The sequence below is a fragment of the Marinobacter sp. EVN1 genome, from assembly GCF_000475375.1.
GTDB classification, from domain to species: Bacteria; Pseudomonadota; Gammaproteobacteria; order Pseudomonadales; family Oleiphilaceae; genus Marinobacter; species Marinobacter nauticus.
In genome coordinates, this window is the sequence record NZ_AXCB01000023.1 from 286,641 (window position 1) to 343,886 (window position 57,246).

55 protein-coding genes (2 of these 55 running past the window's edge) are annotated in these 57,246 nt (G+C 56.2%); 31 read left to right on the plus strand and 24 right to left on the minus strand.

Features of this window, described 5'->3' with window-relative positions; all coding sequences use genetic code 11:
- Both Q674_RS32920 and Q674_RS32925 read left to right on the plus strand, forming a co-directional pair.
- Positions 1–394, plus strand: the final stretch of a protein-coding gene (locus Q674_RS32920; RefSeq protein ID WP_022991484.1) for a Leu/Phe/Val dehydrogenase. Its footprint begins 704 nt before the window's first position; only the last 394 of its 1,098 coding nucleotides appear in the window; its start codon lies off the left edge, out of view; it ends in the stop codon at positions 392–394.
- Positions 395–484: 90 nt separating this feature from the next.
- Positions 485–1,897 (plus strand): sodium-dependent transporter, encoded by a 1,413-nt coding sequence (locus Q674_RS32925; protein WP_014422240.1) that lies wholly within the window; start codon positions 485–487, stop codon positions 1,895–1,897.
- Between the two features lie 7 nt (positions 1,898–1,904).
- Here the strand turns inward: Q674_RS32925 and Q674_RS32930 are convergent, their stop codons facing one another.
- Genes Q674_RS32930 through Q674_RS32940 form a run of 3 tightly spaced genes read right to left on the minus strand, consistent with a single transcriptional unit; the run spans position 1,905 to position 4,964 of the window.
- Positions 1,905–2,801 carry an NAD-dependent protein deacetylase gene (locus Q674_RS32930; protein WP_023009147.1) on the minus strand — a complete coding sequence of 299 codons (897 nt, stop codon included), beginning with the start codon at positions 2,799–2,801 and terminating at the stop codon, positions 1,905–1,907.
- Positions 2,802–2,829: 28 nt separating this feature from the next.
- Positions 2,830–3,381, minus strand: coding sequence for a DUF1415 domain-containing protein (locus Q674_RS32935; protein ID WP_023009148.1), 552 nt, complete (start codon positions 3,379–3,381; stop codon positions 2,830–2,832).
- A complete protein-coding gene (locus Q674_RS32940; RefSeq protein WP_023009149.1) occupies positions 3,378–4,964 on the minus strand; it encodes an ABC-F family ATPase in 1,587 nt (528 codons plus the stop codon). Before Q674_RS32940 ends, Q674_RS32935 begins: the two co-directional genes overlap by 4 nt.
- Positions 4,965–5,144: 180 nt before the next feature.
- Here Q674_RS32940 and Q674_RS32950 point away from each other — a divergent pair, with 180 nt between their 5' ends.
- On the plus strand, positions 5,145–5,423 hold the full coding sequence (locus Q674_RS32950) for a peptidylprolyl isomerase (RefSeq protein ID WP_008939100.1): 279 nt from the start codon (positions 5,145–5,147) through the stop codon (positions 5,421–5,423).
- Positions 5,424–5,480: 57 nt separating this feature from the next.
- Here Q674_RS32950 and Q674_RS32955 read toward each other — a convergent pair whose 3' ends face one another.
- Positions 5,481–6,308 (minus strand): DUF2059 domain-containing protein, encoded by an 828-nt coding sequence (locus tag Q674_RS32955; protein ID WP_023009150.1) that lies wholly within the window; start codon positions 6,306–6,308, stop codon positions 5,481–5,483.
- Between the two features lie 189 nt (positions 6,309–6,497).
- Between Q674_RS32955 and Q674_RS32960 the strand changes: the two genes are divergently transcribed.
- Positions 6,498–7,127 (plus strand): lysozyme-like domain containing protein, encoded by a 630-nt coding sequence (locus Q674_RS32960; RefSeq protein WP_141067148.1) that lies wholly within the window; start codon positions 6,498–6,500, stop codon positions 7,125–7,127.
- Position 7,128: 1 nt separating this feature from the next.
- Here Q674_RS32960 and Q674_RS32965 read toward each other — a convergent pair whose 3' ends face one another.
- Positions 7,129–8,028: a LysR family transcriptional regulator gene (locus Q674_RS32965; RefSeq protein ID WP_031210210.1), complete on the minus strand. Its 900-nt coding sequence runs from the start codon at positions 8,026–8,028 to the stop codon at positions 7,129–7,131.
- Positions 8,029–8,155: 127 nt separating this feature from the next.
- Here Q674_RS32965 and Q674_RS32970 point away from each other — a divergent pair, with 127 nt between their 5' ends.
- Positions 8,156–8,350 carry a hypothetical protein gene (locus tag Q674_RS32970; RefSeq protein ID WP_014422246.1) on the plus strand — a complete coding sequence of 65 codons (195 nt, stop codon included), beginning with the start codon at positions 8,156–8,158 and terminating at the stop codon, positions 8,348–8,350.
- Between the two features lie 85 nt (positions 8,351–8,435).
- On the opposite strand, the gene Q674_RS32975 is transcribed toward Q674_RS32970, so the two are convergent.
- Complete coding sequence (locus Q674_RS32975) at positions 8,436–10,118, minus strand: AMP-binding protein (protein WP_023009152.1); 1,683 nt, start codon at positions 10,116–10,118, stop codon at positions 8,436–8,438.
- Between the two features lie 315 nt (positions 10,119–10,433).
- A complete protein-coding gene (locus tag Q674_RS32980) occupies positions 10,434–10,862 on the minus strand; it encodes an Lrp/AsnC family transcriptional regulator (RefSeq protein WP_014422248.1) in 429 nt (142 codons plus the stop codon).
- Between the two features lie 115 nt (positions 10,863–10,977).
- On the opposite strand from Q674_RS32980, the gene Q674_RS32985 reads away from it, so the two are divergent.
- Positions 10,978–12,078 carry an arginine N-succinyltransferase gene (locus tag Q674_RS32985; RefSeq protein ID WP_023009154.1) on the plus strand — a complete coding sequence of 367 codons (1,101 nt, stop codon included), beginning with the start codon at positions 10,978–10,980 and terminating at the stop codon, positions 12,076–12,078.
- On the plus strand, positions 12,068–12,868 hold the full coding sequence (locus Q674_RS32990) for a DUF1338 domain-containing protein (RefSeq protein ID WP_023009155.1): 801 nt from the start codon (positions 12,068–12,070) through the stop codon (positions 12,866–12,868). Before Q674_RS32985 ends, Q674_RS32990 begins: the two co-directional genes overlap by 11 nt.
- Positions 12,869–12,881: 13 nt before the next feature.
- On the opposite strand, the gene Q674_RS32995 is transcribed toward Q674_RS32990, so the two are convergent.
- Entirely contained in the window at positions 12,882–13,541 is a 660-nt protein-coding gene (locus tag Q674_RS32995) for a protein-L-isoaspartate(D-aspartate) O-methyltransferase (protein ID WP_023009156.1), read from the minus strand.
- 176 nt (positions 13,542–13,717) lie between these two features.
- Here Q674_RS32995 and Q674_RS33000 point away from each other — a divergent pair, with 176 nt between their 5' ends.
- A complete protein-coding gene (locus tag Q674_RS33000; protein ID WP_023009157.1) occupies positions 13,718–14,383 on the plus strand; it encodes a hypothetical protein in 666 nt (221 codons plus the stop codon).
- A 164-nt stretch (positions 14,384–14,547) separates the two neighbouring features.
- Positions 14,548–16,230, plus strand: a complete 1,683-nt coding sequence (locus Q674_RS33005) for a L,D-transpeptidase family protein (protein WP_023009158.1) — start codon at positions 14,548–14,550, stop codon at positions 16,228–16,230.
- Positions 16,231–16,316: 86 nt separating this feature from the next.
- Here the strand turns inward: Q674_RS33005 and Q674_RS33010 are convergent, their stop codons facing one another.
- Genes Q674_RS33010 through Q674_RS33020 form a run of 3 tightly spaced genes read right to left on the minus strand, consistent with a single transcriptional unit; the run spans position 16,317 to position 19,263 of the window.
- The gene (locus Q674_RS33010; protein ID WP_011786337.1) at positions 16,317–17,843 is read right to left on the minus strand and encodes a tripartite tricarboxylate transporter permease; all 1,527 of its coding nucleotides are present in this window, start codon (positions 17,841–17,843) and stop codon (positions 16,317–16,319) included.
- A complete protein-coding gene (locus Q674_RS33015) occupies positions 17,843–18,289 on the minus strand; it encodes a tripartite tricarboxylate transporter TctB family protein (protein WP_023009159.1) in 447 nt (148 codons plus the stop codon). Before Q674_RS33015 ends, Q674_RS33010 begins: the two co-directional genes overlap by 1 nt.
- Entirely contained in the window at positions 18,286–19,263 is a 978-nt protein-coding gene (locus tag Q674_RS33020; protein WP_014422254.1) for a Bug family tripartite tricarboxylate transporter substrate binding protein, read from the minus strand. The genes Q674_RS33015 and Q674_RS33020 overlap by 4 nt, the downstream gene beginning before the upstream one ends.
- A 192-nt stretch (positions 19,264–19,455) precedes the next feature.
- Between Q674_RS33020 and Q674_RS33025 the strand changes: the two genes are divergently transcribed.
- From Q674_RS33025 to Q674_RS40900, 4 genes are all read left to right on the plus strand, one after another.
- The gene (locus Q674_RS33025; protein ID WP_051993049.1) at positions 19,456–21,117 is read left to right on the plus strand and encodes a sensor histidine kinase; all 1,662 of its coding nucleotides are present in this window, start codon (positions 19,456–19,458) and stop codon (positions 21,115–21,117) included.
- Positions 21,114–21,800, plus strand: coding sequence for a response regulator (locus tag Q674_RS33030; RefSeq protein ID WP_023009161.1), 687 nt, complete (start codon positions 21,114–21,116; stop codon positions 21,798–21,800). The genes Q674_RS33025 and Q674_RS33030 overlap by 4 nt, the downstream gene beginning before the upstream one ends.
- Before the next feature lie 64 nt (positions 21,801–21,864).
- The gene (locus Q674_RS33035) at positions 21,865–22,323 is read left to right on the plus strand and encodes a hypothetical protein (protein ID WP_023009162.1); all 459 of its coding nucleotides are present in this window, start codon (positions 21,865–21,867) and stop codon (positions 22,321–22,323) included.
- A gap of 129 nt (positions 22,324–22,452) precedes the next feature.
- Positions 22,453–22,629 (plus strand): DUF1328 domain-containing protein, encoded by a 177-nt coding sequence (locus Q674_RS40900; RefSeq protein WP_022991499.1) that lies wholly within the window; start codon positions 22,453–22,455, stop codon positions 22,627–22,629.
- 2 nt (positions 22,630–22,631) lie between these two features.
- Here the strand turns inward: Q674_RS40900 and Q674_RS33045 are convergent, their stop codons facing one another.
- Positions 22,632–23,528, minus strand: coding sequence for a DMT family transporter (locus Q674_RS33045; RefSeq protein ID WP_011786344.1), 897 nt, complete (start codon positions 23,526–23,528; stop codon positions 22,632–22,634).
- A 95-nt stretch (positions 23,529–23,623) separates the two neighbouring features.
- The gene (locus tag Q674_RS33050; protein ID WP_023009163.1) at positions 23,624–23,863 is read right to left on the minus strand and encodes a TIGR02647 family protein; all 240 of its coding nucleotides are present in this window, start codon (positions 23,861–23,863) and stop codon (positions 23,624–23,626) included.
- Positions 23,864–24,044: 181 nt separating this feature from the next.
- Between Q674_RS33050 and Q674_RS33055 the strand changes: the two genes are divergently transcribed.
- From Q674_RS33055 to Q674_RS33070, 4 genes are all read left to right on the plus strand, one after another.
- Entirely contained in the window at positions 24,045–25,400 is a 1,356-nt protein-coding gene (locus tag Q674_RS33055; protein WP_023009164.1) for a dicarboxylate/amino acid:cation symporter, read from the plus strand.
- 129 nt (positions 25,401–25,529) lie between these two features.
- Positions 25,530–26,243 (plus strand): lytic transglycosylase domain-containing protein, encoded by a 714-nt coding sequence (locus tag Q674_RS33060; RefSeq protein ID WP_023009165.1) that lies wholly within the window; start codon positions 25,530–25,532, stop codon positions 26,241–26,243.
- On the plus strand, positions 26,243–27,025 hold the full coding sequence (locus Q674_RS33065; RefSeq protein WP_023009166.1) for a spermidine synthase: 783 nt from the start codon (positions 26,243–26,245) through the stop codon (positions 27,023–27,025). The genes Q674_RS33060 and Q674_RS33065 overlap by 1 nt, the downstream gene beginning before the upstream one ends.
- Positions 27,022–27,714 (plus strand): pseudouridine synthase, encoded by a 693-nt coding sequence (locus Q674_RS33070; protein WP_023009167.1) that lies wholly within the window; start codon positions 27,022–27,024, stop codon positions 27,712–27,714. Before Q674_RS33065 ends, Q674_RS33070 begins: the two co-directional genes overlap by 4 nt.
- A 15-nt stretch (positions 27,715–27,729) precedes the next feature.
- Here Q674_RS33070 and yeiP read toward each other — a convergent pair whose 3' ends face one another.
- Positions 27,730–28,296 carry an elongation factor P-like protein YeiP gene (yeiP, locus tag Q674_RS33075; RefSeq protein WP_011786351.1) on the minus strand — a complete coding sequence of 189 codons (567 nt, stop codon included), beginning with the start codon at positions 28,294–28,296 and terminating at the stop codon, positions 27,730–27,732.
- A gap of 73 nt (positions 28,297–28,369) precedes the next feature.
- Positions 28,370–28,867 (minus strand): acyl-CoA thioesterase, encoded by a 498-nt coding sequence (locus tag Q674_RS33080; protein ID WP_022991506.1) that lies wholly within the window; start codon positions 28,865–28,867, stop codon positions 28,370–28,372.
- Positions 28,868–29,253: 386 nt separating this feature from the next.
- Here Q674_RS33080 and Q674_RS33085 point away from each other — a divergent pair, with 386 nt between their 5' ends.
- Positions 29,254–30,936 (plus strand): alkaline phosphatase D family protein, encoded by a 1,683-nt coding sequence (locus Q674_RS33085; RefSeq protein ID WP_227501222.1) that lies wholly within the window; start codon positions 29,254–29,256, stop codon positions 30,934–30,936.
- A 38-nt stretch (positions 30,937–30,974) separates the two neighbouring features.
- Here the strand turns inward: Q674_RS33085 and Q674_RS33090 are convergent, their stop codons facing one another.
- Positions 30,975–31,673: a crotonase/enoyl-CoA hydratase family protein gene (locus Q674_RS33090; RefSeq protein WP_022991508.1), complete on the minus strand. Its 699-nt coding sequence runs from the start codon at positions 31,671–31,673 to the stop codon at positions 30,975–30,977.
- Between the two features lie 96 nt (positions 31,674–31,769).
- On the minus strand, positions 31,770–34,349 hold the full coding sequence (locus Q674_RS33095; protein ID WP_023009170.1) for a DUF2339 domain-containing protein: 2,580 nt from the start codon (positions 34,347–34,349) through the stop codon (positions 31,770–31,772).
- Positions 34,350–34,480: 131 nt separating this feature from the next.
- Here Q674_RS33095 and Q674_RS33100 point away from each other — a divergent pair, with 131 nt between their 5' ends.
- From Q674_RS33100 to Q674_RS33110, 3 genes are all read left to right on the plus strand, one after another.
- Positions 34,481–35,419, plus strand: coding sequence for a sensor domain-containing diguanylate cyclase (locus Q674_RS33100; protein ID WP_014422268.1), 939 nt, complete (start codon positions 34,481–34,483; stop codon positions 35,417–35,419).
- Between the two features lie 140 nt (positions 35,420–35,559).
- Complete coding sequence (locus tag Q674_RS33105; RefSeq protein WP_023009171.1) at positions 35,560–36,303, plus strand: substrate-binding periplasmic protein; 744 nt, start codon at positions 35,560–35,562, stop codon at positions 36,301–36,303.
- 253 nt (positions 36,304–36,556) lie between these two features.
- Positions 36,557–39,388, plus strand: coding sequence for a M66 family metalloprotease (locus Q674_RS33110; protein WP_023009172.1), 2,832 nt, complete (start codon positions 36,557–36,559; stop codon positions 39,386–39,388).
- Positions 39,389–39,438: 50 nt separating this feature from the next.
- Here Q674_RS33110 and Q674_RS33115 read toward each other — a convergent pair whose 3' ends face one another.
- The 3 genes from Q674_RS33115 to Q674_RS33125 all read right to left on the minus strand — a co-directional run bounded on the left by Q674_RS33115 (position 39,439) and on the right by Q674_RS33125 (position 43,402).
- Positions 39,439–41,580: a methyl-accepting chemotaxis protein gene (locus Q674_RS33115; RefSeq protein ID WP_023009173.1), complete on the minus strand. Its 2,142-nt coding sequence runs from the start codon at positions 41,578–41,580 to the stop codon at positions 39,439–39,441.
- A gap of 226 nt (positions 41,581–41,806) precedes the next feature.
- Positions 41,807–42,661 carry a hypothetical protein gene (locus Q674_RS33120; RefSeq protein WP_022991513.1) on the minus strand — a complete coding sequence of 285 codons (855 nt, stop codon included), beginning with the start codon at positions 42,659–42,661 and terminating at the stop codon, positions 41,807–41,809.
- A gap of 63 nt (positions 42,662–42,724) precedes the next feature.
- Complete coding sequence (locus Q674_RS33125; RefSeq protein WP_022991514.1) at positions 42,725–43,402, minus strand: NAD(P)H-binding protein; 678 nt, start codon at positions 43,400–43,402, stop codon at positions 42,725–42,727.
- A 97-nt stretch (positions 43,403–43,499) separates the two neighbouring features.
- On the opposite strand from Q674_RS33125, the gene arfB reads away from it, so the two are divergent.
- The gene (gene arfB / locus Q674_RS33130; RefSeq protein ID WP_022991515.1) at positions 43,500–43,913 is read left to right on the plus strand and encodes an alternative ribosome rescue aminoacyl-tRNA hydrolase ArfB; all 414 of its coding nucleotides are present in this window, start codon (positions 43,500–43,502) and stop codon (positions 43,911–43,913) included.
- Here the strand turns inward: arfB and Q674_RS33135 are convergent.
- Positions 43,910–45,466 (minus strand): BCCT family transporter, encoded by a 1,557-nt coding sequence (locus Q674_RS33135; RefSeq protein WP_022991516.1) that lies wholly within the window; start codon positions 45,464–45,466, stop codon positions 43,910–43,912. The two genes, arfB and Q674_RS33135, sit on opposite strands and share 4 nt — an antisense overlap.
- A 321-nt stretch (positions 45,467–45,787) precedes the next feature.
- Here Q674_RS33135 and Q674_RS33140 point away from each other — a divergent pair, with 321 nt between their 5' ends.
- The gene (locus tag Q674_RS33140; RefSeq protein WP_022991517.1) at positions 45,788–46,366 is read left to right on the plus strand and encodes a sterol desaturase family protein; all 579 of its coding nucleotides are present in this window, start codon (positions 45,788–45,790) and stop codon (positions 46,364–46,366) included.
- Between the two features lie 189 nt (positions 46,367–46,555).
- On the opposite strand, the gene Q674_RS33145 is transcribed toward Q674_RS33140, so the two are convergent.
- Positions 46,556–47,452, minus strand: a complete 897-nt coding sequence (locus Q674_RS33145; protein WP_022991518.1) for a hypothetical protein — start codon at positions 47,450–47,452, stop codon at positions 46,556–46,558.
- 821 nt (positions 47,453–48,273) lie between these two features.
- Between Q674_RS33145 and Q674_RS0120800 the strand changes: the two genes are divergently transcribed.
- From Q674_RS0120800 to Q674_RS41565, 6 genes are all read left to right on the plus strand, one after another.
- On the plus strand, positions 48,274–49,056 hold the full coding sequence (locus tag Q674_RS0120800; RefSeq protein ID WP_081698940.1) for a transporter substrate-binding domain-containing protein: 783 nt from the start codon (positions 48,274–48,276) through the stop codon (positions 49,054–49,056).
- Between the two features lie 136 nt (positions 49,057–49,192).
- A complete protein-coding gene (locus tag Q674_RS33155; RefSeq protein WP_023009174.1) occupies positions 49,193–49,450 on the plus strand; it encodes a hypothetical protein in 258 nt (85 codons plus the stop codon).
- Positions 49,451–49,771: 321 nt separating this feature from the next.
- The gene (locus tag Q674_RS33160) at positions 49,772–50,086 is read left to right on the plus strand and encodes a hypothetical protein (RefSeq protein ID WP_141067130.1); all 315 of its coding nucleotides are present in this window, start codon (positions 49,772–49,774) and stop codon (positions 50,084–50,086) included.
- Positions 50,087–50,594: 508 nt separating this feature from the next.
- Entirely contained in the window at positions 50,595–50,837 is a 243-nt protein-coding gene (locus Q674_RS33165) for a hypothetical protein (RefSeq protein ID WP_011786677.1), read from the plus strand.
- An 81-nt stretch (positions 50,838–50,918) separates the two neighbouring features.
- Complete coding sequence (locus Q674_RS33170) at positions 50,919–51,119, plus strand: hypothetical protein (protein ID WP_011786676.1); 201 nt, start codon at positions 50,919–50,921, stop codon at positions 51,117–51,119.
- Between the two features lie 37 nt (positions 51,120–51,156).
- Complete coding sequence (locus Q674_RS41565) at positions 51,157–51,282, plus strand: hypothetical protein (RefSeq protein ID WP_022991524.1); 126 nt, start codon at positions 51,157–51,159, stop codon at positions 51,280–51,282.
- Positions 51,283–51,663: 381 nt separating this feature from the next.
- Here Q674_RS41565 and Q674_RS33175 read toward each other — a convergent pair whose 3' ends face one another.
- Positions 51,664–53,244, minus strand: a complete 1,581-nt coding sequence (locus tag Q674_RS33175; protein ID WP_023009175.1) for a hypothetical protein — start codon at positions 53,242–53,244, stop codon at positions 51,664–51,666.
- Between the two features lie 235 nt (positions 53,245–53,479).
- Between Q674_RS33175 and Q674_RS33180 the strand changes: the two genes are divergently transcribed.
- Both Q674_RS33180 and Q674_RS33185 read left to right on the plus strand, forming a co-directional pair.
- Positions 53,480–55,804 (plus strand): putative bifunctional diguanylate cyclase/phosphodiesterase, encoded by a 2,325-nt coding sequence (locus Q674_RS33180; RefSeq protein ID WP_031210215.1) that lies wholly within the window; start codon positions 53,480–53,482, stop codon positions 55,802–55,804.
- Positions 55,801–56,682, plus strand: coding sequence for a phosphate/phosphite/phosphonate ABC transporter substrate-binding protein (locus tag Q674_RS33185; protein WP_023009177.1), 882 nt, complete (start codon positions 55,801–55,803; stop codon positions 56,680–56,682). The genes Q674_RS33180 and Q674_RS33185 overlap by 4 nt, the downstream gene beginning before the upstream one ends.
- 47 nt (positions 56,683–56,729) lie before the next feature.
- Here the strand turns inward: Q674_RS33185 and Q674_RS33190 are convergent, their stop codons facing one another.
- On the minus strand, positions 56,730–57,246 hold the final stretch of the coding sequence (locus Q674_RS33190; RefSeq protein WP_023009178.1) for an acetyl-CoA hydrolase/transferase family protein. The gene runs 809 nt beyond the window's last position; 517 of the gene's 1,326 nt are visible here — the last part of the coding sequence; its start codon lies beyond the right edge, outside the window — the gene reads right to left on this strand; it ends in the stop codon at positions 56,730–56,732.

Genomic DNA, 57,246 nt, shown 5'->3' on the forward strand with positions numbered 1-57,246 from the left:
GGATGTTATCGCACCCTGCGCCATGGGCGCCGTCCTGAACGACCGCAGTATTCCTGCCATTCGCGCCGGTATCGTCGCAGGCGCGGCCAATAATCTGCTGGATCGCCCGGAACACGACGCGGCACTGAAACAGCGGGGCATTCTGTACGCTCCAGACTTTGCGATTAACGCCGGCGGCATCATTGATGTGTTCTACGAACGCACAGGGGCATCCCCGGAAAAAGTGCGCGCCCATGTGGAAACCATCGGCGACACCCTGACCGAAATTTTTAACCGTTCTGACCGCACCGGGCTCCCTACCGGTGAAATTGCCAATGAACTGGCTGAAGAACGGTTCACCAAGCATGCCGCGGGTGCTGGGCTGGCGCCCCAGCGGCTGTCTCGCACCGGATAACCTGACACCGGTGCTTCCCCTTGGGAGCCGCAGTCTCTGCGGCTCCATTTTTAACCCCAGTAACAAAAACAAGACCTTCGGGAGAAAACCATGTCTGTCTCATCATCCGGTTCTGCTGCCTATTCCGGCAGCCTTGAGGGCTCCAATGCCCAGCGCGGGCTCTGGTCATCACGGCTCGCGTTCATCCTCGCGGCCACCGGTTCCGCTGTGGGCCTCGGAAACATCTGGAAATTCCCCTACGTAACCGGCGAAAACGGCGGTGGCGCTTTTGTGTTGGTCTACCTGCTGTGCATCGCCATCATCGGTATTCCCATCATGATGGCCGAGGTGATGATCGGCCGTCGTGGTGGCCACAGCCCGGTTAACAGCATCAAGGCGATCGCCCAGCGGGACGGACTGAACCCGGCCTGGAAACTGGTCGGCGCCGTGGGCATTCTTGCAGGCTTCCTGATTCTGTCGTTTTACTCGGTGATTGGTGGCTGGGCCATTTCCTACGTTGGCACCACCGCCAGCGGCCAGCTCTCCGGCCAGACCGCAGATGCCGTGGGTGCGATTTTCTCCGGCCTGCTGAGCAATCCCGGCACCCTGTTGCTGTGGCACACGGTGTTCATGGCCCTGGTGATGCTGGTGGTGGCGAAAGGTGTGCGCTCCGGCCTGGAGCGGGCCGTCAGCATTCTGATGCCGGCACTGTTTGTACTGCTACTGATTGTGGTCGGCTACGCCATGACCACCGGCCACTTTGGCCAGGCGGCAGCCTTCCTGTTCCAGCCGGACTTCTCCAAGCTCACCACCTCCGGCGTACTGGTGGCACTGGGACACGCATTCTTTACTCTGAGCCTGGGTATGGCGGTGATGATGGCTTATGGCTCCTACCTGCCCAAGAAGATTTCCATCGCCAAAACCTCCATTACCGTCTCGGTGATTGATACCGGTGTCGCCCTGCTGGCCGGCCTCGCCATTTTCCCGATTGTCTTTGCCAACGGCCTGGAGCCCGGTGCTGGCCCTGGCCTGATTTTCCAGACCCTGCCCCTGGCCTTCGGTCAGATGCCCATGGGCTCACTGTTCGGCACCCTGTTCTTTGTACTTCTGATTTTCGCCGCCTGGACCTCTGGCATTTCCCTGCTGGAACCGATCGTTGAATGGCTGGAAGAACAAAAGGGCATGAACCGCACCGTCAGTACGCTGGGTGCCGGTGTGGTGTGCTGGGCTCTGGGTATTGCCTCTATTCTGTCGCTGAACCTGTGGGCGGATTTCGCACCACTGGGCTTCATCCCGATGCTGGAAGGCAAAACCATCTTCGACCTGCTGGACTTCTTCACCGCCAACATCCTGCTGCCGCTGGGTGGGCTACTGGTCGCGCTGATGGCCGGCTGGGTAATGTCGAAACCGGCCATGGAGAAAGAGCTGGCCCTGTCACCGGGTACGTTCAACCTGTGGTTTGTCACCGTGCGCTTCATCACCCCGATTGCGGTGGGCGTGGTGTTCATCTACAACCTGATGTAAATAACGCTCACAACTGATCGAGGGAGGCCTTCAGGGTCTCCCCGATCCTCGCGTTCAGTTTCAGATCCACCAGATCCTCAGCCCGGGTCCGCCCCAGATTCAGGGTGGCAATGGGCTTTTTCCACTCGCTGGCGTAGCGGCAGAAACGGAAGCCGGAATACACCATCAACGACGAACCAATCACCAACAGGCCATCGCTCGCCTTGAGTACATCAAGCGCAGAGTACACCCTGTCCTTTGGCACATAATCCCCGAAGAACACTACATCCGGTTTCAGGATACCGGCGCATCTGGGGCAGTCCACCGGTCGGAACTCGGAAAAATCCACATCCAGATCGGCATCCCCATCCGGTGCCGTCTCCGCTGTGTACTTCCGAAATCCGGGATTGAGCTCGGCGCAACGGTCATGCACCTCATCCCGGGGGCAACGATAGCCGCAGCCCATACACACGACTTCGTCCGCCCGCCCGTGTAGATCCGTCACCGCCCGGGTACCCGCCTTCTGGTGAAGACGATCCACGTTCTGGGTAACCACCAGGCTGCTGTGGTTGAGCAGTTCCAGATCCGAAATGTAGTGATGGGACGGGTTAGGCGCGGCATTACGCATGACCGGCCAGCCAATCAGACTGCGCGCCCAGTATCGCTGGCGGGTGAGGAAGTCCTCCATGAACGCCTTATGCTGCACCGGTTGCTTACGCTTCCAGGCACCATCGCCATCACGATAATCCGGAATACCGGAATCCGTGCTCACGCCGGCTCCGGTGAGAATCATCAATCTTGGATGTTGCTGGATAAACTCCGCTAGCAACGCCCCGGCTTCGTTCGGGTTATGCATCACTGGCGGCGTTTCCAGCTCGGGCAAGCGCTGGCTGGAACTGAATGGACGGGTTCGATGCTCAGTCATTTCCGTTACAACTCAGAGGCTCGGAATGTCAGGTTTCGGCGTCAGTGCACCGTTTCAGAATAGTACGCATCTTCTCCACACCGAGCTCATTCATCAACGCAATATTCCGGTCGGGAATACCATCTACGTCCGGATAGTGATCAATAGCCGCTTCCAGACTCGCCTCCCGCAACAGGTGCAGCATGGGGTACGGTGATCGATTGGTGTAGTTTTCCGCGGCCTCTGCATCGGTGCCGGCGAACTGATAGTCCGGATGGAAACTGGCAACCTGAAAGACACCTTCCAGCTCCAGATAGCTCAGCAAGGCATCCGCGGCATCGAGAAATTCGTTGTAAGCGAGAAAATCCTGCAACACACCAGGATGGATCAACAACGTGGTTTCGACGTCCGGCTCGTCTTCCAGGCGCTGCAACTCTGACTGCAACGCCTGTAGCAGCTCATCCTCGTTCTCCGCCTCGCTGACGACAAAACGCACGCGGTTCTTGACCAACTCGCGCTTGGCGAAGGGGCAGAGGTTATAACCAACCACCACATCTTCAACCCATTGCCGGGTGGCGCTTACAACCAGTGGTTCATTCATAGGTAGCCCTGGCTCCGAAGATAATCGTCATAGGAGCCACTGAAGTCAGTCACTCCATCAGCTGTGAGCTCAATAATCCGCGTCGCCAGCGAGGAGACAAACTCGCGATCATGGCTTACGAAAATCAGCGTTCCCGGATAGTTCTCCAGCGCCAGGTTCAAAGCCTCGATAGACTCCATATCCAGGTGGTTGGTGGGCTCGTCCATCAGCATCACATTCGGTTTCTGCAGGATCAGTTTGCCGAACAGCATGCGGCCCTGCTCACCCCCCGAGATTACCTTTACAGACTTGCCGATATCATCACCGGAAAACAGCATCCGCCCCAGCGTACCGCGCACTAATTGTTCGCCGCCGGTGGTCCATTGCGCCATCCAGTCGGTGAGGGTCTCGTCGCGGGCAAAATCCGCGGTGTGGTCCTGGGCGAAATATCCAACCTCGGCACTGTCGGTCCACTTCACCTCGCCGGAATCTGGCTCATAAGCGCCAGCCAGGCATTGCAGGAGTGTGGTTTTACCAATCCCGTTCGGGCCAATAACAGCCACGCGTTCTCCCGCCTCAATCTGCAGATCCAGGTTTTTGAACAAGGGGCCTTCGTCGAAGCCCTTGGTCAGACCTTTCAGAGTCACGGCCTGACGATGCAGCTTCTTGCCCTGCTCGAAGCGGATAAAGGGACTCACGCGGCTTGAGGGCTTCACCTCTTCCAACTGGATCTTGTCGATCTGACGGGCGCGAGAGGTGGCCTGTTTGGCCTTGGAGGCGTTGGCGGAGAAGCGGCTGACGAACTGCTGCAATTCCGCAATCTGGGCTTTTTTCTTGGCGTTGTCCGCCAGCATGCGCTCTCGGGCCTGGGTGGCGGCGGTCATGTATTCGTCGTAGTTGCCGGGGAACAGGCGCAGCTCACCATAATCCAGGTCCGCCATGTGGGTACATACACTGTTCAGAAAGTGACGGTCGTGAGAGATGATGATCATGGTGCTGTTGCGGGCCACCAGAATGTTTTCCAGCCAGCGGATGGTGTTGATGTCCAGGTGGTTGGTGGGCTCATCCAGCAACAGTACGTCGGGGTCAGAAAACAGAGCCTGTGCCAGCAGCACACGCAGTTTCCAGCCCGGCGCCAGAGCACTCATGGGGCCGTTGTGCTGCTCCAGAGGAATATCCAGGCCCAGCAGCAACTCACCGGCTCGGGATTCCGCGGTGTAGCCATCCATTTCGGCAAACTGCACTTCCAGGTCTGCCACGGCCATACCGTCTTCCTCACTCATCTCCGGCAGCGAATAAATGCGGTCCCGCTCCTTTTTCACATTCCAGAGTTCTTCGTGGCCCATAATCACAGTGTCCATCACTGAGCACTGTTCATAGGCAAACTGATCCTGACGGAGCTTACCCAGCCGGGTATTCGGTTCCAGCATAACCTGGCCCGCCGATGGCTCCAGATCACCACCCAGAATTTTCATCAGGGTGGATTTACCGCAACCATTCGCCCCGATCAGGCCGTAACGGTTGCCGTTGCCGAATTTGGCCGACACATTTTCAAACAGGGGCCGCGCCCCGAACTGCATGGTGAGATTGGCGGTGGAGATCAAGAAACAAACCTGTCGAAGTAGAGGCCGACGAGCGCCGGCGAAAAGAAAGCCGGCATTGTACAGGTTTGCACCAGAGACTGTGAGGCCGCAGAAACACGGACAAAAACCACTTGCCTCAGGGCGCCGCTGCGGGCAGCATTCCGGTCTGTGTTCCATTCACCCAACGACAGGAAATTGATCATGGCACAAGCAACCGCACGCCACATTCTGGTAGACAGTGAAGCCAAGTGTGAGGAACTGAAGAAAGCCATCGAAGGTGGCCAGGATTTCGCAGAAGTCGCCAAGCAGCACTCGTCCTGCCCTTCCGGCCGTAACGGCGGCGACCTGGGTTCTTTCGGGCCGGGCCAGATGGTTCCGGAGTTCGACAAAGCCGTTTTCAACAGTGAGCTCAATACTGTGATCGGCCCCATCAAGACCCAGTTTGGCTACCACCTGCTGGAAGTCACCAGCCGCAGCTGATCCGCTGATTGGCCCGGCCGGTGTTCGGAATATCTCCGACGCCGGCCGGGGTGCGTCCTACTCCGATCCTGCCGGCGGTGCCATGAACCTCGATATCTGCCGTCCGATGCTTTCCACCGGCTCCATGATCGCCTGCTGAATACTGCTGGTCACAACCTGAGAAAACTGCTTACCGGCGGGGCTTTCGAGGAAGTCCAGGTACAATGCCAGCTCTTGGGCGCTCACCTTGTCGTAGGTATAAAGATAGCTGTCGTAGACCTGCTGGCCAACCACACCCCGAAGCATTCCTCGCTGGTTTTCGATACGGCGCTCCAACTGCTCGTAGTGCATTGATTCGCTGCTGAGTGCCGACATGGCAGTGGCCAACCCCAACTGAACAGCAATGGTGGTATCCACCGCGCTTTCGGTTGCCCGGGCGGCCCGGTCGAATCGATCGAACATCTCGGCTTTGGGAGTGCCTTTGTACTTTCGATTCAATTCCGGCGCTCTGGCCTGTATCTGCGGCCAGGCTTCCGGCGCCGAGGCGGCAATCTCTGCGCTCGAGATTTTTCGGGCGACGGGTGTCCGGTACCACTCACTTACCGCCTGAAGCTGTTCGTCCGTGAGCTGTGCTTGCAGATCGGTAATGATCTGCTGCTCAATTTTGTCGGCGCTGAAACTGCTGCTCACGACATAGCCAACGGTATCCGCCACCATGGGCGGCACCTGACCGCGTTGTTTCAGCCCTTCCCGAATACCCTGGCTTAGCATCGCCGGGTATTGCTCAACAATGTCGTCAATCGGGGAGGCTTCGAGCACGCTGGCGGCATCCGGGGCCGCCTGAGCTGAGCCCGCGCCAAGCATGGCAACGACTAAAACAGGTTTAACTAGGGCCAATCGCTTCATTTACCTATCATCCTGACTAATACAATGACTCTCTTATGCCATGGGCCCAAGGCTGGCAGCAAGCAATCCAGGGGTTCAGGAGATGACAGTTTGGTAGGAATACGCAACAGGTCAGGCCGAAAGAAAAAGAGCCGCCATAAGGCTGAAAAAGCACGCTGGCTTCGCCTGGCCAAATGGTATGGGCCACCGGTGGCCGGCCTACTGATCGGGATCTGGGCCACGCTCCGCTTCAGCCTGCTGGCTCCGGATCCCCCGGCGAGACCGGAAAACCTTTGCGACATTTTCCGGGAGCATCCGGTCTGGTACGACTATGCCAGCGCGTCACAACAACGCTGGGGAACCCCCATTGCCACCCAGATGGCCTTTGTCTTTTACGAATCATCGTTCCGAAGCCATGCCAGACCACCGCGTACCCGGCTATGGGGTCTGATTCCGTGGGCAAGACCAACCACAGCCTTCGGTTACGCCCAGGCCCTTGATCCAGCCTGGCAGGAATACCTGGCAGCAAACGATGGTGACTGGCTGACGGTGCGCAGCGATATGAAGTATGCCCTGGATTTCGTCGGCTGGTATAACCGCCTGAGCCACCAGCAACTGGGTATCCCCTATACCGCCCCGAGGGAATTGTACCTGGCCTACCATGAAGGCAGAACCGGCTATGCCCGGCGCTCCTTCGACCGTAAGCCGCAGCTTCAGGCCCTGGCCAGCCGGGTCCGGGCCAGGGCTTACCGCTACCACAACCAGTTGCAGCAGTGCGAAGCGGAGTTCCAGTGCTGGCGCTGGTACCAGTTCTGGCCGTTCTGCTCGGCTGAAGACTGAGCTACAGGGCTCCCGAAATCTCGATCACCGACTCCAGACCCTGCAAGCGCTCTACCAGAAACTCCATGACCATTCTGACCCGGGCCATCTGCTGGGTATCCTGGTTTACATGGAGCCAGAGGTCGATGCTTTCACCCTCCAGAGGATCGGACAGCCGCCGCAATTCCCTGGTGGCGTCGCCCAGGTAACAGGGCAGCACCGCCAGGCCTGCCCCGGCCCGGGCAAGGGCATGCATGGACTGCAGGCTATTGCAGCGAATCACCGACGTGACATTTTTCAGCTGTTTGCGGTACCAGCGCCCCGTTGCCAGGTGGCTGAAGGATTCGTCTGGCAGTATCCAGGTACAGCCTTCCGGCTGATTCTCAATATCCATGTTCCGGTGCCGGCGGCAGTATTTTGCTGCGCCATAGACCGCGGATTCGATTGCGGCAATCCGTTCACCCTCCAGCGTTGCCTGGGGCTTGTTCTCCGGCCGAAGGGTAAGGTCGGCTTCCCGGTGGCTGAGATTAGCCACATCGTTATCGGTGAGAACTTCCAGCTCAATCTCGGGATAGGTGCGCACCATCTCGGCCAGAATCGGGCTGAGCAGTTCATTCATCATCACGTCTTCAGCGGCCACACGAACCTTGCCAACCGGTGCGGAATCATCCCCCACCAGTTTGCGCTCAAGGTTTTCCATATCGGTAGCCAGCCGTTCAGCCTCCCGAAAGGCCATTTCTCCCACGGGGGTGAGCTGCAATCCGCTCTGGTTACGCTCAAAAAATTGCACCCCCAGCGACTCTTCCATCTGATCAAGTCGCCGTAAAACAGTCGTTTGGTGAACACCCAGAATTTCACCGGCTTTTGCAAGCGTTCCGCCTATTGCAAGGGCCCTTATATATCGAAGATAATCCCAGTCCATAATCACTGCATATTTGCAACAAGGGTACGGATTTTAACGTATTCAAGCTGCAAAAAAGAATCCTTAGAATTGAACGTAAATTAAAGATAGATCGCTAACAATCCACCAGATGAAGGAGGAAGGCGCTATGACTCAGAACCATATCGCAACCGTTAAACCGCTGCCGTCCAGTATCCTCCACAACAGTACTGAGGTCAGGCGCCAGTATACCCGCGCTGCCGCAAGGCAGGCGATGCAGTTTATCAGCCGCAAGGTGCGAATTTTCAATCGCAAGGCGGTAGCCGTGGCGCAGGATATGCCCCAGGTTCAGGGCGGCCACTAAAACAGACTGCACGCCTTTCGGGGTTGCTGAATAAAAAACGCCGGCATGTTTCCATGCCGGCGTTTTTTTGTTCGCTTGTACCTGGTCAGAATTCCCAGATCACTTTGCGTTTCTGCTCAAACCACTCGTCCATCTTGCGGTTGTAGAAATCCTCGATGACATTGCGTTTGATCTTCATGGTGGGTGTGAGCATACCGTTTTCCATGGTCCAGGGTTCACGCACCACGACTACAAAAGCCACCTTTTCGTGGGACTCACATTCCGCATTCACGGAGTCCAGTTCCTCCGCCAGCTCTTGTTCCAGCTCGCTGCGACTGCCTCCCCGCTCCAGTTCATCGCGGGCCTCCTCGGAAAGCAGTACCATCAGGCACGGCTGGGGCTGGTTGGCACCGGCCACACACACCACTTCCGCCTTGGGGTGATTGAACCGGTTCTCGATAGGCACCGGCACCACGTATTTCCCCTTTGAGGTTTTGAACAGGTCTTTAACCCGCCCGGTAATGCGCAGGCATCCATCACGGTCAATTTCACCCATGTCACCGGTTTTGAGAAAACCGTCATCCGTCAGGTCTTCCCGGGTTTTTTCCTCGTTCTTGTAATAACCGAGCATCTGGCCCGGGCTCCTCACCTGAACTTCGCCGCCCTCCCCGATCCGATGTTCAACACCCGGGTTGGCCATTCCAACGGTGCCCACCTTGGCCTGGCCCGGACGGTTGGCATGGGAATAGCCGAAGTTCTCCGACATGCCGTAGACCTCCAGCAACTCCAGACCAAGGCTTCGGTACCAGCCGATGATCTCCGCCGAGAGCGGAGCCGCACCGGTGAGTGCCGCCCGGCAATGATCCAGCCCCAGCTGTTTGAGCACCTTTTTCTTAACCAGCGTGTTCAGAATGGGGATATTGAACAGCAGTTTCTGCTTCTTGGGCGGCAACTTCGCATTCACCCCCAGGTAGAATTTCATCCACAGGCGAGGCACCGAGAAAAACAGGGTTGGCCGGGCCCGCTGCAGATCCTCCTGGAAGGTATCCAGCGAGTTGGCAAAGTACAGATGGAAACCGTAATACAGTGACTGGGTCTCCACCGCCGCCCGTTCGGCCACATGGGCCAGGGGGAGATAGGACAGCATACGTTCGCTGGCCGATACGGGGAATAGCTGCTGCAGCCCGTCGGCAACCGAGATCATGGTCCGGAAGCTGTGCATCACGCCTTTCGGCCGCCCGGTACTGCCAGAGGTGTAAACAATGGTGGCCAGATCATCGGGATCGGGCAGTTTCGGTTTCGCCGGGGGCTGTTCGGCGACAATGTCCTGCCATTTGGGCGTGTCGTCCCGAGGCGATAGCGGCAGCGAGATAATCGGTAATTGCTCGGGAATATGGCCCTTGATGTCATGCCAACCATCGGCCGTGCCGTCGAGTTTGCCGAGAAACAGCATCTGAGCTTCACTGTGGTCCAGAATATAGGCTGCGGTCTCGCCATTCAGAGTTGGATAGAGCGGCACGCTGACATGCCCTGCTGCCCAGATGGCCAGATCGGACAGAATCCAGTGGGCGCTGTTTTTGCCCAGAATCCCGATATTGCTTCGCTGCGGCAGCCCCAGCGTGTTCAGGTGGGCGGCCATGCGCGACACCTGGTCGGCGGCTTCACGCCAGGTAATATCTTCAACACGCCCGTCGGGGTAGGGCTGGGTCAAAAAAACGTTGTCGGGAGTATGCTCTGCCCAGTAATAAAGGCAATGCAGTGAAGTCTGCTTGTTCGGGTCTACGGCCATTGTGCGTCCTTGTTATTGTTTTCTTCCTCTCCATACTAGCCAACTTTCCGACTCCCTCAATAGCAATAACAATCCCGGTGATTGGCCGTTTAGCTCGAATCTGAGACCTGTCACTCAAAATACTTCGTGACATCCGTCAAGTCTGGTCTAGATTGAAAGTTGCAGCGTAAAGATTGTCATCACCTCAGGAGGTCGTTATGAAATCGTCAACGCGCTCTGTTCTGATCTTTCCGGCCTGGGCCCTGATTCTGGTCGGTTCCGGTGCCTTCCTCTACAGTGCCTGGGCAGGCATGCTCGGCTCCTGACCGTCAAACGCTAGCGTTTGAAGCGGGTTTCCAGCACGACGGCTGAATTGGTTCGTTCGACGCCTTCGAGATTGCCGATGTCGTCCAGCACCTTACTTAACTCCTCCAGAGTGCGGGCCTGGACAATCGCTATAAGGTCATATTCCCCGCTCACGGCAAATAACTGTGCCACCTGGCTGATACGCTCCAGTTCCGTATTGGTTCGTGCGGTCAGCTTCTGCCGAACCTTGATAGATACGTGGGCTTCCACCTGCCCTTCCAGATAATCCCCTCCCAGGATCACCGAATAGCCGCGAATGACACCGCTGGCCTCCAGCCTGGCAATACGATTCTGAATCGTTGATCGGGACACGTGCAGTGCCTTGGCCAGTTCGGTCACACTCGTACGGGCATTGCGCCGGAGCAGGGCAAGCAGTTTCTGATCTCGACTTTCTGTCATTTTGACCCCCAAACCTATCATTTCAACAAAACAATAGATCATTTCGAACATTCTGACACTGCAAACCGGCGGCTTACGCACTCATACTGATAAAAAACAATTTTGAGGTGCCGCCATGATTATTCGCCCAGTTCGTCATGACGACCTGAACGATCTGTACGAGATAGCCTGCGAGTCCGGCCCGGGATTTACTTCCCTGATGCCGGACAAAGACCGGCTATCCCGAAAAATTGAGAGCTCGATTCGCAGCTTCCGCTCACAGGCCGTCGACCACAGCGAACAACGCTACCTGTTTGTGCTTGAAGAGGGGACTTCCGGGCAGATCATGGGTACAACCGGCATTACCTCTGGAACCGGCCGGTCGCAACCGCTTTACCATTTTCGCCACAGCACCCTCACTCATCACTCCAGAGAGTTGGGGCTCCGGCGCTCCGTGGGCGCGCTCACCCGCTGCGTGCACTACCGGAACTGTACGGAGTTCTGTTCACTGTATCTGCGCCCGGCTTTTCGCCGCGCCAATGCCGGCAAATTACTCTCCAAAGTCCGCTTCGCCTTTATCGCCCAACATCTGGACCGCTTTCCGAACCTGGCCATTGCCCAGATGCGGGGTGTGGCTGATGAACACGGCCAGTCGCCCTTCTGGGACTGGCTGCGGGATCACTTTATTGATCTGGATTTCAGCCAGGTCACGCAACTGGCGGGTGCCGGTTCACTGGACTTCGTCGAGGACCTGATGCCCTCATTACCGCTCTATACTCATTTAATGAGCAATCCGGCCCGGGCTGTCATCGGTCAGGTGCATCCGGACACCAGGCCCGCACTGGCCATGCTCAAGGCAGAGGGATTCCGCCATCGGGGAATGGTGGATCTGTTTGATGCCGGCCCCACCGTTGAATGCCGGACAGATAACATCCGCAGTGTCCGGGAAGCTGCACTGATGTCGGCAGAGATCAGCACAACCGAAAACCAACACCTTATAGACACAGGCCGCCCGGTCCTTGTGACTAATACCGGGCTCGAGGACTTTCGCGCGATGGTTGTGAATACAGACACTCACGCCCTGGCCAGCGGCCGGATCGAGCTTTCAACCAAGCAAGCCGATGCGCTGGGCCTCAGTGTGGGCGCATCGGTACGAACCCTGCCCCTGGGCCAGCAAGCCATTCCGGCGGCCTCAATCCATGTCACAGATTCTGCGGAGGTTCACTATGCACTCTGACGTCGACACCCTGTTCCGAGCGCTCTGGGAAGACTACCGGGCCGTAACACCATCGGCAGACCGCATTCATGCCCTGCTGGCCGAGCGAGAGAACACCGCCATCGTCAATGACCATATCGCCCTGAGAACCTTCAACCTGGCGCCGGTGGGTCTGGACGCCCTGGCTGCGCATTTCCTGGCTTTAGGTTACCAACCCGGTGGCGAATACCATTTTGAAGCCAAGAAGCTCTATGCCCGGCATTACGAGCACCCGGACCCGGAGGTGCCAAAAGTGTTTATCTCCGAACTGCTGGTCGAACAATGCTCAGACCAACTGCAAGCGGTGGTGCAGGGTCTGGTAGACCAGATCGACCCGAAAAGGGTGCAGGCTGATGACTTTCTCTACTCAGGCCGACACTGGAATCTGGATTACTCAACCTATCGACAGTTGCTTGAGGAAAGTGAATACGCCGGCTGGCTGGCAGCCTGGGGCTATCGCGCCAACCACTTTACCGTGAGCATAAACCACCTGGACACGATTCACTCGGTACCAGACATCAACACGCTGCTGAAAGAACAGGGTTTTTCCGTGAATGCCAGTGGTGGAGAAGTGAAAGGTTCACCGCAGGACTGCCTGGAACAGTCGTCCACTATGGCCGACCGTGTTACCGCGCACTTTACCGACCAGGACGCAGTCATTCCGAGCTGCTTTTACGAATTTGCCAAGCGCTACCCAATGGCCAACGGCAAACTCTATAGCGGTTTTGTTGCCGCCTCCGCCGATCGGATTTTCGAGAGCACCCATAGTTAAACCAGGGAAGGCTTCAGGGCCAGCCTTCCTCACCCAGCAGCGGGACAAAACGTACATCGCCGTAGCTCGCCTGTTCATACTCGGAATCCGACAGCCGGGTGATGCAGAGCAGTTGCTGAAGGCCGCCCTCTGTGCCCACCGGAATCACCAGCCGCCCGCCGACCGCCAGTTGTTGCTTGAGGGCCGCTGGCACCGCAGGGGCTCCGGCAGCCACGCAGATGCCATCAAATGGTGCTGCTTCTGGCCAGCCTAACGTACCGTCTGCGCATTTCACATGCACCTGGGTGAAGCCTGTTCGGTCCAGATTCTTGCGCGCCTGGGCCGCCAGTTCCGGAATGCGCTCAATGGAAAAAACTTCCAGAGCGAGACTGGCCAGGACGGCGGCGGCGTAGCCGGAACCGGTGCCAATATCGAGCACTCGCTCGCGGCCCTTGAGACACAGAGCTTCTGCCATCAGGGCAACGATGTAGGGCTGAGAAATGGTCTGACCCTGGCCAATGGGTACCGGGTGGTCCTCATAAGCCTCGAAGCGCAGATGTTCGGGGACAAACTGCTCTCTGGGCACACGCTCCATGGCCTCCAGCACCCGTCCATCGGAAATACCCCGAGGCACCAGCTGGCACCGGACCATGGCCCGTCGCATATCACTCAGATCCTGTCCGTCTTTGTTCATAAGGTGTCCCTCCTCATGCTTACCTGTCGTTACAAAGGCATAACTTTTTTACAACAGTGCGAACACCCGGGACTGACTACTTTTTAACCACAGGTTACTCCTGATGCCGACACAGGAGAACCAGACAACAACAAAAAGATCAGGGCCCATAAACCGGCCCGAATGGAGCGCAGACCATGTCAACATCCGTGGATCATCTTCAGGAACGTACCCAGGACGCCAGCGACCTGCTAACGGACATCGTACCCTCGGCCATTACGCTCGCCACCATGCTACGCCACCGGAAAATGGCGGCCTGGTTGCGGGAAGAATTTGATGGCTACACCGACAAGGACAAGGCCCCGCCCTACCGACGCGATCTGCCCGGTCACATTGTTGCAAAATCACCCCAGTACGGCTGGATTCCAGCGCCGGTGGATGAGCGCCAGACCGCGGAATACGGTCACCTGGACCTTCCGGAGGGCATCAAGTCCCTGGAGCAGGTGTGCCTGAACTGCAAGAAAGGCAATGGTCATCGGGCATTGCTGGACAAAGACGACATGGCCCATGTGCAAAAGCAGATCAACCTCAAGGCGGAACTGGCGATCAATCTCAGCCGTGAAGTGTACTGCCGCCTGTTGCGCACCATCCGCTCGGCGATCTACCTGTGGACAGAGTCCCTGGCCGACGCCGGCATGACCGGGGAGCACAATCATTACAGCCCGGAAGAACGTAAGACCGTCGAGCACCTGGACACGCCTGAGGCCTTCTGGCGCCAGGCCATGGAGCAGGTGGATGAACTGCCCGTGCCCGATGTCAGGGAACTGGGTTTCCTTGAACGTATGTTTGGGCGCGCTGGCTAAGCCCCAGCCATTGCCGCCCGCAGTCTCGGGCGGCAGAAGCCAACCGCGCGCTTTGCCCCTACCGGGAGTGAACGATCAGGCTATACTGCCGTCAGATAGACTGCCCCGGCATTACGGACACTGCAGGGACAGCCTTTGATCGTACACCGCAATGGAGGCGCAGAATGCAGGAAGCACGTTACCCACTCATCCTGTACGGGCTTCTCCTGGCTCTGGTGTTTGCGGTTCCGGCCAAGGCCCAGGGCAATGATGGACTGATCAACCGCATTGAAGCCCTGCAGGCTGGTTACCCGGTATCGGTGCTGGAATCCCGGCTATATGCCAAGGAAGCACTGACGCGATTCTACGAAGCCAGAGGGTACACGCTGGCCTGGCAGGACCCGAGCAATCGCAGGGAATTGCTCGAAGCCATTCGGGAAGTGGCCGGTGACGGTCTCAACCCCCGCGACTACCACTACGACACCCTTGCAGCACTCGCCCTGAAAGACCTGAATGACAGCGCCGAGGAATTACAGACCGACCTTGACCTTGTACTCTCGGATGCCTTCCTGCTACTGGCGTCCCACCTGCACCACGGCAAGGTCAACCCCACAACCATCCATGCGGAATGGACCGCCAACCGCCAGCAAAGGGAGATGCAGTCGGTCTTGTCCGAAGCCCTGGCCAGCGGCACCGTCTACACCACCCTGCAGGATCTGAAACCCCGCTCTGCGGCCTACCATCAACTGGTACAACGACGCAAAGCACTGGGTGAGCTGATCAGCGCAGACTGGCCGGCTATCGTTTCGGGACCAAGTATCCGACCAGGCGATACCGATAACCGCATACCCGACATTCGTCGTCGCCTGGCACTGTTAGGCGACCTCTCCGGCGATTCGCCAGAAGCCTCGAATCACCAACACTACGACGACGTCCTGGCCACTGCGATCCCGTTATTCCAGGCCCGACACGGCCTGGAACCAGACGGAATCGTCGGCCCAGACACCCTGACAGCGCTGAATCTGTTGCCCCTGGAACGGATATACCGCCTTGACGCCAATCTGGAACGCTGGCGTTGGTTACCGGATTCCCTGGGAGAAACCTATGTCGTCGTCAACATCGCCGGTTTTGAGCTGGTGCTCGTAGAGAACGGCGAGCAGGTCCACCGCCAACGGGTAATTGTTGGCAGGCCATACCGGCAGACGCCAGTATTCAGCGATCGCATTCGCTACCTGGTGTTCAATCCGACCTGGACGGTACCCCGGAAGCTGATGATCGAAGACCAGCTACCGATCATACGGTCAGATCCGGAGTATCTGGAGCGCCTGGGCTTCAAGGTTTTCAGGGGCTGGGGCGCAAACCAGAGCGAAGTCGATCCAGCAGAAATCGACTGGACGGAACTCTCGAAGAACAACTTTCCCTACCAGCTGATTCAGCAACCCGGCCCCCAGAATGCGCTGGGCCAGGTCAAATTCATGTTCCCGAACCGGTACGATATCTACCTCCACGATACACCGGCGCAATCGCTGTTCACTCGTCTGGAGCGAACCCTGAGCTCCGGCTGCATCCGTCTGGAACGCCCCTTTGAGCTGGCCGAACGATTGCTGGCCAGCACCAACGGATGGAACAAGAGGCGAATTGAGCAGACCCTGGCAACCGCCGAACCGGCAACCGTAGTGCTATCGGAACCGGTGCCTGTGTACCTGCAATACTGGACCACCTGGATTGATCCGGCCGGCGTTCTCCAGTTCCGGAACGATGTGTATGATCGTGACCGCCGTTTGCTGCAGGCACTGCGTGCAGACTCTGAGGGCGGACAGTCACTTACACCCAGAGATGACAATCATCCCACGGCACGCACGGACTAGTTTCGTGCGGTCATAAAAAAACTCCGGGCAAAGCCCGGTGCAAAGACTGACAAAGGCAGCTCGTCAGAAAAGCCTTGAAGATATGGTTAGTCGCTGACAGGGGACTCTTTGATCGCCGCATTCATCCTCCGGCGAAGTAGTGGCCCCACGAGATAAGGCAGCACCAGGCCAAGGCCGGCGACAGTCCATAGCCCGATGGCGAGAGGACTCCCCCAAAGAATGCTCCAGTCGCCGTCCGACAGGACCAGGGCATGTCCCAGGTTTTTCTCCATTTCCGGCCCCAGCAACAGGCCCAGAATGATGGGAACCAGAGGAATCTCAAGTTTGCGCAGAAAATAGCCGGCAATACCGAAGGCAATCATGAAATACAGATCGAAGGTGCTGTGGCTGATCGAGTAGATCCCGACAAACGCGACCATCGTGACAATTGGCAGCAGATACATCGGCGGAACAGACAGCAACCTTACGAAGAACCCCACCAGCGGAATGTTCAACACCAGCAGGAGAACGTTGCCAATCAGCAGCGCTGCAATAACGCCCCACACAATGTCGGCATTCTGGGTAAACATCAGTGGGCCCGGTGTGATATTCAGCGAAATCAGCATCGCCAGCAGGACAGCGGTCGTGCCGCTGCCCGGCACACCCAATGTCAGCATGGGGACCAGGGCACCCGAAGATGCCCCGTTGTTACCGGCCTCGGGCGCAACAACGCCCCGGATGTCACCTTCACCAAAACGGCCTTTTTTGCCAACCACCTGTTTTTCCAGGGTGTAGCTGATAAAACTACCCAGAGAAGCACCCGCCCCCGGCAGCACACCGGAAATAAAGCCGAGAATCCCGCCGCGAAGCTGTGTTGGTATGGTCGTTACCAACTCCTTCAGGCTCAGGCTGAGCTTGCCAACCTGCATTTTCTCTCGCCCTTCCCCCATGCGATGCTCCACGAAAAACAACAACTCGGAGATGGCAAACAGACCCACAATGGCCAGAATGAAATCGATACCTTCATAGAGTTCAAGCACACCGAAGGTATAGCGTTGGGTTCCCGTGGAAATATCAATACCCACCGTGGAAATCATGATCCCCAATGCCGCCGCAATAACCGTCTTCATGGGGTTCTTGCCGGTGATCCCGCCCAGTGTGGCAAACGCCAGCAGAAACAGCGCAAAGTACTCGGCAGGGCCGAAGGTAAGGGCAAACCTGGCCAGCACGGGCGCCAGCATGATTAACCCGATGGTCCCGATCAGGCCACCCGAGAAAGATGCGATGGCAGAAACCGCCAAGGCATCAGCGGCCCTCCCTTTACGGGCCATCGGGTAGCCATCCAGGCAGGTCATCATCGCCGGTTCATCGCCCGGTATGTTGAGCAGAATGGAGGAGATTCGCCCGCCGTACATGGCGCCTGCATAGACTGCGGTCAACAGAATCATGGCGGTTTCGGGCGGAAGTCCCAACGTAAACGCCAGTGGTATAAGAATCGCCACACCATTGGCCGGCCCCAGTCCCGGAAGACAACCAATCAGGGTTCCCACAAATGCGCCAAACAGAGCGAACATCAGGTTGTACGGAGTCAGCGCAACGGCAAACCCCTCCATCAGAAAGCCAAGGGTTTCCATCAGTGCACCTCCAGCGGGCCAGCCGGCAAGCTCAACGACAACCCGTAATTGAACAGGACGAACACCACGACGGCGCTGCCTAAACCGGTAAGAAAGGCACGTTTAGGCGCTGCTCCCATGCGCCAGCTGAGCGTTCCGACAGCCAAGGTTGTCGCGATGACAAATCCCAGCGGCTCCAGCAACAAGGCATACACCACCAGAACCAACACCGAGACCAGAAGTTCCAGTGCCGATTTACCAATCGGCCACCGGGCATCCGGGTCAGGCTTGATCATCAGATACAGACTTCCGGCCACCAGAACCACCGACAAGATGGTAGGAAAGGTCTCTGGGCCGACCCCCTCAGCGCCACCAAAGGGTTCCGGCCACTGCTGCGCAGCCCAGCCATAAGCCACTGCCAGGACCAGAAGACCCAGGCCGAGAATACGATCACCGAAGCCCGTCATTTGAGTAACCCGATTTCACGAGAGAGTGCTTCAATGTCCTGCACCTGGTTGCGCACGAATTCGTCAAACTTGCTGGCAGGAGGGTGAAACGGAATCAATCCGTTGCGGGCCATCACCTGTTTCCATTCTTCGCTGGCGTACAGGGTGTCGACCGCATCTACCCAATACTGCTTGGCGGCTTCATCCGCGTCTTTAGGCATATAGAAGCCCCGCCAGTTTGGCCCTACCGCATCAATGCCCTGCTCTCTCGCTGTGGGCAGATCACTGAATTTTCCTGGCAATCGTTCATCGGCCAGAACAGCGATCACTCGCAAATCTCCGGACTCCATGAACCCTGTCGCCTCAGACAGATCACCGGTAAACGCATCCACCTGGCCACCCACAACCTGAGTCATGGCTTCACCGCCATTGTTGTAGGACAGATAGGGAATCGATGGGAGTTTTTCCGCACCCGCCGCTTTTGCGGCAATCAGCACCTTCAGGTGGTCCCAGCCACCCCTTGCGCTGCCACCGGCAAACTTGACGGACTTGGGATTGGCCTTCACGGCATCCATCAGTTCTTTGAGGTTCTGATACCTGGAATTCTTGCTTACCGCGATAATCCCGTAGTCGGCGCCCAGTGCGCCCACCCAGGTGACCATATCCGCATTCATGCCAGGAAACTGGCCCTGGGCCAGGCGTGTTGTCGTTGCCGTGGAAGCCGCCACCAGCAGCTTGTTATCACCTGCGCGCTTGCTCACGGTATGAGCGTAGGCAACGCCACCGCCAGCGCCGGCCATATTGACGGTCTGCACTGTTCCATCAACCAGGCTGAGATCCTGCAGCACATTGCCTACGCTCCGGCAGGTAAAGTCCCAGCCGCCTCCGGGATCCGCCGGTGCCAGACACTCAACCTTGCCAGAAGGTTGCCAAGCCATTGCAGAGGTACTGACGGCGGCCGCCGCCACCAGAGAGAGGAATCGTTTGAACATCATTGTGGTCACCTTACTCAGTTGTTTTTGTGATGATCGCCAGGCCACCGGAACGAATGAGGAAGGGCTCTCCGGTGAGGCGATTAAGGGCAGACTATTAGGTGAAACCCGAGACACAGAAGCTTGTGGGCGTAACGCCTTTAAAGGCTTTTTTCTGCATTCTGTGCATAAAGATCACGGGCGGTGGCCGCGAGGATGGATTACCCTGAAAAGCAAACGACAAAAAGCCGTGCTCTATCCGTGTTAAGAAAAACCAAACTGAAAACCCGAATGATCCTGACCCTGGGATTGCTCGGCACCTTGCAAACGGTGCTGATTGGCAGTTTTGCCGGCTATTACCTCAGTGAGTCACTGTATGAGGAAATTGGCGAGCGCGCTCTGATGGTCGCCAAAACCGTTGCCGCCACACCGGCTGTTATCGAGGGCGTCCGCACCAGAAACATCCCTGCGCTCAATCAACTGGCCCGTCGGCTTACCGAAACCAATGAAGCTCTGTTTATTGTCATTGGCGATCACCGGGCAATCCGTCTGGCGCATCCGGACCCGACCCGGATTGGCTATTCGATGGGTGACGACGATGGTGATTACGGCCAACAGGCTCTGCAACACGGCCAGGCGTATGTCGCTCGCGCCAAAGGCAGCCTTGGGGAGTCCATGCGCGGAAAGGCTCCGGTATCCACTCCGGAAACGGGCAAGATCATCGGGATCGTATCGGTGGGTTACAGTCTCGAGCAGGTTGAGAACACCATACGTCGATATAATTTTGTTCTCTATGGTGTTGTCGGCCTAATGCTTTTGTTCACAGTGTTCTCGGCCATCATCATCGCCGGCCGATTCAAGCGTGCCATCTTCGGCCTTGAACCAGAGGAAATCGCCCGGTTGTTCCAGGAGCGTGACGCTACCCTGCAATCCGTTCGTGAAGGCATTATTGCGGTCAATCGGGACGGGATAATAACCACCGCCAACCGGGCAGCCTATGAGACACTGGAACTGTCTGAGAACGAACCTCTCGCAGGCAAGCCCATTCTGGACATTCTGCCGGAAAGCAGCCTGATGTCGGTATTGCAAACCGGACAACCAGACTTCGACCGTGAAGTCTGGTTAAGAGGACGACAAATGGTCGTCAATCGGCTGCCAGTTCGCCAGGGTGAGCAGATCATCGGCGTGGTAGCCAGTTTTCGCCGGCGAGATGAGCTTGATCAGGTGAGTAGACAACTCACGCGAATACAGCAGTATGCCGATACCCTTCGCAGCCAGACCCATGAATACTCGAACAAGCTTCACACCATCGCCGGACTGATACAGATTGGCGCGACTGAAGAGGCGCTTAATCTGATTGGCAGCGAGGTGAGCGACCATCAGGCGCTGCTGCATCTTCTGCTGGAAGCCGTGCCAGACCCGATTATCGCTGGTTGTCTGCTCGGAAAGTACAATAGGGCGAAGGAAATGGGCCTGCGTCTGGAAATAGACCCTGGCAGCCAGATGGCCGACCTCCCGGCGGAGCTGCCCAGGGATCAGTTGGTCAGTGTTCTCGGCAACCTGATTGACAATGCGCTTGAAGCCACGCTCCACAAGGCGGGCAACGGCGGCCGGGTATCACTGTCGATGACCGATCTGGGGCACGAGCTGATTTTCGAGGTTGAAGACGAGGGCCCCGGAGTTCCCGGGCCGGATCGGGCCCGGATTTTCGAGCGTGGCTTCAGCACCAAAGGTGAGAAACACGGGATCGGCCTGCATCTGGTTCAGCAGTTTCTCGATCGCTGGGGAGGCTCGGTGACGGTTGAAAACCTGTCCGGAGGTGGCAGTCGTTTTACGCTCTACTTACCGAAAACGCCGATTGCGGGAGGACATCCGTGACCACGATCCGACTGCTTATTGTTGAAGACGATCCGAAGATCGCCGAGATTCAGCGCCGGTTTGTTGAGCGTGTTGAACAGGTGGAACTTTGTGGCATAGCCCATACCCTGGCCGATGCCAGGGATCTGATCGACGTACTGGAGCCTGAACTGATCCTCCTGGATGTCTACTTTCCCGACGGCAATGGTTTGGACCTGCTCCGGGAACTGAGAGCCCGTGACCGTCGGTCAGACGTCATTCTGATTACCGCAGCCAAAGAGGTAGAAACACTGCGTAGCGCCCTTCGTGGGGGCGTATTCGACTATATTCTGAAACCCCTGGTGTTCGAGCGCCTGCAGGAAGCCATTAACCGCTACCGGGAGCATCTGGACAAGCTGCTGGCACTGAACAAGCTCGCCCAGAAAGAAGTAGATGAGCTGTTACCCAGAGCCACCAACGACACCGAAGCCTCCGTGCCTGAACGGCTGCCAAAAGGTGTCGACAGCCTGACGCTGGACAAGATCAGAGGGGTGGTTGCCACTGGGGGTCACTGGAGCGCGGAAGAAATGGGGGCCGAGATCGGAGCCTCCCGGACAACGGCCCGCCGCTATCTGGAATTCCTGGTCGGCACCGGTGAGCTTTGCGCCGAAGTAAACTATGGTAGCGTTGGGCGCCCGGAACGACGCTATTGCCTGAAAGCCTGAAAGCCTGAAAGCACTCAAGTGGCCCTTATTCTTTATACATTACTGGCACAAGCAGGAGATCCCGATGAAACATCTGATTGCCGCCGGCATCACAGCATTGACGGTGACGTTGACAGGTTGCCAGAACCTTCCAGATGCAAAGGAAGGGGCCAACCGTAATGTTGTTTTTCTCAAGGCCACACACTGTCTGGAGGAACCCGTCGGCGACCAGGATCGTATTCATTTTGGCCCCTGCCTGAAGATTACCGACATCAATGGAGAAGCGCCGACCGTGCGCAGCGACGGCTTCATTGAGCTGCCTGTTGCCCGGCCTGTAACCCTCGGTACCAGCTGCGTCTACCGCCATGCCGATGGCACCCCGATTCCTGCAACCGTGGGCACCGCAGAGTTTCAGGTGAACAGCACCACGTTTCCGGAAGGCGGCCAGCGTTGGTACCTGCATGCCCACGAGCAGGCACGAGGTGTCGTTGGCTGTCAGCCCACACTCTCCACGTCGGTGTTTCCGACCCGAAAAACGGACTGACAAGAACTCTGTTGCGGCGATGGCCAAATGACGGGGCCGTTACCATCCCTCCACAAAGCCCGCTGAAAATTGCGTACCGGGAAGCCCTGTGCCACGGTTAAAGGGCAACCCTTGAATGGAGGACAGGAAATGCTCTATTGGGCTATTGTTTGTCTCGTTATTGCAGTGATCGCAGGAATTCTGGGTTTTGGCGGTATTGCAGGCACAGCAGCCAGCTTCGCGAAGATACTGTTTTTCGTCTTTCTGGTGCTTCTGGTGGTGTCGCTGGTCGTTAACGCCCTGCGCGGTAAGGGGCCAAAGGTATAGCATCAGCGATTTAACGGTCGTGGCCCTCCAGTAACCACGAGGGCCACCCCCGCTACCGCCACCACTCCCCCGGCAATGGCCAACGGCCCCAACCGCTCATTGAACAGAATAAAGGCTTCCAATGCCGTTACCGGTGGCACCAGATAAAACAGACTGGCCACCTGCGAAGCCGCACCACGACGAATAAGCCACATCAAAATCAGAATGGCACTTACCGACAGCCCGAACACCAGCCATCCCAGCGCCAGACTGAATTGCACTGTCCATTCGATGTGCCGGGTCTCCAGCGTAAAAGCACCAATCGCGAAGAACGCTGCAGCCGCTGTGTACTGAATCATGGTGCCAGATATCAGATCCACTCCGGTTCCGAAGCGCTTCTGATAGACCGTACCCAGTGAAATTCCGATCAACGACAAGCCAGCCCAGAGAATGGTGACCGGTGAAAAACTACCACCATTGGCACCGCTACCCAGCTTTTCCGCCAACACCAACGCCACCCCGGCCAGCCCCATGACCAGTCCCAGCCACTGCCTGCCAGCAACCGACTCCCGCAGAATCAGAACGGCTGCCAGCGCGGTTACCAGCGGTTGAAGACCAACAATCAGTGAGACCAGGCCTGAAGGCATGCCCTGATCGATGGCATAGAACACCCCGCCCAGATAGGTTCCCTGCACCAACAACCCGGTAATCGCCAGATGCCCGGCCCCACGCCAGCCCGGCCAACGGGATTTCATGGCCACGGCGAGAATAGCCAACGGCACCAGCGTCAGCAGCATACGGATCAGCAGCAGGGTAAAGGGTTCCGCATAAGGCAGGCCATACTTGGCGCCAATGAACCCGGTGCTCCACAACCAGACAAACAGGGCGGGCACAAAAAAGGAGTAATAGATCGGTGGCATAAGTCCTGGCAGAGGCTGGAAAAAGAGCCTCGACTATACCCGGCCAATCAGGCCGGGAACAGGTACAGCCTTGCCATTACAGAGCCACAGTCACCCTATGGGGCGGTGAGCATTGTCTGAAGCTTCTGGGTAAACTCCACCGCTTCGCAACCAAGCGGCGTCAGGTAACCACCATCCTTCTGGCTTATCAGCCCTTTGGCAAACAGGGATTCGGCCGCGCGCAGCGTTTCCGGCGCCGCACCGTGAGCGTGCACCTTGATGCCCTCCTGGGTAGAGGCGGACGGAAACTGCAGTAACAGGTTCAGCTCAGCAAGGTGGTTCGGAGAGAACGGCATAAAAGCTCCTTATCGTCAGCGTTCTCTGCAGTTTAGCCCAAACAATCGTGGACCGAAGCGGAATCACAAAGAAATTGATCCAGATGCATAGTTTGCCTGACTATCCTATGGTTATTGTCTTCAAAGGCCCGATCCCTGCCTGTCACCGGCACAGAAAAACGGCAACACGGACACGTTGATCATGGATAACACACCAGCTCAGACCACCGACAACGCACCTCGCTCGCTGCGCCATCTGAGCGTCTACCTGGCCACACTGGTCAAAGGCAGGCTTTGGCTTAAAGTGCTCATTGGCATGGGGCTTGGTCTGGTGGTGGGCACACTGCTTGGCCCTTCGGTCGGCCTGGTCGAACCGGAAACAGGCACCTTGATCGGCAACTGGCTGGCGTTTCCGGGGCAACTCTTCCTCGCCACTATACAGATGATCGTCATACCACTGGTGATTGCCTCGGTGGTGCGAGGACTGGCCGCCAGCGACAACCTGGAACAACTCCGGAAAATGGGGATCCGGGTTACCCTGTTTTTTGTCATTACAACCGCCATTGCGGCCACCATCGGCCTCTGGGTGGGCGGCCTGGTTAACCCTGGGGATCTGATGACCGGCCTGACAACAACGCCAGCCGATGCCGCGCCGGTGGCCGCCGACATCCCCGGCCTGGACGCCATCCCCCAGACACTGATTGGACTTCTGCCCGGCAACCCCCTGGACGCCATGGTGGAAGGACAGATGCTGCAGGTGGTGATTTTCTCCATCATCATCGGCGTTGCGCTGGTCAGTATGTCGGGCGACAAAGCCAAACCGATGCTGGACCTGCTCGATTCACTGCAGCAAATCTGCATGACCGTAGTTCGCTGGGCCATGCGCCTCGCGCCCTATGCCGTGTTTGGCCTGATGGCACAACTGACGACTACCCTGGGTTTTCGTGCCATGATTGGCATGGCCTCTTATGTGGCAACGGTGCTGTTCGGCCTCGCCGTCCTGATGGGGTTTTATCTGGTCATTCTCAAACTGCTGGCAGGTGTACGGCCACTGCAGTTCCTAAGGGATACCCGTGATGTCTTGCTGCTGGCATTTTCGACCTCCAGCTCCGCCGCGGTCATGCCCCTGTCTATCCGTACCGCAGAAGACAAACTGGGGGTGCGCCCGTCGGTTTCCCAGTTTGTAATCCCCCTGGGCGCAACCATCAACATGAATGGCACCGCGCTTTATCAGGCCGTCGCGACCGTTTTCCTGGCCCAGGTCTACGGCATCGACCTCAGTGTTGGCAGTATGGCCCTGGTGGTCGCCATGGCAGTAGGTGCCTCCATAGGGTCGCCGGCTACCCCGGGGGTCGGCATTGTCATTCTGGCAATGGTACTGCAATCGGTGGGTGTACCAGCCGCAGGCATTGCCTTGATCATGGGCGTGGACCGAATCCTGGATATGTGCCGAACCGCCATCAATGTGACCGGCGACCTGGTTGCCTGCCGGCTGCTGGAGAACTGGTCGGGCAAGCGACTTCCGCCGCCAGCCGGACCGATTGCCGGCGATGCCTGAAGACAACGGCCAATTTGTGACCCCATGAACAATCGGTATCATGAAGGCACGAAACTCCTACACTTGAACGGCCATCTACCGCGATAATAGACGTAGTGTGTCATTCAGAAACAAAGCTTCGGGTTCTTGATGAATTTCAGCGGTACATCCCTGACAACCAGAGTCACCATTGCCCTTGTCACCGGACTCCTTCTCGCGACAGCTACGGCCCATGCCGACAGCATCAAACGCATCGTGCATCCGGACGGACGGGTGGAATTCACCAATGTGAAAAGCGAAAGCCAGCCACGAGCCTCCACCAAGAGTGAAACCGTGTATCGTTACACCGACGAACACGGTGTCGTGGCCTACAGCAGCAAGCGCCCGGGCAACGCCGACTTCGATGTTATCCGCTTCCACTGCTACGCCTGTGACCCGGAATCCAGCGTCGACTGGCACAAAACGCCATTGTTCCTGAGCCCCTATCGCAGTGAAATCCAGACCGCGGCAGCTGAATTCAATGTTGACCCGGCCCTGGTGCGAGCCGTTATCCATGCCGAGTCTGCCTTCAACCCCAAGGCCATTTCACCGGTCGGTGCCCAGGGACTGATGCAGCTGATGCCGGGGACGGCACAGGAACTGGGCGTAAAAGACCCACTGGAGGCCAGCGAAAACATCCGCGGCGGTGTCGACTACCTGGCCAAAATGCTCAAACGCTTTAATGGCGACACTCGCCTGGCGACCGCCGCCTATAACGCCGGCCCCGGCGCCGTTGGCCGCTACAGGGGCATTCCGCCTTACGCGGAAACCAAAGCCTACGTGGAACGTGTAGGTATCCTGCACCAGCGCTACGCCGCCAACTGATGGGCACCATCATCAAACGGCCCGATATCAAGGGCGATATCGTGCATGTCGCCAACGACCGCTACGGCAATATTCTGGTGATTGATGATCGCAAACACCGGATTCTCAGTTTTGATTCCGTGTTTGAGCAAAGCAAAATTCTGCGCAGCGCTCCCCGGGTCCCCGTGCACGAATATAACCGCGCCATGCTGCTCCCACTGATCTTCTCCACACCGGCCAAGGCAACGGTACTGGGTCTGGGTGGTGGCGCTCTGGCCTCCGGGCTGTTCACTCTGCTGCCCGATAGCCGGATTGACGTTTATGAACTGCGCCAAAAGGTAGCGGATATTGCCCGGGACTGGTTTTCACTGCCGGAATCCGACCGCTTGACGGTGACGATTGCAGACGCCCGCCTGGCAGTGGATGAGCTGCCCGAAGCCAGCACCGACATGATTCTTACCGACCTCTACAGTGCCGACCGCATGAGCCCGGCCCAGAGTCAGCGGCAGTTCATCAAGGCATGCAGCCGGGCCCTGACTGCTACTGGCTGGCTGGCACTTAATTACCATCGCATGCCAGAGCCGGAAGGCAACCTGATCCGGGAACTCAAACGCCAGTTTCCCCTGTTGCTGTATTTCAAAAGCCGCACCAACAACTGGGTTATCTATGGCAGCAAACGCGATTTCGACCCGTGGAACCTGGACACCGCCCACCTGAAAAACCTGGAAGCTCGGCTGCCGATTGGCTGGCGTAAACTTGCCAGCAAACTGAGCCGATTGTCGCCCGCCACAACAACGCCATGAAACTCTCGCGCATTGTCAGCAACCAGAATGGTGTCAGCCGCCGACAGGCCAATCAGCTACTGGCAGCCGGGCGGATACGGGTAGACGACTCGGTTTGTCTTGATGGCCAACAGGAGGTTACCCGCTTCCAGCAAGTCTGCATCGACGACACCGTCATCCAGCAGGCAGCCCCGGCCTACTATCTGATGCTGAATAAACCCCACGGTTACCTGAGTGCGACAGTCGACGACCAACATCCCACGGTGATGGAGCTGATTGAGCCGGAACTGCGGCCGCACCTGCACATTGGCGGGCGACTGGACCGGGCCAGCACTGGCCTGTTGATCCTGAGCAGTGACGGGGTCTGGAGCCGACGGCTGACCGAACCGGCGGTCAAAATCCCCAAGGTATACCGGGTAACCACGGCTTACGCCATCTCACCGGAGACAGAGGATCGGTTCAGGGAAGGCATCTGGTTCGAGTACGAACAACTCAGAACCTCGCCCGCGTCGCTGGAGCCATTGGGAGAGCGGGAAGTACGGCTGACGATCTACGAAGGCCGCTATCATCAGGTGAAACGCATGTTTCACGCCGTGGGCAACCGGGTGACCTCATTGCACAGGGAAAGCATGGGCGGGCTGACTGTGGATGGGCTAGAGCCAGGCAGCTACCGCCATCTCAGCGCACAAGAGGTCAGCTCAATCGGCTGACCTCTTGCCATATCATCAGGCGCGGCTGAGGAATTTGCGCTCTTCCACGTTCACGCGAATTCGGTCACCCGTGGAAATGTGCTCAGGAACCTGGACCACCAGGCCTGTGGTCAGGCGGGCGGGTTTGGTTCTGGCGGTTGCCGAGCCACCCTTGATGGACGGATCGGTTTCTTCAATGGTCAGTTCCACCGTCGGCGGCAGGTCAATGGCCACCGGGTTTTCGCTGACCAGAATCACCATTACCCCCTGGGTGTCCTCCGTAATGAACAGCAACTCATCCTCAATGGCACTGCGGTTGAGCATGTACTGAGTAAAGTCTTCTGTATCCATGAACACATACTCATCACCATCAGCGTAGGAGAAGGTCGCTTCCCGGCGCACCAGATCCGCCAGATTGAGCATGTCCGAGTCCTTGAAGGTCTCATCCAGTTTCTGGTTGGTGACCACATCGTACATGCGCATCCGGTAAAGGCTGCCTCCGGCACGGCCCTGGGGCACGGAGCGCTCGATATCCTTCACGAAATAGACGCGGCCTTCGTATTCAACCGCCTGATTCTTTTTGATTTCACTTGCTTTAGGCATGACATCCGGTTCCAGAATAGTTAGTCATCACGGGCGCTGGTATACCACGACTGGCGGTAATATGCGATAGCCCTCAGCCACTCGCCTTTGACAATTCATCCCGGGTGCGCAAACGCCCTTCACGGCGTATCTGTGCCTTGGCATAACGGCGCTTCTGGTCCTCGGTTTCCGGGATTACCTGGGGCACATCCACCGGCTTGCCCTGTTCATCGAGTGCCACAAAGGTAAAGAAGGCGGACAAAATATGGCGAGTCTCGCCGGTATAGCTGTTCTCGGCCTCCACCTTCGCACCGATCTCCATCGAGGAGCCCCAACTACGGTTAAGCGACAGATTGAACAACAAGGTGTCATTGCCTTTGGCGGGAGCGCGAAAATGAATGGAATCCACCGCCGCCGTCACACAGACATGGGCCGAGTGCCGCTCCGCGACCACCAGTGCCAAGCGGTCACACTTCGCCATGATCATGCCCCCGAACACCGTATTGTGGGAGTTCATATCGTTCGGAAACACTTTATACACATGCTTTTCAATAGCTGAAGCAGAAACAGCTTTTGCAGGTTTATCGGTCATGAAACGGTCATTCCTGTGTGTGTTTACCCACACTTTCTGTGGATAACTTTGTTAGCAAGGCAAGGACATGCGATCACAGGCAGCATAAACACTGCGTTTGCGATCCCTGCGGTTAATTTGATCAGATATACTGCACGTTTTAATGACAACAACAAAGCGGGCATTACCCCCGAAAGGATTCACATACCGGAAAGGAGTTTCCAATGATCGTCTGCGGCCCTATCGTACGCCACTCCAATCGCACCATGCTCAACCTATAGCTGGTATTAGACCAGCGTCCCGAGAGCATTCAACTGAATACCTATCTGGATGATGCCAGAGCATCACCAGTTACCAGAGACTGCGACGCCGAGTTCATACCAGCAGGCGATAACTGCTATATCTGCATGCTGTCGACGGACCTTCCCCTCGACAACGCCGCGCCTTATCACCAAACCAATGAGCTCTTCTACGAAATAGTACTGGATGGCGAGCCCTTTGGAGACAGCCAGCTGCTCGCGACACTTTGCCCTGGCACGGACAAGCTGCCCAGTGTTTACCTGCCCCGGGAGCATCGGCATTTCATTCAGGCATCCTGCCGGCGTCCTCACTCCCCGGGGCAAGACAAAAAGCCGGACCAACTCGCCCGGGGCGCCCGTTTGCTGGCGGAGAATCTGCGCGAGGAGAGCCGGCCAAGCCAGCTGTTTCTGACCGGCGACCAGATCTACGCCGACGATGTGTCACCCTTGCTGCTGGATTATCTGGGCAAGCTGCGGAAACACCTTGGACTGGCCGACGATCTGAAAAACCTGCCGGCGGGCAAAGACCTGCACCGGCTGTCGAAACTGGATGACCGGCACTGGGTAACCCGAAGCCCCTACGGATTCAGCTCCAGCGCCAAAAGCTCTCACCTGCTGACCCGTGCCGAATATCTGAGCATGTACCTGTTTGCCTTCTCAGGCGCCGGACACCAGTTTGGCCTCGACTTCGCGGGCCACGACGAACTCAAGCCACGGCTTGCCAAACAGCCTGCCAATACCCGGGATGGCCGCAACCCGCCGGTGCAATATGTCTACACGGAGAGACAACACGCAGAAGACCACCGTAATCTGTCTGGCTTTGCACATCTGGCCCGTTCGGAGGTCCGCCAACTGCTCGCCAACACGGTGACCTACATGATCTTTGATGACCATGAAGTCACCGACGACTGGAACATCTCGAAACAGAACGCCCGGCAACTGAGCACCACGCCCATTGGCCGGTATGTGCTGATCAACGCTCTGCAGACTTACTTCCTCTGCCAGCACTGGGGCAATCAGCCCTCTCTGGTGCAGTCCGAAGTGGCAAAACTCAAAACGCTTCTCGAACAGAATACGCCAGCCGACCACAAAGAATGGGACTGGTTGCTTGAGCGGTACTGGGGCTACGAACTGGAACAGACACCGCCGGTGGCGGTGCTGGATACCCGCACGCAACGGGAATTCAGCAAACGAGGCAAACACTCGCTTGGCCTGATGTCTGATCAGCAGATCCAGCAACTGGGCCAGCGACTCTCCGGGTTTCGCCAGTGCCGGACACTGATTGTGGTATCACCTACCCCCACCTACGGGTTCAGCCACATCGAATACCTGCAGCTGAAGTTTCCCATGTTCAAACGCACCCTGGACCGGGAACCCTGGAGCGCTGACACGGCATCGCTCGAGGCTCTGAAAGCGTCCTGCTGCCAGCTACCCGGCGTTGAGCATGTGGTGGTTTTCTCTGGCGACGTACACTACGCCTTTGCCCGAAGACGTCAAACCAGCCTGGGGCCCGTTCTCTGGCAGATCTGCAGCAGCGCCTGCAACAACGTACCCATGGGTGAGAATATCGGCTTGAGGGCCATCAACAGGATTGGAGAGTTACTGGGCAAAAACCAGGAAAGTTACCTGCTCCCGGAAGACAGCGACTTCTTCCTGACCAGTGACCGCAATATCGGCACCTTGATGCTTGACGATCAGGGCAGCCCGGTCCAGGCGGGATTGCTGTGTGCGGGAGAAAACGGCAGTTACCAGAAGCGCTACGATCTGATGAACTACCGGGAAACCAACTGAAGCGACAGGAGCCACCAGACAGGTGGCCCCGGCGGGGATCAGCCCAGTACGTCGAAGTGGGCTGCATCCTGCTCAATGCACCAGTCCAGCTTCTCCAGATAAGCGGCCTTGGTTTTGAGCTTGGTTTGCTTGTGGGCGCGCATGTTCAGTTGCTTCATTTGCGTTGCCACCGCTTTGGCGCGCTCCGCCAACTGTTCCGGCGCCACAATTTCATCCAGGAAGCCGGCCGCGATAGCCGTTTCCGGGTTAAAGATCTCAGCGTTTACCACCGAGCGGTAGAAGTAAGGGGCCGGCATACGATGGCGCGCAATCTCAATGCCCGCGTGGTGCATGGTCATACCAATGGCCACTTCATTCAGGCCCAGCTTGAAGCCACCCTCTACCCCGATTCGATAATCCACTGAAAGCAGAACGAACGCGCCCTTGGCGATGGCGTGGCCACTGCAGGCGGCAATAACCGGCAGCGGAAATGCAGCCAGACGACGGGTAAACGTAGAGCCCACCTTAACCAGCGCCATGGCCTCTTTCGGGCCTTTCTGCATTTCCTTGAGATCATAGCCGCCGGAAAACATCCCCGGCTGCCCCGTGAGAATGACAATGGCCTTATCCTGCTCTGCCTGATCCAGCGCGGCATTCAGCGCGTCAAATACCTCATGGCTCAGAGCATTAGCCTTGCCATTGTTCACGGTAATGGTGGCAATGCCATCGTTCAGTTCGTAAGTTACGAGTTCTGTCACCTGGATTTCCTCATCTACTGCCAGAATTAAGTGAGTGTTTGTTAACTGTATAGCGAACACCGATCATGGGCAACGCCAAAATCCCGATCAACGGTCTCAGGATTCTGACGCCTTCCCGGAGCCGGAGGTTCGCCGGTACATCCACGCCAGGCCCAGCAGCGCCAGCCCCAGCCCCATAAAGGCAGCAACCCGCCAAAGTCCCTGCAGCCCGGCCATATCCACCAGAAAGATCTTGCCGATGACCAGACCAAGCAGAATCATTCCTGCCTTGTGCAGCAGTTCGCTCTGGTTACGTGTGGACCAAAGGATCGCGACAATCGAGTAGAGCATACCAATCACCGAGTAGGTATAGAGCTCGCCCTCCCCCATTCCACTGGACAGAGTCATCGCACTGCCCTGCCACAGATGCCGGATTTCGAGCAAAGTGAACACCCCGAAAGCCACTGCAGCCTTACAAAGAGACCAGCGAACGGGCACAAGATCGGAGTATCGAGCGCTGGCCAGAGCCAGAAGGACCGGCGCGCCATACGCCAGCAACAGCAGATTGAATACCGGAGTACTGCCAATAGTGCCGTCGGTCCACCAGGGGTTGTGCACCACGGCAACAACGAGATAACTCAGAACAGCGATCACCGTCAGTGCCCTCGCCAGCAACCGGTAAAGCCACCCCAGCGTTCCCGCGACCCTGGACCGGAAAACGTAGACGATGCTCAAAGCGCCCCAGAGCACGGTATTGATTGACGCCTCGGTGACGCCATATTCCCGCGCAAAAATATCACCATTGTATAGCCAGTAACGAAGCTCCACGCCCAGGAACAGAACCAGCAGATGCAAGGTGACAGCTTCCAGCCAGGGCCGAATCCCCTCCTTTCTGGCCAGCCAGGTAGCAGCGCCAGCAAACAGCGTGGCCCCTCCGTATGTCCAAAGGGACCAATGCCCACCCGCATCGTAGCTCTGCAACCATGGATTGAAGGTCAGTCTCGCCACCACAATGGCCAGTAAAACCTTGAGAATCAGGAACAGCTCGGGCGCCTGGTATCGGCGTCCAAGCCAGACCAGGCTGACGAACTGAGTGGCCAGTGCCAATGTCATTGACGCTTCCTGCAACCACATGGCAACCGCCATGGAATAGCACGCGTGGGCAGCCAGTATCGCCCAGACCAGGCCAACGCGATAACCTGGCGAGTGCTCCAAGCGCCAGGCAACGACACCATAGACCGCCGCCGCCAGGAGCGCGACCAACGCCCAGTTGCCTGCAGCCTGTCCGCCCTGAACAAGCAACCAACCCAGTAACAGCCAGATAACGGGCGCCAGCATCGCCAGCGACGCCCACCGCCTCAGCTCCAGCTGCGTCCGCCACTGCCAGAGGACGCTCAATACCACCAGCACAGAGGCAAGAATCAGATAGGTGATGAAGGGCTGATGGAAACTCTGTGCCAACGGCCTGAACAGAACGTCCTGACTCAGATCGGCAGAATACACAAGCCAGCCGGCAAACGTGGCCAACACCGCGGCCCAGGGCAAAAACCACAGTCGCTGCCGGCTTTGGGGCAACAATACGGCGACCGGTAGCATCCATAGCCACGCCAGAAAAGCGGGATCATCCGTCGATTGCCAGGTAATAGACGCTCCCCAGGCCAACAATGTTGCCAGCAAGGCGTCTCTTCGACGCTGCAGGGGAAGCAGGCCATCTCCGGGTAAGACCGAAAACAACAGGAAAAGCACGGGAAGATAACAGGACACCGCCAGGCCGTGACGTCCACTAACGGCAACCAGAAGCCACCAGAGTCCGGCGCCGGCCAGGGTGCCAAACCAAAGCCAGGGACGGTAGACATACTGCATCAACAGCAGGGAACTGACGGTGATCACAACGCTGTAACTCAGCACAAAGACGGCACTTCCGCCCTCACCCCCGACCAGCAGCGGCACCAGATAAGCACCCGATAGTCCCATAATGGCCAGCAATGGGCCATGCACAAGCGCCAGAAACATGGTCGCGACGGAAACCAGTGCCAGCGCGAAAAGCGCCGGTACGGGCCCGATCAATCCATAATGATGAACGCCCGCCAACAAGGCTGCATAGAGTGTGACACTGCCACCGCCGGCCAGTGCTGCAAAGACCTGATCCGACCCCATGTGACGCCGACGAAGATATTCCGCGCCTGCATGCAGCCCCAACCCGGTCAACAACGCCATCAGCAACTGATGCACTGGTCCGATAAGTCCGGCGGAAATCGAATGGCTCACCATAAAGATCCCGGCAAGACTGACACTCAGCGCGCCAATCCAGACCATCCAGTTGGCTTTGAATGCCGCCACGCCACGGGATACCAGAGCATCCGACCGATTCACGGGAACGGCAATTGCTGTGTCTTCCGCTGCCGGCTCCCGAGATGTCTCTGCGTCTGTCGTTTCTGCCACCGAACTTGCTGGCTCCCGCACGTACCCGACATCCGCCGGCACATCCGGGGTGGCCGGCGTCACCGGATCCGGCAGAGAAACCCCGGTATCGCGAAGCCTGGAAACCTCTGCCCGGAGGTCGGCGACTTCCCGAGCCAGATCCTCGACCCGGGAGGCGTGACGGTCTCTTTGCCGGAACGCCAGAAAGCCCAGAAGTGAGCCCAACGGCACCAGCAGCACGCCAGCTCCGATAACGAGAAAGAGTAATGCTTCCAATGGACGTTTCCTTGTCTTGTCAGTTGCGAAAGATCACTGTTAGTGACATAAAAGCAGTATTCTAGCCGCAAAGTCATGACATACTCGACATATCAGACCGTAGCCCGCGCACATCTCCGGGGGAACCAGACATGCCAGAACAATCCATCGAAATGACGCCGGACAGCTCTGTCTACAAGGCTCTGCTGGAATCCACAAAGGCGATTCCATGGAAAATCAACTGGCAGACCATGGCGTTCGAATACATCGGCCCGCAGATAGATGCATTGCTGGGCTGGCCCCAGGATAGCTGGAAAAGTGTCGAAGACTGGGCCACCCGTATGCATCCGGAGGATCAGGAGTGGGTCGTCAATTTCTGCGTCAAACAATCGGAGTGCGGCGTCGATCATGAAGCAGACTACCGCGCTCTGCATCGGGACGGTCACTATGTCTGGATACGTGACGTCGTGCATGTTGTTCGCGATGACAGTGGCGAAGTAGAAGCCCTGATCGGCTTCATGTTCGACATCAGCGAACGCAAGAAAACCGAGGAGAAGCTGATAGCCCTTCAGAAGAAACTCGAAGAGTACTCATTCAAGGATGGCCTGACCGGTTTGTCCAATCGACGGATGTTCGACACCGTTATTGAAGACACCTGGCTCAGCGCACAGCGCAACCGTCAGCCGTTATCACTGATTCTTCTCGATATCGACCATTTCAAACAATACAACGATTTATATGGCCACATTCAGGGCGACGAATGCCTGCGACGGGTTAGCTCCGTGCTAGCAAAAGCCATTAAACGCCCCAAAGACTTTGTGGGACGATTCGGTGGCGAAGAGTTCGTCATTGTTCTGCCGGAAAGCGATGCCGATGCCGCCGTGAGAGTGGCGGAGCGATGCATCAGTGAGCTGCTTCGTGAACAGATTCCCCATGCAGATAATTCGGCGAGCCAGTTGGTAACACTCAGCATGGGTATCGGTACCATTATTCCGTCGCAGAATGATTCACTAACCGAATTTCTGGCCACTGTGGATGGACGGCTCTACGAAGCAAAAGACGCAGGGAGAAACCGTATTGTTGCGGCCTGAATCACTCAGGACACAACGTTAACTAACCGCAACCACTGAAAGACACAAATGTAAAGCAGAGGAATCCGAGCTGCCTCATTGAACACCTGTTGAATATCATAGTGAGCTCCCAAATTCTCAACCGAAAACGGAGCATCCTCATGAAAGGGAAACTCGGACTTCTCGCAGCCATGCTGGTTCTGGCAGGCTGTGCCACTGCTTCCGAGCAATTGCGCGTTTACACCGAACAGTATCCTCCTTATAACATGACCACCAACGGTCAGCCCTTTGCCCATTCAGAATCCGAAATCACCGGCCTCTGCACCGATGTGCTCAAAGCTGTTCTTGAGAATGCCAAGGTCGACTACAGCATCAAACTGCGTGACCTCAGCTATGGCATGAACCGCGCCCAACGGCACGAAGACCACGGTATCTACTGCGTATCCAAGACAGACGAGCGGGAGCCTTTCTTTGAATGGGTGGGACCACTCTCCAGCATCAAGTGGACCCTGTTTGCCAAGCCCGGCTCCAGCATCAAACTGGACGATCTTGAGGATGCCCGTGATTACCGTATCGGTGGCTACAAGGGCGATGTGATGACGGGATACCTGGAAGACAAAGGATTCGACGTTTCCGCCATCACCAACAATGGACTGAATGCCAAGCGGCTGGAACAGGATCAGATCGATCTATGGGTGGCCGATGGCCTGGCAGGCCCCTACCTGGCCGCCGATGCCTCCGACGTGACCGGCCTTGAGGCAGTTCTTGTTTTCCGCGAAACCCCGATGTATCTGGCCATTAACAAGGACTCTGATCCCGACTTGATCAAAGCCCTGAATACAGCCTACCAGGCCATGCAGGAAAGCGGTGAGATAGACACCATTTCGCGTTCTTACGGGCTCTGATCAAGAGCCTGCGCGTCTTCCCCGGAACCCGAAACGGATTCCGGGGCTCCGCCCCTTACAACAGCCATCCAGCCCCTCAATCGCCTACCATAGACTCCCTCCTCAAACCAACCATCACAGACCTAACTGTGATGGACTCAATATTGTTACAGTTTTATTACAAACAACCGCTGTCCGGAATCCAGGACAAACCTCAGAATCCCCGCCGGAATTGTAAAAAGATGAAAAACAGGAAAACTCACAGGGATTCAAGATGTTTTCGAGCAAAACCGTTGTACTTGGATTAACCGGACTATTGCTTGCTGGCTGCGGTAGCAGTTCTTCAGACGGAGGCGATAGGTCCACTTCCACCAGTCGCACCCTTAACCTGCCCAATGCGGTTGCAGCGACAAGCTATGTGTTCCGGGCCGAAATCAACACACTCTCCGGGGATATCACGTATCAGGCCAAACAACTCCCGGAATGGGCCTCCATCGATCCGGCCACTGGCGAAATAACCGGAAACCCTGAGGCTGATGACGTTTCTGCAAAGGTGCCAGTTTCCATCCAGGCAACCAATGGCAAGCAAACCGTCACGCTGTCTGGTTCACTTCAGGTTGAACATACCGCAGCCTACCTGCCAACTGCTGCGCGGGATTTCTACTCACAGGATTTCGAAGGTAATAAAAGAGGACTCAGGAACGACCTCTCCGGCGGCGAACTCAAGGGTGAAGTCCAGTTTGTGCAAACTCACTCGGTCGCTCCAGCCAACAATTTCGAGCGCAATCAGGTTGACGAAACCCAGAGCAAATACATGCCGAGAATCACGGCGCTCAGGGATGCCCTGTTGTTGTTTGTTCCCCAACCTGGCCTCAACCCGACAACCGTTGATGTGGAAGTGAGTCTTCACGGCGAACCGCTCATGACCCTGGCCATGGCACACCCCAATGCTTTGCCTGAATCCGATGTGACCGGTTCCCGGGAAGTTCAGTATTCCACACAGGCCTGGTCGATCCGGCTGCCTTGGGACACGATCAGGAACGGAATGTCCCTTCGCTTTGTTGCCGATCGCGATTCGGACACCTCAGTCTTTGGGGACCTCCCCGCTGGCAATATCGACATTGGCGAAGCCTCTCAGATTGTTTTCCAGAGTATTCGGCTGGGTATGCTTACCGAACCAGGCCAGGAAAACGGACACTACACTCTTCGTGACCCAATCATGGCCGCCACCGACTACTTCCAGACCATGCCTGTATCGCGATTGGTCATGGGCAGCTATGCCGACGCGGTACTTGACCGCGTCATCATCAGATCAGGTGTCATTTACGACAAAGAGGCAGATGGCGCAAGCCAGGCTGAGGGCGGTGTCTATAGCGGCGATATGCGTGAGAATGTGGCCAAGTCACAGGTCAGTGTTGGTATCAACATGGCCAACTTTGGCTATACCAGCAATCACATGAACCAGAGCCACCCCCACGTATTCAAACAGATTACCAACCACCACGCCTGGGGCATGTATCAGAATGGCAGGGTGTCCCACGGGCTGAGCGGCGGTAACGGCATCGGAACGCTCTACGCCACCTGGGGTAACGAGGCCAGTCACGAGTGGGGGCACGCCTACGGGCTGGGGCACTACCCAGGCCAGGGTCTGACCGAGGACGGCCGCTGGGCAGTACACCATGCCGACAGTGGCTGGGGCTACATCGCACACCGGGATCGTATGCGCGCCAACCTGTTCGGTGTGGATGAATCAGGCGCCTACAATTTCAAGCGCGACGCCATGTCTGGCGGTTCAGACGGTGGGCCTTTCTCGGTCTACACGCATTACACCGGCTACTCCGCCCGCATAATCCAGAACGATGTGGCACGGCTACCAGTACCGGATACCAGTTTCCCTTCAGGTTACAAGAAGTGGAACACAACCACGGGGCAGTATGAGAACTTCAGCAGTTCACACCCTGCACCGGTAGAGGTTGGCGTTCCGGTGGCCACTATCCTCGGTGGCTACGATCCCGATGGAACAGCCGCTGTCATTTACCCGGTTTTCCACGGCAACTACGGCAACGTATTTGAACTGCCGAAGCCAGACCTGAGCGCTGGCGGCGACCTTTGCTGGGTGGAAGTCAGCAACGCCGAAGGCAATAAAAAGCAGGTGTCCGTGGCCTCGGACCGACACAATGCCAGCAGTGTCAATCAGCTGCATTTCAATCTGCACGCGGATTTCAGGCCGACCAGCGCCAGCTTGCTCTGTCGTCGGGAGGGCAATATCCAGACCCTGACACAAACAAGCTTTGACGGATCCATACCCGACCTGCCTCCGGTCGGCATAGTAGGCCAGGACATTGGCTATCAACAGCTGCGCGCACGCGAAATAGCCGAGATTGAAGTGTCGTTGATGGCGTTGGATGCCACTCAATTCGCGGTGATGAACGGTGAACTTGCGACGCTGGTTGCAAGCTATACCGATACTGAATTGCGGGATGAATTGTCGACAGAAGCCTGGCAGCGCCTTGAACAACTGAAGGAACAGGACGAGGCAACCCGAGAGATTGCCGTCATTCTCGAACAGGCCCGGCGCGCCAACGTGACAGTGTCGGAAACCCGGAGCCGGCTGCTTCGCGCCCTCACCGAAAACGGCTTGATTGACTCGACCGATGATCTGGTCCCCAGCGGTGACGTCATTCGCGGCAACAACCTGTTCTTCGATAGCAACCTTGATGAAGATGGCTATGTGGCTCTCACGCCGCTGCCTCAGGATCTTGCCAGTACGCCCCGTTGGACCATGGACCTGAAAGGCCGGATCCATCCAACGGCTACCCCCTGGGAATGCCTGACGCCTGTCAACGGCAGACTCGGACTGACTTTATGCCAGGCCGATAATGCCAACCAGCGCTGGCAATACAATGAGGAAAACCAGCAGTTGCGGAATGAGGGAAGCGGTCGTTGCCTGGACTACGCCCACCACAACACCACCCTGATCACCTATGGTTGTACCGGCAGCTGGAACCAGACGTGGTCTGGCGTCTCCGTATCACACAACCGACTGTTGTCCCTGCTGGACGGCGCCCTTTTGGCAGAGGTGTATGAAACGCTTTTGACGAATTGATTCCTGGGCCCACCGATTGGCCGGGGCCGAAGCGCCCCGGCCACTCTCTTTCAGGCATTGCTCACCTGAAACTGACCGGTCAGATTTTTCAGCTTGTTTGCCGACACGTGCGTCATCTCAGAACTTGCGGTCAACCCCGCGATCACCGCGGTCATGAAGCTTACGCTGTCAGCAACGCCACTGGTCTGGGCACTCTGAACAGCGTTAGTTTCCGCAATGCCCGAGATCGCCCGGAAGAGCTTGTCGACCATGTGATGCAGCTCTGCGTTGTCATCCGACGCTGCCCGGGCCTGAGCCAGACGGGTCTCCATTTCTGCCATGCCGTCTTCCATCGTGGTTACGGCGCGCTGAGTTTCTTCCCGCACCCGATACAGGCGCTCATCAATTTCCGTCGTGGCCTGGGCTGTCCTGCTGGCCAGTTGCCGGACCTCGTCGGCGACGACTGCAAATCCTCGCCCTGCCTCACCGGCCCGAGCCGCTTCTATGGCCGCATTGAGCGCTAGCAGATTGGTCTGGGCTGCAATGTCGTTGATCATTTCAGCCGCCTTGCCGATCTCATCCGTGCGTTCACTCGCGGCGCGGATACCCTCGGCCGAACGCACGATAACGTCGCGAATGCTCTCGGTTTCACGGCTGACACGGGCAAACTGATCTTTGGCGCGAGCCACCACATCTTCCATACTTACTCGCATTTCCTGCGCTGTGGTCGAGGCATTTTCGATTTCGTTCTGCTGCAGATCTGCGCCCTTCAGCATCTGCTCTATGTCGTGTACCACCTGCTGAATCTTTTCATCCGCCTGGCGGTTCTGACCCACAAGGTGTTCACTGGCGGAGCGGGATTCACCCGCAAGACTGATGACCTGCCCCACCATGCCGTCGAGGGTATCCAGAAAGCTGTTCATCCAGCGCGCGAGATCCCCGCTCTCATCCCGCTTGGTCTTGCCGACATCGAGACGCTGGCGCAGATTCCCGCCTCCTTCGGCAATGTTTCGTATGACATCCGCAAGTGATGACAGGCTATCTGCCAATGGTTTGGCGGAACTTGCCCGGAAGATGACAAGCCCCAGGAGCGCAACCATCGCGTTCACGGAGGCTTCCAGCCACAGGGGAGCACCGCTTGCCGAAACCGCTACGTTTGCTGCCCAGATAAGCGCCATAAGGACCCCGAGCCGCGCCGTCAGTCGATAGCTGACCGAACGTTTCCGATACACCTCCTCCAGGTCGCCTTCACACATCATGCCCCAACGATCAGGAGACCCGGGTAACTGGAAGGTCACGCCTTTGCCAATCACCGGTATGTGGCGATAGTCGGAATAGCCGGGGTACTTAACGTAGAGGTTTTCACCGCGGGCCATGGTTTCGCGTACCCCTGGGTGCAACTGCCCCGTAGCCGGGTCGGTGAAACGTATTTCGAACTCGGTGTGTTCCCGAATCCGTACTGTACCGAAGCCCGTACGGATTCCGTCTTTGAGGTTGTCACCGTGACTGAAGGTGGCGTCTTCAAACCGCGAGCGCGACAAGGCAACTCCCGGTCTGATCGACGGATCAAACTGACTGTCGATCATGAAAATGTAGTTGTCGCCGGACTCTTCAAAAATGTGCCCGGCTTCGCGCTGAATCAGGTCACTCATGACATCGTTCGGAACCCGGGCACAGACTGCCGCTGCCTGATTGCCAGCGAGAGCGACCGGCTGGTAGAACATCAGCGTGACATCGTCATGAAACCTGGAGGTTGTGGCACCAAGCTGCAAGGTGACCGGATCACTGTAGGGCCCGTGGAGAAACCGCTCTCTCACCCCTCGTTGCACGGCCGCGGGCATGAGACCTGCGGCTCCGGTTCTGCCGGTCACCGTCGAGGCGACAACAGAGCCATCTTCTCTCACAACGAAAAGCTCGGAGATTTCCCGGAGGCGCGTAACGGCCGAATCCAGCACCTCTGAAATGCTATCCTCTTCGCTACCCTCAAGCCGTGCCGCAAGCCCCTCAAGGAAGGCCCACTTGCCATTTGCCCAGTTAATCAGCGCTTCGCGACGGGTTTTCGCGATGCTCTCGAATATCTCTTCATTCGTTGCATATTGCTGGCGGTTCAAAAAACAGGACCATCCCATCCGCAACTTACCTGTGGCCCCAAACCAGGGCAACCAGCCCCGCTCATCGGATGAAAGGTTCATGGAATCACTGCGTAAAGTCATAGCGCGCCTTCCTCAATCGGTACTGCATGCCTGCACTACAACGATGTGGTGCAAACATACCTGCTTTCAGAAGGAAGCTAAGCAAAGAGCGGGCCTGAACCGGCGGACTGGTCAAAACCTGAAGGGAGGTAGCAATTGCCGGATTCAAAGGATGAGAGGGCGCACCATCGGGGTGCGCCAGCAAAAATACGCACCATGGAAGGGCAAGGAGCCCCCCCCCCTGAGCTCAGCGGGTCTTCAGATTCTCCAGAAACTCAGCCATTTCTGCTTGCATGTCGACAACACGTTGCCGCCATTCCGCCTTGTAGGCCGCAAACTCCTCGCTCAATTCGCTCAATTGCAGCTGGGCTTCGGCGGCGGTCGCGGTGCTCTCCGCAAGCGTTTTCAAGTTGGCTTCAGACAACTGCTCCCGCTGGTCTTCAAGCCTGATTACCGTTTCGTTCAAGGTACGTTTGTCCTGCGGCGTTGCAGATGGAGTAGATTCAAGCGCTTCCCGCAGGGATTCAGACAGCTCTTCCAGATGCTGGCTCAGCTGGTCACCGTACTCTTCAGCCAACGCCGACATATCTTCATTCATACTCTGGGCCTGTTGCTGCAACTCCCGCCCCAGCCTCTCAAGCTCTACCGCCATCTCATCGGATTGATTTGCCCAGCGACTCTTGAGATCTTCACCCAGTCTTTCCAGCTGCCCAACAAGACTTCCCCATACCGGGCCCTGTTTCAGGGCATCGCCGGTGCGATAATAATCCACCAGCCAGTCGTCACCTTTACGTACCAGATAGGTTAAGGACTCCGTGGCTTCGTTCCGGCCCTCCAGACCACTCAGGGTGGTGGTTACCCGAGCCAGATTGTCATCAATGACCACACGCCCCCACTCAATGCTCACGTTCTGCCATTGCTGTTCAAAACCATCGAACCCCGCTTCATCGACCAGGGTTGAATAATCTGCGGCCGCTTCAGCATCCTCTTCAAGTACAGCTTGCCAAAATGCTTCGGATACTTCCTGGGGCGATTCCGGGCGACTGCAACCTGTCGCCATGAGTACGGAAAACACCATAAAAGGAACAAGTACATATTTCATTAATCAACCTCATCGATCACCCGGGAACAGTGACCCGGATTTTACATCAGGTGAAGGACAGCATTAGCGACGATTGCCCATCGTTAAGATATCGTCGTACTCCCACACTCTCACCACTGCACCGCCCGAAGTGATTCCGCCAATGGTCTCAAGCTCGTTGACCATGGCCGACGCTACGGCTTCCGCGTCAATCGCCCGATATTTTCTCAGTGGCCCGATCAACGCCCGATTCGCAACCGGCATGACGGCCACACCAAGAGCCTCGGCCGTTCGAGCCTCCTTGCGCTGCCCCAGCAACAGGCTCGGGTGGTAGATCGCAAGATAAGGAAATTTCAGCGCCCGGACATTGTCCTCAAGCTCTCCTTTGACTCGATTGTAGAAAACCGGGGATTGCGAAGATGCTCCGACGGCCGACATCAGAATCAATGCCCGTGCACCGGCGTTACGGGCCATCTGAGCTGCCTTCAATGCATAGTCATGATCGACCTTGCGAAAGGCTTCTCTGGAGCCTGCCTTTTTAAGGGTCGTTCCAAGGCAACAGATCAGGACATCCACCTGGAAAGCGTCAGGCGCAGCCTCCATTGCATCAAAATCCATGAAGCGCTGCTCCAGTTTCGGATTTTCCACGACCATCGGCCGGCGAACCGGAGCGATCACAGTCGATATCTCCGCCTGCTCGAGGAGTTTCTCCACCACCATGCCTCCGGTCAGGCCGGTAGCGCCTAAAACCATAACTTTCATTCGGTGTCTCCCTGTGTTCATCGCTTCTGATTGGTTGCCGGATTGCGTAGGATGATACTCGTAAACATCCGAATCCGAGCTCTCAACACGTGCCACTATGCTGAAATTATCCAATGCCGTCGAACTGGCAGACTGGGAAATCCAGATTACGCAGATACGATCCCAGGGGGCAGGCGGCCAGAATGTGAACAAGGTTGCCTCTGCCGTTCACCTCCGGTTCGACGTCCTGCATTCCACCCTGCCGCCGTTTTACAAAGAACGTTTGATGGCATTGTCCGACCAGCGCATCAGTAAAGACGGCGTGATTGTGATCAAGGGGCAGTCTTTCCGCACGTTTGAGCAGAACAAAGAGGACGCGCTGAACCGACTCAAGACTCTCATTCAGGAGGCAGTGAAGCCGCAAAAAGCCCGCCGGCCAACGCGGCCGACGAAATCCTCCCAACGGCGGCGTGTGGATAACAAAACCCGCCGTGGAGAGATCAAATCCCTGAGGGGAAAAGTAAAAACCTAAGCCAGCCCCTGCTCTTTCGCCAGGGCTGCTGCGGCCCGGGGACCGGTCCACAGAGAAGGGAGAATAATCAACGACACCGGAATGGCTGTGATCACAATGAACTGTTGCAACACCCCAATCTGACCGGCCCCCATATAGAGAAGAATCGCGGCCATCAGTGCCATGGCGCCACCCCAGAAAACGCGAATCCAGGGTTGCGGCTCGTCATGGCCGGCCCCCACCATCGCAATGGAGTAGCTCATCGAATCTCCGGTTGTCGCCACAAAGATGGTGGTCAGCAACAGGATTGCGGCCGCCATCCAGGTGCCTCCCGGCAGTGCCTGCGCAACCGTCAATGTGGCGACGTCAAACCGGAAATTGTTCAAAGCGTCGGTCAAATCAAACGTGCCGGACAGCTGATGGTATATGCCAGAGCCACCCAGCAACGTGAACCAGATGGTCGTGGCGATGGGTGCCAGTATGGCGACTGCCATGATGGTTTCACGGATGGTTCTACCCCGTGAGATTCTCGATACAAACACTGCCATCAAGGGGGTATAGCCAATAAACCAGGCAAAGAAAAACACCGTCCACCACTTCATCCACCAAGCGGGCGCCGTCTGTGCTGTCATGGTCGCCATGGAAAAAAACGAGCCCAGATATTCGCCCATGGATTGCAGGTAGACATCCGTAAGGAATAGCGTGGGGCCAAACACAAAAATAACGCCGGCAATAACCAGCGCCAGGATGACGTTGAAACGACTGAGCAGCTGGATACCCCGATGCAGCCCGGTCATTGCGGATGTCATGTATACCCCTGCCAGCACAGCCAGAACCATGAGCTGAGTACCGTAGCCATCGGAGACACCGAACAGCTCATGCAATCCAAAGCTCATTTGTGTCGCCAGAAAGCCGATCGGGCCCACGGTGCCGGCAACCACTGCGATCACGCAGGCGGCATCCACCACTCCACCCAGGCGCCCGCTGACAACACGCTCGCCTAGCACGGGATAAAGCAGCGTCCGTGGCTGCAGTGGCTGCCCTTGTGAGTAGTGCGCGCGCGAGAGCACGATGGCCGTTAGTGAGCCAAGCACAGCCCAGGCTAGAAACCCCCAGTGCATAAATGACTGGGCAAGCGCAGGTGCAACGGCGGCAGGGGACGCGGCCTCGGTGTCGAACGCCGGCGGGGTGACCACAAAATGATAGACCGGCTCACCTGCTGCGAAGAAGACTCCACCACCGGCCAGCAACGTACACATGATCATCGATAGCCAGCGGAACCGGCCAATCTCCGGCTCATCCAGCCCTCCAATCCTGGCCCGACCGGCCCCGCTTACGCCCGTGGCAACCGCCACAAAAAACGTGAGCAGCAGGAGCAGCTGGAAAAAAGAACCAAGATATTTTGCGGTCCACGAAAAACCGTGACCAATCAGGTCAGCCACGTAATCGGCATCGACAACAGAAGCACCAACAAACAGCAGAATAAAGCCAATGGTCAGAACCAGCACAACGGGATCACTGTCGCTCCAGACGCTCTCGCTTGCCTTGGGTTTAGGGATAGTCTCGGCGGTCATTGGGAATGGGTCCTTGCGGCAAAAAGGGCGCGACACTACCGGAACTCTCAAGCGATTGCACCCAACTACGGGGAATTACGAACCTGCACGGCTGCGGATCACTCAGCGGTTTGCCCACAGAATCTGTGGATAACTCTGTGCGAAGTCTCAGGATAGGTTCGCCCGACCCTCGTCATCCCTGGGGCGCCCAATGTTGGAGGCAATTTGATCAGGTTGTCCGATTCCGCCAACGGGGCCTGACAAGCTGACGCAAATGAGCACAGAAATTCGAGGCGGCTATGGCACGATGAAAACTCAGCCACTCTCTGAAAGAGGTGATTCATGATTGGCTTTCCGGTCGCCCTGATTTTTGCCAACGGTGTTGAATGGTATGCCCATAAATACATCCTCCACGGGACACCACGGCCGGGAAAACCCAGATACAGCCCGGTACCGAAGTCTATGAAAAGCCACTGGCAGCATCACAAGATCGTGCGCACCACGGATTACCGCGACGAAGGCTATGAAGAAGGGTTGTCCAACTGGCGCACCCGGAACGAAGTCACCTCCCTGCTTGCGCTCACTGCGGTTACCTCTCTGGCGCTACCGGTAGCCCCGTTTTTTACACTGGGCACCTACTACGCGGCTGGCCGGTACTTCTATGTGCACCGGCGCTCTCACCTGGAACCCGAGTGGGGAAAGAAGGCCATTCCCTGGCATTACGATCACCATATGAACACCAATCAGGACGCCAACTGGTGTGTCACCCGTCCCTGGTTCGACTACATCATGGGAACTCGTATCAAAGCAAATCCGGAGCTTGCCGAGTCCAACCCTTTGGGTATCAACCTGCCCTCGATCATCGAGGCCCCCCTGAACCGGTTTTTGAACAAGTGTTTTCCACAGCTACAGATGAATTAACAGGGCTGATTGGTTTTGCCCACAGAATCTGTGGATAACGTTGTTGGCAACGACAGGATAGGCAGTGCAAAGCGTGCAGTGGCAGGCCCTGGCGGAAAGCGCAGGTAAAATGATCAATCTGAACAGATGCGCGCTTCGCCAGGTTGGGTGGGTGTTGGCACACCCACCAATAGCTTGTTTTTAGTCGCTTCAGGCGGGAACAGTGGCTTCGATATCGTTGTCTGATTCGGTATCACCTTTGCCCAAAAGAACATCCCGGAACGAAAGATAATACGCGCCCGCAATAACTGCACCCCAGACAAACGACACGACAATTGTAACCACCGTCATGCCAATAACCGATGCGGTTGAAGCACCAATTGCGAACGTGGGGAACAGTACCAGTTGAGTAACAACCATCGCGTTTACAGCAAAGAAAAGCAGTACAAACAAGTTCTTGAAGCACGCGCGCAGGCTGTTACGAACAGCCTCTAAAGCCCCCTGTCTGGCAACCACAATCAACGGGATTGCATAGAAGAACAACGCACCGAACAGAACCAGCGCGCAAAGCACTGCAATGAACATGAGCAGAATCGCAGCAATACCTGCTGAGGGCCCGAAGCCACCATCCATGAAACCGCCCATGCCATAGCGGCTAACAGATGAGAACGAAAAATCGGCAATACTTGCGATCACGTAGCCAATAACGGACAGTACAATGCCGACGACAATCATCATCACTACCATCAGGAAAGTATGAAGTATCGTGTGCCCGCTGAAGCCGGAAAACACCTGGGTAAACCGGGGACTCCCCTCGGCTGCGCTGTGGAACAGAGCCACCATACCGGCGTTGAGTAGCAGCGTTACGAGAATGCTGACAATCACCAGCACCACGGTGCCAAAGACACTGCCACCGGAAATCATCTCCATCGCACCATATTGAATCAGCGCCGGAACAAGAAACACCAGCAGATAGGCGGGCAGAATCACGCCCCAGTTACTGCGCAGCAGTCGCACCGCCGCCGAAATCCAGTTCAGTGGTGGGCCGGCCGGAACTTTTCTCGGGATAACAGGGGTGTCATAAGAAGTATCGGTTGGGGTGCTCACAGCAGGAAGTCCTTAATGTGTTTTCCAGGAATGTCGACCATGTAGATGGCCCGTCCAAGGGGGCGGACGTTAACAAAACCTGCCGTTTATCAATGCCCAATATTGTCCTGCTTCCTTGTAGGATATTGCCCATAGCGCCAAAAACTGGATCACCGTCCCGCAGACCGAAACAGCACATCGTTTCCAATCAAAGCCAACAATGCCCCGAGAATGGCAGGCAAAGTCCATGAAAAGCCACTGGCAGCATCACAAGATCGTGCGCACCAAGGATGACCGCGACGAAGTCTATGAGGAACCCGAGTGGGAAAGAAGGCCATTCCCTGGCATTACAATCACCATATGAACACCAATCAGGACGCCAACTGGTGTGTCACCCGTCCCTGGTTCGACTACATCATGGGGACCCGCATTAAAGCGAACCCGAACCTCGCGGAAAGCAACCCTCTCGGAGTGAGGTTACCCACCTTTGTCGAACAACCGTTGAACCGTCTATTTCGTCGTCTTTTTTGGTAGTACAACCATAAATTGTCCGAACCTAAACAAAAAGCGAACATTCCATTCAGGGCTTTCCTCCTGCGCCTCTACGCTAAACACGGCTGACACTTTGTGGACACGTTGGGACCGGCGATTTGCGGAACGAACCGATAAGAACCGTACTCAGCCAGGTATTATCAGTGTGGTAAACATGGCGAGCGTGCCACTGTCACAGAGCTGAAATACTAATGTAGTAATATCGTGATTCTGGAAATGGAATTAGCGGTAACCTTGAGTTTAGGTGCAGGGAAGTAGTTGTAGTTTCTCGATAATCACGTGGCATCTAAATGAAATGGTTACTCCTGGCGTTCGCTATTGGCACTTTGGCCACTCAGGCCAATGCAGTATCAGAGCCAGAGCCACTTCTCGTACTGGCTCCCTACCTCCCGGCAACATCAGAACAGGGGCCGGCTGGGCGCGATATTGAGATATTCGCTGCAGTCATGGATCGATGTGAAATAGATGTTCACTTTCATTTCTACCCCTTCAAACGGCACCTCCGGAATTTCACTCATGAGGGGCTGGGCGATGCGGTAATGACCGTGCCTCCCGATATGGACACGCCAGGTTTTGAAAGCACTCCCTACGTGTATTACCAGAATGGCGCCGCTGTTTTGGAGTCCACGAACATCAAGCCTTACCATCTTCGCTATTTAAAAGGGCTGCGTGTTGTTTCCTTTGCCGGTGCGTCCCAATTGCTGGATATTGAGTCTCACATTGAGTCTTTTGCCTCATATTCCGAGTTTGCAGACCAGCGCATCCACTCGCGAATGCTCTTTCTGAATCGCGTGGATGTGGTGCTTGCGGATGGTCTTATCTTTGCGGAGATTAACCACCGTTTGCGCGCAGATGGAACCTATGCGGATAAGGCTGATTTGCACCAGAAAGTGATGTTCATTCCGATTTTTGCCCCGACGCCCTATAGAGCCTCGTTTCGTAAAAAAGAACACCGTGATGCATTCAATGCGTGCTTCAGTGAGCTTGAAGCAGAAGGCGTTGTCCGAGCAATCAACGTACGACACATTGAAAAATATCGGGATACGGTCGGCTACGGATATCTGGGCTACTAGGCAACCGAATGCAGGCTATTTCAGATCAATTTTTAAGACCAAAATCAACTTGAGACACATCAAAATAGCCGATTAAATTGAGCATAGAATAAACAGCCAGATAAGTGCTGTCCCTTACCCAGTAAAGAGGTGCCCCATGAGTTCCGATTGGATTGAAACCACCTTGTCTCTCAAAAAAGACCAGACACTCCGGGAGGTCGAGCCTGAAGTCGATGAATCGCGCCAGATAGACCCTAGCAAAACATCCTACGAAATGTGCACAGAGAACGGCGAGGTTGTTGGCTTTATCAAAACCTGGGAAGAATCGGATGGTTATGCCGGCTATGTCCATTTCGACTCTGAGGGAAACGTCATTGACTGGAAGGTCATGAAGGAAAGGCGCAAGTTCTCTTAGGGAACGAAGCCTGAAATTCGTTTGTAACGTTAGAACCCTATAGTGATGGTTCCTGAAGTACGATAAGTACCAGGTGCTCTCGCATTGCCGGGGATTCAACCCCGGCGTTTTTTCTCCCCTAAGGTCTGTTCAAAAGGACGTTGACAGTCCCGATCTGAGGTTAATGAAATGAACCCCAGAGAGGACCACTACCGAGCCCTATTGGCGTTTCACAGATCTACGTTCGTAGGCCCATGGATGAGGCCGCACATTGAACTGGAAGATAGCCAGTGTTCCCTGTCCGTCCGTCTCAACGCCTTTTCCTGCTCTCCATTGGGCACAGTGAAAGAGTCCATCATTTTCCAGCTACTCTATGATGCGTCGTTTTTGGCAGCGGGTACTCTTGAGACGACCCTTCTGGTCCAGTGCGACAAGTTTGAATTCTTCCCATTCCAGAACCTGACAGAAAGCCGTGTTACGGCACAGGCGCGGCTTGTTTATTCATCCCTGAAGCAGTGGACGATTGAATCGGCGTTGAAGGACGAATGGCAAAATGACATTGCCTGGGGTCGAGGCCAGTTCTCAAGATCATCCGTTTTGCTCGAAACCATTGGTCCCTATAACAATGAGCTCCTAAAGCAGAAACAGGATTGGTGAATGAACCCTGTTCTCCTGAAATGAAATTGAAACAGCTGAAGGTTACGATTGTCGGCCAATCAGGATTAGGATCATGATTGTTTGCCGAGTCCCTGTCCCAGGGCTCGGTTTTTTTATCCCCGTCACGCCACCGCAACATCACCTTGCTTTAATTCCGTCACCGCCTAGATGAGGCGGAACGCAATCCGCGTGTATTGCTCAGGATGAGCCCTCTGTTGCTTTTGTAGTGCAACTGATCCACCTGGGGGCATATGTGTCTGGTATGAGTAAGGCTATCCAAGCCGTTGAAATTCGTTGTTGCTGGTCCTGTGAAGAACTACCGGTTGAACTTCTTGAGCTAAGCTTTAAAGAGCCGAGCGGCTTTTGCCGGCCGTTTCGATACGAGGTGCGCATACCTGGTGAGGAACCGCTGTATCAATCGGAAAGCGAATATGCAGCCAGGCGATACCTGGAAATGCTCTTGGCGTTGCCTGCTGGGCATTTATGATGCATCAGATAGGGTGCCGTTATGACAGAGAAATCACGGGCAAAAGAACTGGTGGGGTATTCCTTCCTGGTGGTCTTCGCCAACGACGACACCATAGACGAAAAAGAGCTCGCCATGATCGAGCGATTAGCTTTGGAAGACGGCGTAGTCGACGACAAAGAAAAGGAAATTCTTAGAAGGCTTTTTGATCGCCTGGATCACTACACAGTCGCCCGCAAAGTCGTGGAAGAGATCAACAGCTTTCGAAAGCAACACGACATCTGACTGCGACACCTTGGGCGCCTGAGTCTATCTTTTCTATATACAATGTATATACTAAAAGTGTTCTCAGTGAGTGGATGACCCATGGCAGCCGATAGTATTTCCGAAAAGCAGTTGAAGCCACGCAAGAAAAAGGCAGGGAAAAAAGACTCTCAGCTACTGATTCGGATCAACAGTGCAGAGCGCGATGAATTCATTTCATTGTGTGAAGAGCTGGATACCAGTGCCGCCAGAGAGGTACGAAAGTTCATACGCAACTTCGTGCGAACCCATAAGGACGACTGAGGGCGGTAATCGAGCAATCACACACCAGGAGTGAATCATGGCCAAGAAAACTACGAAGAAAGTAACCAGCCTGAAAAAAGAAATCAAAGCCCGTAAGGCGAAGATCGCCAAGCAGGAAGGCAAGCTGAAGAGCTTGAAAAAGAAGCTCAAGAAAGCGGCATAAACTGCCATATAGCGCGCCGTATCCGGTAAGAGTCCGGATACTTTGTTGCTAGCTATACGTAAAGAAGCCCTGCCTCCGTGTAGGGCTTTTTTATGGTTCATCGCTGGTTTGCGAACTAGACCTATTCCAATATCGTGTCTGGCTGGATGTGCCCGTCCGCCGAGTTCGCTGCGCGTTTTGCGGCTCCAGACTTGAACAGACTCGCCGGTTGCCACGGTAAGCTTATTTGATGATATTTTTGTGACAACCATTGCAGAGGCAGAACCGGGAGTCCTTGTACCGCTCAGCCCACGCTCGCCCTGCTACTATCTCGTCCACATTTCTGACGATTTTAGGGCAGGCTATACCTTGGCTAACCATAGACGCACGGACGACTTTGCTTTATGACTCCGGAAACGCGGTCCAGCCATCCAGCCAGGTGTCACTGGAGCGAGGATTAATAGCGCCCAGGTAGTCCGCAGATTCGTCGAAAAACTCCGACTTGGGTGGCCGTGTTGCTTCCATATTCCGAATGAGGCCTCTGGAGCGGAAATTTGGTGAAGTCGTGCTTGTCACGGTTGGCTGCAAGCCACTTTCCGCCAGCTGATGATTGCGGTTGGTCGGGTCCTGAATCCACACGTCCTCCTGGAAGCCAAAATCATCATCGTCAGCCTCTGGTTCGGTTGCCAGATTGCCGAGGCGGCCATTGTTGGAGATAAGGTTGTGGCTGAATGTCAGCTTGTCCATGGCCACCAAAGACCGGACCTCATCCCTGGTATCAAGTGCCTCGATGGCAAAGCTGTCGATGATCATGTTGTGGAAATGGCCACCGGAACCTTCTCGCAGAACCATGGCACGGTGCTGTTTGGCCGAGCGGCCGGCGCCGTACATCGTGACATTGTAGAAGGTGGGCTCTGACCGGGGCGTGGCGTTGTGATCAGACCCATTGCTGTCACCCTCAAAGCCATTGTCGCCCACATCCCCGTATTGCTGGATGACCGCGAACTGGACGTTACCTGTCCAACCCCAGTCCCAATCGATGCTGTCATCAGCGGCGCCGGTTATCAGAATGTTTTTCAGGTCTACGGTACCACCGAACATCTCAATGCCATCGTCCAGCGCGCGATGTACCTGCACGTTTTCGACAATGGTGTCTGAGCCGCAACCACCCAGCGTAAGACCATTCAGCTCGTTGTCTTTGTACACCTCAAAGCCGGCGAATTCGATGCGGGTAAATTGCAGTACGCCACAACTGTGGCTGTGGTCGGTACCACCAAACTGGCCACGTAGATCCGCCTCCGGTACACCTTCTATGGCTGCGGCGGGCTGATTAACCGGCGCTTTGCCGAGCAGAACCAGGCCGCCCCAGTCGCCTCGGGTTCTCTGGCCCTCGGGTTGGTGGCTGGTGAACACGACGGGCTGTTCCCGGGTTCCCCGGGCGAAGAGTCGGCTGTCTTTGGTGACGATCAGAGCAGAACCGCGTTCACCTTCGATGGTTACGCCCGGTTCAATGGTGAGCCTGGCGCTATCCACGTAGATAACATCATCCAGAATGTAACGGCGGCCACTCTGCCAAACGGTATCATAGACAATATCGTCAGTGACCCGGACCGCACGGTTCTCAAACGCAGTGAAACCGGCAATTGCTGCGACGAAGGCCGCAGATATCGGAATCACGACGATACCATTGCGAGTCAGCCAACCACGTTGTTTCTCCTTTTTAGTCTGCTTTTTCGTCAATGTTTCTGTTGGAGACTTCGCCATTAGCGGCTCACCAGGATCGTTTGCCATAATTTCCCGGGCAAGCGCCTGGAGCTCGGGTGAGCCGTTTGTTTCTACCCGCCTGAGAACATCGGCCCGATAAGCAGGCTCTCTAAGCAGGACGTTCAGATGAATAAAGTCGACACCGGGGCATTGGCCTTTGTCGATGCGGCGTTTAAGGCGCCAGAGCTTTTCTACCAGAAGGGATGATTGACCGGACATTACTGCTGCTCCGTTATGGATGGGAGCCATACACTTAACATTGAGAAATGAAGTTCCTGTGTCATATGTGTGAACCCGTTAACGAATCTGGCCTGTCATGTAGCTGCCATACTTGACCGCTAGCCTTTGAGGGGTATGGGTTTTGGTGGCGAAATGCCTCACCCGACTCACAGGATTTATCCGGCCACTGGAGAGGCTGACGTTTACCTATCCCTTTTCTCCAGGTTCTAGCTTGATGACAGCGAAATCTGATACTCCCCTGAATAGCGTTCAGCTAACCATGCTGGCACTCGGGGTTGTTATCGTTTTGTTCCTATGGGTGTTATTCCTTTGGCAGGCATCTGCAACGAGGGCGGAAACCCTCAATGCAAGACTCTCCGAGAACCGCAATCTGGCATTGATTGTGTCGGAGAGCCTCAAGCAGATGACTGATCGAGCCAAGGCCATGGGTAGCCTGGTGAATGACGATGTCATCGCGCATCAAGAAGCAGAGACCAGGCTCTTGACGCTTCTGGCAGAAGATCCCGTGTTCAACCGGCTCAGTGTTTACAATCTGTCGGGAGAACTGATTTACACCAGCCATCTGGGTTCGGCACGCTCAAACCTTGGTAGTTGGTTGTCTGGAACTGAAGACCACTTTGCCGGAGCTGGATTTGTGCCTGTGCTTCCCGAACGAGTTGCGGATCCGGCTTACGTGCCACAAGAGCCTGCCTGGCGATTGCCGTTCCTGGTTCCACTCAGACTGGCAGATTTGTCCCGCTCCTCAAGATTGATCTTGATTGAGCTGGACATCGCCTACCTGGCTGGGCTTCTACAGAATGTTGAGCTGGGCTCGGGCTTTATTCAGATTCTGGATTCCAGGGGGGATGAGTGGATGCGGGCCAATGAGAGCGGCATTGTGGTTGGAGGGCCTCAGGTACCGAAAGTGCAGATTGCGGCTGAAGGCCGTGTTGTGACCGGCGAAGCCACGCTGGAGTTGGTGGGCGAGCAATACCAATATGTTTTCGTGACCCGTCCAGCGAATGGTTTTACAGTTAGTGTGGCCCAGCCATACGACGAGATCTTTGCACCGCTGACGCCTGGCCAGAATAAGCAACTGATTGCAAACAGCGTAATGACCTTACTGGTTTTCGGTATTGTGTTCTGGCTGATCCGGAGTTTGACCGGACAGCAAAGAGTGTTGGAGGCATTGCGGTTGTCCGAGCGGAACAACCAGCAACTGATTGAGCGCCTTGAAACCGAGCATGCCCGCAGTAGCCGTGCCGCTTCGATTGATCATCTCAGTGGTCTGTTCAACCGTCGCCAGTTTCTGGATGTGGCAGATTCGCTGGTACTGGAACAGCGTCGACAGCGGAAGCTGTCAACCATGCTGTTTATCGATCTGGATCGCTTTAAATCCATTAATGATTCTCTTGGCCACCACATCGGTGACCTGCTACTGCAGGCCGTAGCCGGTCGCATTCAACGCATGCTGGGCAAAGGTGATATTGCCGCTCGTTTCGGCGGTGATGAATTTGTAGTGCTGTTGGTGGGTGATCGCAGTGAGGCCGACATCGAGCAGTGGGCCGCAGCTTTAACCGCGCATTTGTCCGCCCCCTACATGTTGGAAGGAACAGAGCTGAATACCAGTCCTAGCATTGGTATCGCCATCAGCCCTCGGGACGGCCAGAGTATTGATGAACTGACCAAATGTGCTGATGCCGCTATGTATTCGGCCAAGAAAGCTGGCCGTGGCCAGTACCGGTTTTTCGACCAGTCACTGAATGTGAGTGATGTGGAAGAATTTCACCTGGAACAAGCCTTTGTAAAGGCCCTCAAAAACCGGGAGTTTGTTCTGCATTACCAACCCCAGGTTTGCCTGGAGGCTATGGAAATTATTGGGTATGAGGCTCTGGTTCGATGGCAACATCCGGGCTTCGGCCTGCTGTATCCAGACCGATTTATTCCGGTGGCCGAGAAAACCGGCTTTGTCGTGGCCCTGGGCATGGAAGTGGTTCGACTGGCTTGCGCTCAGATATCCGATTGGAAACAAAAGCATGGGACCTCGAAGCCCGTTGCGGTCAATGTTTCCCCGATACAGCTTGCGCAGCCGGAGTTCTGCAAAGATGTCTTGTCGACGGTGTCTGACTACGGTTTAACAACTGACTTGCTGGAACTGGAAGTCACGGAAACGGCCATGCTGGAAGGCCGGGCGGTTGAGAGCCTGCACTGCCTGAAGCAGGCAGGTATTCGTCTCAGCCTTGATGATTTCGGCACCGGTTACGCAGGATTTGCGCACCTGGAGGCCGTACCGGTAGACAAGCTCAAGATTGACCGAAGCCTGATTAACCGCATCTCAAACAGCCATGATGACAGTCCGATCGTGTCCTCTACCATTATTCTGGCCAAGCGCATGGCGCTCAAAGTGGTGGCCGAGGGCGTGGAAACCCGTGAGCAGCTGGTTCACCTGAAAGTCGCCGGCTGTGACATTGCACAGGGCTATCACCTGGGGCGCCCCATGCCAGCGGAGAAGATTCCTGAGTTCCTGAGAACCTTCGCAGAAGAGGAAGCCAGAGCATGAGGTTGCTGACGTTAATTCTCGCGTTCGCATCGCTCGCCTTTGCATCGTTTTATAGTTCGGGAGCCGTCCGAGAGGTCAAAAACTGCAACATGAACAGATTGACCTTCACGATGATCCCAAAAAAAGATATCGACCAGCAGGCCTCTGAATATCAGCCGTTGATTACGCTGCTAGAGCAGGGGCTTGGGATGCCGGTAGAACTGGTTAGAGCCACCTCTTACGAGAGCGTGATGGACGGTGTACTCTCGGGCGGTGTCGACCTGGCCGTTATGGGGCCGGCATCCTATGTTATCGCCCATCGAACAGACCCGGGGCTGGATGCCTTCGCTTCTCTAACCACCGAGGCCGGGCTCTTTACACCCGAGGGGAGTTTCTATTATTCGTTACTGGTAGTTCCAACGGCAGCGGGGATAAACAGCATTGAGGACCTGAGAAATACCAGGATACTGCTGACAGATCCTTCCAGTACATCAGGGGCTCTCATTCCCAAAAACGAGTTTGCAACCACGATCGGCGAGCCATTCTCCGATTTCTTTGGAGCCAACATATACGCGGGTAGCCATGACAAGGCATTGATGGCGTTGCTGGACAACAAGGCGGAGGCTGCCTTTGTCTCCAGCTCAAGAGCAGATGAAGCGCTCAGGCGCGGCATGATTGCGGAGGACACCCTAACGGTTCTCTGGCGTTCGGTACCGTTACACTATGACCCTTTTGTATTCCGCAGTGGAATTTGCGAGGACGTTCGGAGCCGGGTAATTAATCTACTGACAACGCCTTCGCCAATGCTCTCGGAATACCTGAATACTCAGCGAGCGATGGGAATAAACCTCGTGACATATGATGATTACCGGGCGATTGAGGCCGTTCTAAACAACTAGCTTGGTATTATCCAGCGCTCTGATTTCAGTGGTCCGATCTATAGTGCCTATATCCATCCAAGTGATGTTGCCTCTCGCTCAAGTTGCTCGCGAAATTCGGGGCATGCAAGTTGTATGAGAGCCTTGGCTCTTTGAGGAATAGAAAGGCCTTTGAGGTTAACACAGCCATATTCCGTCACTACGAATTGCACATCATTCCGGGGGTCTGTGACGGCACCGCTGAGTAGACGCGGGACGATACGGCTGACAGAGCCCGATTGAGCGGTTGACCTTAATGCAATGAAAGAGCGGCCGTTTCTTGCGGCGTAAGCACCACGAACAAAATCGAGTTGGCCACCGGTGCCTGAAAAGGGGCGATCGCCAATTTGTTCAGAATTGATCTGGCCAGTCAGATCTATTTCGAGTGCTGAATTTACAGACACCATGTTGTCGTTAAGCCGAATGATGTCTGGATTGTTTACCCAGGACGCAGGGTATCCAACGATAGCAGGGTTATCGTCAAGGAACTCGTAGAGCGCACGGTCTCCGAGAGCGAAGGTGAAAACGTGCTTGTGTTGCATCCAT

Excerpts from the sequence above, each read along its gene's own strand:
- Q674_RS32925 (WP_014422240.1), top strand. The coding sequence starts at position 485 with ATGTCTGTCTCATCATCCGGTTCTGCTGCCTATTCCGGCAGCCTTGAG.
- Q674_RS32930 (WP_023009147.1), bottom strand. The coding sequence starts at position 2,801 with ATGACTGAGCATCGAACCCGTCCATTCAGTTCCAGCCAGCGCTTGCCC.
- Q674_RS32935 (WP_023009148.1), bottom strand. The coding sequence starts at position 3,381 with ATGAATGAACCACTGGTTGTAAGCGCCACCCGGCAATGGGTTGAAGAT.
- Q674_RS32950 (WP_008939100.1), top strand. The coding sequence starts at position 5,145 with ATGGCACAAGCAACCGCACGCCACATTCTGGTAGACAGTGAAGCCAAG.
- Q674_RS32955 (WP_023009150.1), bottom strand. The coding sequence starts at position 6,308 with ATGAAGCGATTGGCCCTAGTTAAACCTGTTTTAGTCGTTGCCATGCTT.
- Q674_RS32965 (WP_031210210.1), bottom strand. The coding sequence starts at position 8,028 with ATGGACTGGGATTATCTTCGATATATAAGGGCCCTTGCAATAGGCGGA.
- Q674_RS32970 (WP_014422246.1), top strand. The coding sequence starts at position 8,156 with ATGACTCAGAACCATATCGCAACCGTTAAACCGCTGCCGTCCAGTATC.
- Q674_RS32975 (WP_023009152.1), bottom strand. The coding sequence starts at position 10,118 with ATGGCCGTAGACCCGAACAAGCAGACTTCACTGCATTGCCTTTATTAC.
- Q674_RS32980 (WP_014422248.1), bottom strand. The coding sequence starts at position 10,862 with ATGACAGAAAGTCGAGATCAGAAACTGCTTGCCCTGCTCCGGCGCAAT.
- Q674_RS32985 (WP_023009154.1), top strand. The coding sequence starts at position 10,978 with ATGATTATTCGCCCAGTTCGTCATGACGACCTGAACGATCTGTACGAG.
- Q674_RS32990 (WP_023009155.1), top strand. The coding sequence starts at position 12,068 with ATGCACTCTGACGTCGACACCCTGTTCCGAGCGCTCTGGGAAGACTAC.
- Q674_RS32995 (WP_023009156.1), bottom strand. The coding sequence starts at position 13,541 with ATGAACAAAGACGGACAGGATCTGAGTGATATGCGACGGGCCATGGTC.
- Q674_RS33000 (WP_023009157.1), top strand. The coding sequence starts at position 13,718 with ATGTCAACATCCGTGGATCATCTTCAGGAACGTACCCAGGACGCCAGC.
- Q674_RS33005 (WP_023009158.1), top strand. The coding sequence starts at position 14,548 with ATGCAGGAAGCACGTTACCCACTCATCCTGTACGGGCTTCTCCTGGCT.
- Q674_RS33010 (WP_011786337.1), bottom strand. The coding sequence starts at position 17,843 with ATGGAAACCCTTGGCTTTCTGATGGAGGGGTTTGCCGTTGCGCTGACT.
- Q674_RS33015 (WP_023009159.1), bottom strand. The coding sequence starts at position 18,289 with ATGACGGGCTTCGGTGATCGTATTCTCGGCCTGGGTCTTCTGGTCCTG.
- Q674_RS33020 (WP_014422254.1), bottom strand. The coding sequence starts at position 19,263 with ATGATGTTCAAACGATTCCTCTCTCTGGTGGCGGCGGCCGCCGTCAGT.
- Q674_RS33025 (WP_051993049.1), top strand. The coding sequence starts at position 19,456 with ATGGATTACCCTGAAAAGCAAACGACAAAAAGCCGTGCTCTATCCGTG.
- Q674_RS33035 (WP_023009162.1), top strand. The coding sequence starts at position 21,865 with ATGAAACATCTGATTGCCGCCGGCATCACAGCATTGACGGTGACGTTG.
- Q674_RS40900 (WP_022991499.1), top strand. The coding sequence starts at position 22,453 with ATGCTCTATTGGGCTATTGTTTGTCTCGTTATTGCAGTGATCGCAGGA.
- Q674_RS33045 (WP_011786344.1), bottom strand. The coding sequence starts at position 23,528 with ATGCCACCGATCTATTACTCCTTTTTTGTGCCCGCCCTGTTTGTCTGG.
- Q674_RS33050 (WP_023009163.1), bottom strand. The coding sequence starts at position 23,863 with ATGCCGTTCTCTCCGAACCACCTTGCTGAGCTGAACCTGTTACTGCAG.
- Q674_RS33055 (WP_023009164.1), top strand. The coding sequence starts at position 24,045 with ATGGATAACACACCAGCTCAGACCACCGACAACGCACCTCGCTCGCTG.
- Q674_RS33060 (WP_023009165.1), top strand. The coding sequence starts at position 25,530 with ATGAATTTCAGCGGTACATCCCTGACAACCAGAGTCACCATTGCCCTT.
- Q674_RS33065 (WP_023009166.1), top strand. The coding sequence starts at position 26,243 with ATGGGCACCATCATCAAACGGCCCGATATCAAGGGCGATATCGTGCAT.
- Q674_RS33070 (WP_023009167.1), top strand. The coding sequence starts at position 27,022 with ATGAAACTCTCGCGCATTGTCAGCAACCAGAATGGTGTCAGCCGCCGA.
- yeiP (WP_011786351.1), bottom strand. The coding sequence starts at position 28,296 with ATGCCTAAAGCAAGTGAAATCAAAAAGAATCAGGCGGTTGAATACGAA.
- Q674_RS33080 (WP_022991506.1), bottom strand. The coding sequence starts at position 28,867 with ATGACCGATAAACCTGCAAAAGCTGTTTCTGCTTCAGCTATTGAAAAG.
- Q674_RS33085 (WP_227501222.1), top strand. The coding sequence starts at position 29,254 with ATGCTGTCGACGGACCTTCCCCTCGACAACGCCGCGCCTTATCACCAA.
- Q674_RS33100 (WP_014422268.1), top strand. The coding sequence starts at position 34,481 with ATGCCAGAACAATCCATCGAAATGACGCCGGACAGCTCTGTCTACAAG.
- Q674_RS33105 (WP_023009171.1), top strand. The coding sequence starts at position 35,560 with ATGAAAGGGAAACTCGGACTTCTCGCAGCCATGCTGGTTCTGGCAGGC.
- Q674_RS33110 (WP_023009172.1), top strand. The coding sequence starts at position 36,557 with ATGTTTTCGAGCAAAACCGTTGTACTTGGATTAACCGGACTATTGCTT.
- Q674_RS33115 (WP_023009173.1), bottom strand. The coding sequence starts at position 41,580 with ATGACTTTACGCAGTGATTCCATGAACCTTTCATCCGATGAGCGGGGC.
- Q674_RS33120 (WP_022991513.1), bottom strand. The coding sequence starts at position 42,661 with ATGAAATATGTACTTGTTCCTTTTATGGTGTTTTCCGTACTCATGGCG.
- Q674_RS33125 (WP_022991514.1), bottom strand. The coding sequence starts at position 43,402 with ATGAAAGTTATGGTTTTAGGCGCTACCGGCCTGACCGGAGGCATGGTG.
- arfB (WP_022991515.1), top strand. The coding sequence starts at position 43,500 with ATGCTGAAATTATCCAATGCCGTCGAACTGGCAGACTGGGAAATCCAG.
- Q674_RS33135 (WP_022991516.1), bottom strand. The coding sequence starts at position 45,466 with ATGACCGCCGAGACTATCCCTAAACCCAAGGCAAGCGAGAGCGTCTGG.
- Q674_RS33140 (WP_022991517.1), top strand. The coding sequence starts at position 45,788 with ATGATTGGCTTTCCGGTCGCCCTGATTTTTGCCAACGGTGTTGAATGG.
- Q674_RS0120800 (WP_081698940.1), top strand. The coding sequence starts at position 48,274 with ATGAAATGGTTACTCCTGGCGTTCGCTATTGGCACTTTGGCCACTCAG.
- Q674_RS33155 (WP_023009174.1), top strand. The coding sequence starts at position 49,193 with ATGAGTTCCGATTGGATTGAAACCACCTTGTCTCTCAAAAAAGACCAG.
- Q674_RS33165 (WP_011786677.1), top strand. The coding sequence starts at position 50,595 with ATGACAGAGAAATCACGGGCAAAAGAACTGGTGGGGTATTCCTTCCTG.
- Q674_RS33170 (WP_011786676.1), top strand. The coding sequence starts at position 50,919 with ATGGCAGCCGATAGTATTTCCGAAAAGCAGTTGAAGCCACGCAAGAAA.
- Q674_RS41565 (WP_022991524.1), top strand. The coding sequence starts at position 51,157 with ATGGCCAAGAAAACTACGAAGAAAGTAACCAGCCTGAAAAAAGAAATC.
- Q674_RS33175 (WP_023009175.1), bottom strand. The coding sequence starts at position 53,244 with ATGTCCGGTCAATCATCCCTTCTGGTAGAAAAGCTCTGGCGCCTTAAA.
- Q674_RS33180 (WP_031210215.1), top strand. The coding sequence starts at position 53,480 with ATGACAGCGAAATCTGATACTCCCCTGAATAGCGTTCAGCTAACCATG.
- Q674_RS33185 (WP_023009177.1), top strand. The coding sequence starts at position 55,801 with ATGAGGTTGCTGACGTTAATTCTCGCGTTCGCATCGCTCGCCTTTGCA.